Origin of the sequence: Bacillus testis (assembly GCF_001243895.1) — a bacterium.
Lineage (GTDB): Bacteria > Bacillota > Bacilli > Bacillales > DSM-1321 > Bacillus_AD > Bacillus_AD testis.
The window spans coordinates 3743091-3800761 of record NZ_LN851186.1 but is presented as its reverse complement, the minus strand read 5'-3'; the positions used below and the strand labels follow the sequence as shown (position 1 = coordinate 3800761).

The following is a 57671-nucleotide window of genomic DNA, read 5'->3' as shown; positions in this document are numbered from 1 at the left end:
AGGCGGCACAGGCTCTGAAACCTATTATTACGGTTTAGCGAGAGCGAATCCATACACTACGGAAAGCAAATTGCTTGCCGAAAAGATCCAAAAAAGATTAGTGGATGCCATGAGTACGAAAGACCGCGGCGAAAAGCACGGGGACCTTCATGTATTGCGTGAAAACACAATGCCTGCCGTCCTTGTCGAGCTAGCGTTCATCGATACAAAAGCAGATAACGATAAATTAGCATCGCCTTCTTACCGCCAGGCAGCCGCAAAAGCAATTGCTTTAGGCGTCTTGGATTACTATGGCGCAAGAGGCTATGATGTTTCCAATTTGTACAGCCTGATTAAATAACATGAAATAATCACGAAAAGGAGTCTGATTAGGCTCCTTTTTTAATAGAAAAAAAGTATAATAGAGTTGAAAAAGAGTGAAACTTCAAAGAATTTGATTGAATCTGTAAAAAGTCAGCGAGGCTGGCCATTGTTTACCACATAGAATACAGGGAGAGATAGCATGAAGAAATATATCTGTCTACTGCTTCTGGCAGTGCTACTGGTGGTTTTGCCACATAGTCATGGGACGGAAGCGGCAGCCCAGCAGGCAGATGGGCAATCGCCCGTGATGCAGAGCTTGGCCCAGACTACCCGTGTCAATATCCTGTTCAATGGATCTGTTGATGAATCTGTCATCGAAAAATACCGGTTGAAGGTTGTACATGAATACCAGTCGATTTCAGCCGTGACAGCGGAAATGGACCATGATAACCTGGACGGCCTGCGCAAAGAAGCAGCTGTCAAGGACGTCAAGGAAGACCAACTGATCGAAGCTCAGGGACAAAAAGTGAGCTGGGGATACAATCGGTTGAATATGCAGAACCGTGTGCCGATCAGCGGTACAGGAAAAGGCGTAAAAATCGCCATTATTGATTCGGGCGTCGATACAAAACATCCGGACCTGAAGATTGCCGGCGGCGCTTGTGTAATGAAGGATGTTATTGATTATGAGGGATGCACCGAAAATTTTAATGACAATAATGGGCACGGCACACATGTAGCCGGGATTATCGGTGCGCAGAATAATAACATCGGAACGCTCGGAATCGCTCCGGGTGCCAGCATCTATGCAGTCAAGGCGCTTGATTCGCATGGTTTAGGCATCACTTCCTCCATCATGGCAGCGATGGATTGGTCCATCCAGCATAAAATGGACATCATCAATCTTAGCCTGACTACGCCGGAAGATGACCCTTCTCTGCGGGCAATCATTGCTAAGGCTTATAACCAGGGCATCCTGATCGTGGCGGCATCCGGCAACTATAGCAAAGAAACAGGACGGACTGTGCTGTACCCGGCTAAATATCCGCAGGTGATCGGCGTTTCGTCCATGGGCAAGAATAGTGAATTGCTTTCCACGAGCTCATACGGAAAAGACATCGAATTGACAGCTCCCGGCGGCGATATATTGAGCACGCTGCCGATCGCTTATGATGATTACGATGGTGCCGCAGACGGATATGGCATAATGTCGGGCACATCGATGGCGGCCCCATTTGTCTCCGGCATGGCTGCGCTTTATATGGAAAAATATCCGGAACTGACGAATGTCCAGATCCGCGAATTGCTGGATCAGAACGCCCAAGATCTGGGGGCAGCCGGTAAAGACGTGAAATTCGGCTATGGGCTGGTCCAGGCAGATACCGCCCCCGATACGGTCACTGAAGTGAAGGGATCAGCATCAGCGAATGGGACAGTCACATTGAAAGTGGAAAAACTGCCGGAAGAGGCAACACAGTATAATGTCTACCGTTTCGGACGCAAAATATATAGCGGAAGAAGCGAGCTGGACATGGAAGACTATGCTGTCAAAGGCAAAGTCGAATACACGATAGTCCCTTTGTTAAATGGGAAAGAAATGAAAATGGATGCCAAAAAAGCTGTTGTGGATGCAGCTTCCCCGGACCTAAAGGATGTCCGTAATGAAGATTGGTACAGCCGCAATGTTGCTTATCTGTACCGGGAGAAAATCATGCGCGGTTACAGCAATGGGCTAATCCAGCCTAAGAATATGATTACGCGCACAGAGGCAGTCGTATTATTGGTGAACGGCTTAGGATTGGACACTGCGTTACCGGCAGAAGCGCCATTCAAGGATCTGAAGGCTGACAGCTTTGGGGCGAAACAGGTAGCTGCAGCCAAGCAAGCTGGAATCCTTTCTGGTTTTCCGGATGGCACCTTCAGAGGGCAGCAATATGTGACGCGCGCAGAGATGAGCATCATGCTCGCCCGTGCTTTTTCGCTTCAGGATGAGGCAATCGGAACGGCCCCGCGTTTCAAAGATGTCAACGAAAAGGTGACAGGCTATGAGCAAATCCGACAGCTGGCGGCAGCTGGCATTGCCCAAGGATACTCGGACGGCACCTTCAAGCCGTATAATAAAATCGACCGTGCGGCATATGCCGTGTTCCTATCTAGAGCATTGAATCCATTGTTGAAATAGTTTAATAAGAACCAAAAACACGAAAAACCATGGAGGCATTCTTCATGGTTTTTTCGTGCTTCGTCAGGTTTCTACTAGATTCATAGTTCTAGTAATATAATTGTAATATAATCGTAATCTCAGAAAAGGGTTGTTTTTGTTAGAATATCAATAGACAAGAATAGTCTATTTTCGACTTTGGTACATTAGACATTTGATATAGATAGAAAAAAAGAAGGAAACACATATTGGGGGTTAACGATGAAGAAGTTTTTTACCTTACTATTAATCGCAACAATCGTTATGACACTTATGCCTTCACAAAGTAAAGCGGCGGCATATACAGGAAAAGACGTAGTGAATATTGCCATGAAATATAAAGGCGTACCTTATGTATATGGGGGGACAACCCCAAAGGGATTTGATTGCTCGGGTTATACATCCTATGTATTCAAGCAAGTTGGCGTAAGCCTTCCGCGTACGGCTGCAGAGCAGTACAGCAAATCTGGTAAAAGCGTAGCGAAGAAAGACTTGCAGCCGGGTGATTTGGTATTCTTCTCGAATACAACATCCAAACCAGGCATCTCACACGTCGGTATTTATACAGGCAGCAACAATTTCATTTCTGCAACAACCAGTTCAGGAATTGCAGTTGCCAGCTTGAGCAATACATACTGGGGTCCGAAATATACAGGTGCCAAACGTGTATTGAACAACTTGCCAGCTGGTGAGTTCGTAGATTTGCCAAGTAGCAACTTCGCATTTACGGCTGTTAAAACAATCGCTCCGAAGGGCATCATCTGCGGTTACGAAGACGGCACATTCCGTCCGAACACTTCTATCACAAGAGGGCAGGCGGCAGCGATCGTCAACCGAGTATTGAAACATACGCCGAAAAGCGTGAAATCATATAAAGATGTACCTGCAAACAATCGATTTGCTAAAGATATTGCAGCTATCAAAGAATTAGGCGTTATCAACGGCTTTAAGGATGGTACATACCGCCCGAACGCGACAATGACACGCGGCCAAATGGCCATCATCGTGAAAAACGCATTTAAATTGAAGCAACCTGCCATCTCAAGTGCCGCGGCTGCTAAGGTTTATAATGACGTATCACCATCCAACTACGCGTTCAGCGCGATCATTACGATGAATGCAATTGACCGTACGACAGGATTCAAGACAGCTTCATACCGGACAGATGCCAACGCATCAAGAGCCGACTTCTCAGCTGCCATCTATAACGGCATGCATGCAAACTAATAATGAGTTAAGCAACAGACGGAGTGCGAAAGCATTCCGTCTTTTTTTGGTTTCATAATCATCCTTTACCCGTTTCATAAGGAGATAATCCTACTTTAGCTTGAAATGTAATTGTAACAGTCTTTTTTGCCTAGTTAGGTAGTCTGGTAGATTTAGATACGGTATAGTAAGAACTGTGCAAACGTTATATCAAAATAACAATATGCTCTTTTTTATCTACACACTGCGCTCTGCAATTACAACATGAAAGGAGTCTATAATGAAAAAAATAGTTTCAATCTTTCTGAGTATGATCCTTGCAGTAACATTGCTGCCGGTATCTAGAGCATCTGCAGATGACCTTACAGGCATTGCCCTTGAAAAGGAAATGCGTGCAATGGTTGCAAAAGGAATTATAGCGGGATATCCGGATGGCAGGTATGCACCTGCGGAGAAAGTGAACCGCGGCCAATTCGCGAATTTTTTAGCGCGTGCCTTGGACCTTCCGGAAGGGAAATCCGTGTTCAAGGATGTATCCCCCACTTCCAAGTTGGCGGGCGGCATTAACAGTGCAGCTGCGGCCGGCATTGTTTCGGGATATTCAGCAACCACTTTTGGTCCGGAAGATTTTATAACCCGTGAACAAATGGCGATGATGATCAACCGCGCCATGGACTATTTGCAGATGGAAAAAGTAAAAGGGTCCTTATTTTTCACAGATGAAAAAACAATCACCTCTTCTGTTTCGCGACTGGCAATCAGCTATATGGTCGGATCCAACATCATTTCTGGTTTCCCTGATGGAAACGGGTTTGCCTTCAAGCCGGCTGAGCATGCCACCCGGGCGCAATCCGCAGCCTTTATCTATCGGATGCTAGAGCAAAAGGACGGCCAGCAGGGAGGATCAACCAACACGCCTTCAGATCAAATCGATGAGTACAGCATCGGAACCATCGACAGTAATGGCAACGTGAACGCTGGCTCACAGACCTATAAGACATTGAGCGCTGCTTGGGGAGCTATCACAAATACTTCCACTCAAGTAGTCCTGTATAAAGGAGATATAATCAAGATGAGTAACGGCCTGGTTGTGGCCAAGCCGGGAGAAGGTCAAGCGACCACCATCATCTATCAATCTGATTTGAAAACAACATATGCCCCAGTGGCGTCGGGAACTGAGTTGGAGTATGTCACTTCCGATGACAGCAAGATTACGGTCAAGATCGCAGGGCACACTGGTTACGTCAAACACAGCGATGCCTATCTCGTGCCTACGAAGGCTTTGAAGGGCCGCTCCTATTATAGTGTGAACAGTAACGGAGACCTGGTCCATAATCTGTTTAACCATGCAACAGAAAGGTATTCTTCCTATGTTGCCGGAAAAGCGCCATCCACATTTCAGCAAAATGTAAAATACATAAGCTGGGACGGATCCCTGTTCCAGACCGAATCCGGAACACCAGTCGGCACATTCCATCAATATTTCAATATGCTGCCGGCCCGGACATCGACCAATTATTCAGCCGCTGAATTGGAAGCCATCATTAAAACAAAGCTGCAGGAAAGAGAAAACCTGTACAACAATAATCCAACGGCGTACAGCAAATATAAGGACGCCACCAAAAAGAGCAAGCTGATCGGCCTAGGGGTTATTTTGAAAGACATTGAAAAAACCGAACGAATCAATGCCCTGATGGTACTTGGAATGGCAATCCATGAGAGCGACTTCGGCATGAGCGCCCATGCCCAGAATAACAATAATATCTTCGGCATCAAGGTGTATGACAGTTCGCCGCAGAACGGGGCATCTTATGCGAGCATTAAGGACTGTGTTGCTTCCTTGGCGAAGAATTACCTGAACAAGAACTATATCCCTACCGAGGGAGCCTATGCAAATGGAGGCATGCCGGGTAATAAAGCCAGAGGCATCAACGTCCGCTATGCATCCGATCCATATTGGGGCCAAAAAGTGGCCGGCCACATGTACCAATTGGATAAAGCAATGGGCGGCAAGGACTTTTTGAACAACAAGACACCGTACAATATCTATGAAACAACGGTAAGCGACTTGAATGTCCGTTCACAGGCAAGCGCATCATCCTCCAGCAATATCCAGTATAAGTACGGAAAAGCTGGCTACCCGGTTGTCGTGGTTGGCACTACTGCGGATGGCGCCTGGAAGCAAATCCATTCAGACAGCAACAGCTATCAATACGGCTATGTCAGCTCACAATATATCAAGCCGCTGACGATTGCTAAGTAAAATAAAACGGGATCGTTGACTCTAGCATTTAAATGGGAGTCATAGTGATCGTTAGAAAAGGACCGCTTTTTTCAATGCGGTCCTTTTTCTATAAGCAATTAGATAGAATAAGAGTGTGAATCGGAATCTACTATTATCCTATTATTTGGTTGATTTAGGATATGGATTAAGCTATATACCTATTTTCGTAAGAGAATAAGCACGATTACTAACCCATTTTCTATTACGTTTATATGGAATTTAGTAGATTTACAGTATTAAAGGGTAAAAAAATCCTGTTTTCTGCCGATATATGTTAGATACACAGTATGTAAGATCTAGTGAAATTTTGAAAGGAGAACAGGATGAGAAAGCTTACTTCAGTATTTCTAAGTTTCATATTACTATTGACCCTAACACCGTTTGCCCATGCTGCATCTTATTCAGCCAGCAAGGAAATGCAGTCCATGGTTAAACAGGGAATTATCACAGGTTACGCAGATGGAAGCCTGGCTCCATTCGCTAAAGTAAAAAGGGGGGAGTTTGCAACCTTCCTATATCGGGCATTGTCCCTACCGGAAGGGAAGCAGCAATTCAACGATGTAGCCCCTAAGTCCGCACTGGCAGCCGGGATTAACGCGGCAGCTGCTGCCGGCATCGTGACAGGATTCACAACCACTACATTCGGGCCCGAACAGTTGATCACGCGTGAACAAATGGCGATCATGATCGACCGGGCGCTCGATTATGCACATATAGCCAAAAAGACAGCAACGCTATCATTCTTGGATAACGATGATATTAAAGCGCGCGCCGCTGTGCAAAGCATGGTCGGGCACGGAATCATAGCCGGCTATCCGACTGCAGGCGGTTTCGTATTCAAGCCTCAAGAAGAAGCCACACGCGAACACGCAGCTGCCTTTATATACCGGATGATGGAAGCCAGCAATGTAGAGGATCTTCCGGGGACTCCGGCGCCAGCCAATCCGACGGCACCAACACCAACGCCAACGCCTGCGAATAATCGGTATGTGATCGCGACAGTTGACGCCTCAGGGAATACAAAACCGACCGGGCAAAGCTATCAAACGTTGGGAGAAGCTGCATCGGCCCTTTCGGCAAACAGCAATTATGTTGTCATGCTCGATAATCGCATCATCAAAATGAACAGCGGGGTGGCGGTCGCAAAAACGCCAAAATCAGGCGGCGCAACGACTTTGTTTAAAAGCGACATGAAGACAGTCATACTGGGAATGCAGTACGGAAGCGAACTGGAGTATGTCACTTCCGATGAAAATGCCATCACAGTGAAGGCGGCAGGGCAGCTTGGCTATGTCAAGAGCAGCGACGCCTACCTAGTCCCTTCAGCAGCCATGAAAGGCCGTTCTTTCTATATCAGTGATGCCCAAGGCAATCTAAAGCATACCGTCTATTCGAATTTGACAGATTCATATGCCAGCTATATATATGGAAAGGCTCCGTCCAGCTTCCAGACAGGCGTGAAATATTACAGCTGGGATGGCGTCCATTTCACCAATGAACAAGGAGTAGCGGTGGGGACTTTCAACCAGTATTTCAACGTTCTGCCATACCGCACAAGCACCAATTATAGCGCTGCAGAGATTGATGCGATTGTCCTAAAGAGATTGAAAGAAAAAGAGAGCCTCTACAAGAGCAATCCGAAAGCGTATGCCCGCTATAAAGATGCCACCAAGAAAAGTAAGCTGCTCGGCATCGGCAAGACGCTGAAAGACTACGAGAGATACCATAAATTAAATGCAATGATGGTATTGGCAAAAGGGATTTCAGAGAGCGATTATGGCATGAGCCCGATCGCACAAAGCGAAAACAATCTCTTCGGACTGCAAGTATACGATTCCGGCTCCAAGAACCGAAAAAAATACAAAACGCCTGGCGATTCCATTAAAGAGCTTTCCGAATCCTACCTGAACAAAAACTATATCCCGCAGACAGGCAACTATGCCAACGGCGGCATATTGGGAAATAAAGCAAGGGGCGCCAACGTCCGTTATGCGTCCGATCCATACTGGGGCCAGAAGATAGCAGGCCATATGTATGAGTTGGATAAGGAAATGGGCGGCAAGGATTTCATCAACAACAGCTCGCTTTACCAACTCTTTGAAACAACCGGCCCGGCAACCGTCTATCGTGCAGCTTCAAGCACTTCCGGCAACCTATACAGCTATCCGGGCGAGGGCTTCATTGTGGCTGCAACCGGCGGTGAAGGAGGATACCGGCGCATTCTTTCCGACAGCAGGGAAGAGGCATTCGGCTATCTATCCGCACAGCAGACAAGACCGTTGCCAATCGTCAAATAAAGAGTATATAACGGAACAACCGTTTTCACGAAAAGCTCCCCATCAGGAAGGCAGATGAAAAATGAGATCTGTCTCCCTGATGGGGAGTATTTTTATGCTTCAGTTTGTTTAAGTATCATGCACTAGCCTATTTTTATAATCACCTTTAAGGATTGCCATAATAATTTCATCTGAGTATGCGTTATTGTAATATAAAGATTGACGTAAGACTCCTTCTTTTACAAACCCAACTTTTTCATAGGCTCTAATTCCACGTGAATTATGACTAAATACTTCTAACTGTAAACGATTTAATTGGAGTTGCTCAAAAACAAAACTTAGAGCTATTTTAATTGCTTCTGTTCCATATCCTTTTCCTGTCAAAGAAATGGAAACCATCGATATTCTGAATCCTGCTTTTTTGTTCTCCTTATCAATATCTAATATCGATAGCTCTCCAATCATTTCGTCACTGCTTTTTAAGCAAATAGCGAAATCATAACGACTTGAATCATTATTTATATGATCTATATGTGCCTTAATTTGCTCCAAAGAAAAATTAGAATGAGTTCCAGTCATATAACGCATTTCTTTGTCCATTGTACTTTCTAACATAATGGGGGCATCTAACCGACAAAGAGGCCGTAAATAAATTCTTTTACTCTCTAATCTCATTATTAACTTTCTCCTTACTTCTGATGATTAATGCATTGCTTGGAACATATGGACTTACTTCGATATTACATGAATTGAATAGGGCTATGCTATGCCAAAAATAATTAATAAAAGTTTTATACATATCAAAATGTAATACCACTAAACTGCTCTTACTGTCAAAAGAAGTTCAACAGAAACGGGCATTGATCTTAAAATCGTACCATCTTCCACCCACATAATTGCTTTATCATCGCTTTAAAGTTTCATTTTATTAAAATCCACCATGGTCTTTATTGTCACCCATCGTATAGCGTAATTAGATCGACAACCCTGTTTGTTTAAGATGATTAACTTGCAAACTCAAATGGTCTACTGATGTCCCCCTTACTCTTTGAATAGAAAGAAATGCCGCTCCATTTGGTTACATGTTAAGATAGAAGAAGGTGATAAATAAATGACACGAATCGATCCGAGAAAGCAAAAATCTAGAGAGAAGTTGCATGAGGCATATTTAATATTAAAGGTAAAAGGATTAGACCATTTTACCATCCAACATTTATGTGATGAGGCTCATGTAACCAGACCTACCTTTTATAAATTATATAAAGATATCCAACAACTCAGGTTGGAAGTGCATGAAACGGTTTTAAAGGATTTGAAAGCGGCATTAGTAATTGGTAATCCCAAACCTCTCACAGAACTATCAAGTGAGGAACTTTTAAGATTATTGACTACTTTTTTCGAACACATCAAAGAGAAACATTATGCCTATGAAGCCTTTTTTGTTTCCCAACCAGATGCGTTATTTATCTATGGCGTAAAAGAAATCGTGGGCCAATATGTTCTAGAAGGTGTCCACTATATAAAAAACCAAAATCGTACTTTTAGAGTGGATACTCGTTTTTTTAAAGCTTATTTAACCGGCGCATACCTTGAGATGATTCTGTTTTGGATAAACGACAATTATGAAAAATCCCCGAGAGAAATGGCGAAAGATTTATTTGAAATTTCATTTTATGGGCCATATTTAAATTGAACATAGCTATTAAATTTGACGTGTTCTTTAAGCACTGGCCAACCAATTTATTTAAGAGTCTATACAACTAGAGGTTCAGTGAAATGCACAAAAAGCATCTATCCAAGCTTGCGGAAGCGATAGATGCTTTAGCAAAAGCCACTCTCGTAATCGGGGAAAGCCGCGGCAACGGTTATTTTTGAAATGGAGAAATAGATCGGTTTTATCATCCAAAAAAATGGGCGGCCTAAGCAGGATTGACCTTGCCGGCATCTGTTAAGTGGCTGCGGCTTGCCTTATTCACTTTGCTTATTTGCCAGGTCTTCAGCTACATCTTTAGGAATTTTAAAGTTCAAAGTTAGTTTTTTTGGTGCTGAGTTTGATAAAAGGCCGGTCTTTATACGTAATCATAGTAGCGATTTGTTTGAGCCCTTTTTCATCTGTTTTAGATTCTCCAAGTTTGACAGTATCTTCTTGGTACAGTTTATACATGGCCCCTTTAGTTGCATCTGAAGGAAGATCTTCCGCACTCCATTTATTGATTTTCAGTTTTTCAACAAATCCATGGACCTCATCTTTATTTTCGATCACATGTAAAACCACTTCTGGATTATCTGCTGAGACCACTTCGATCTTTTGGGCTTTCCCAATGCCAAAGTCATCTTTTTCTTTACTGCACCCAACTAAAAATAAAGATAAGCCAATAGCGGCTATCAATAGCATAAAACCTTTTTTCATCATTATTTCCTCCTATCCATATACAAACAATAAACCAATGTATTGATACAGGAATATTTTAACAGTATTTGGCTGCTCTTTTGATACATCTAGAGTCTAAAAAAAGATCAGCCTTAAGCCTTAGATCAAATACAAAAGGGCATGAATCCTTCTTGGATCAACGCCCCGGCAGAAGAAGCAAACGAATTACTGTTCATCTCCCCAATAATGTTCCATCAAGGAGATTGACCAATTCGGCTGTTTGATTTCATTGTTTGGCAGGAACTCTTTCATGACTGGCTTAATATCGATAATGGGCGTTCCGTCGATGGCATCTAATCCTTTAACGATTAAAGTCCGCTGCTTACGTTCAATCAGTTCAACAAGCGTTACACCTAATTTATTCGGCCTATTTTTGCCCCTTTGCGCAAAGATTCCAACCTCAGGATACTCTTTATTGTTTCTTGGGTGTCTTGCTTCATGCTGAATTTTTTCGTCTGGTACCTTATGAAAGTAAAAAATGATTTCTAAGTGAGAGAATTCTTCAATCCCTTTCAAGGAAGATTCAGTCATATTTTCAGCAAGTTCAATAGTGGAGATGACGGAACCCCAATCATCATCTTCAATTTCTTTTCGGCTATTATTGACAACGGCAATTGGTTTGATGGCATACTGCACTGTTTATTCGCCTCCATCTTTCTTTGATTACTTGAGCATGATACTTTCCATATTTATCATAACAAGGATAAAATCCAATGAAAAAGATCGATTCATTATGCATATCGATAAGTTTGTCTTATATGGCTGGCTTGTTTGCAGAATAGAAAAAAGGCTGCTGATTAGCAGCCACCCTCTAGCCGTAGTTTGTTAAAAGTTCTACTAATGAACTAGCTCTACAACATCATAAGACTCTTTGTATTTGTCTAAAATGATGATAATCGTGCGCTACTAATCCTGAAAAATAATCAATTAGCGATATTTTTTTCTTCCGCTTGAATAGATCCTGTGTCCAAAGCTCATCAGGTAAATCATATAATGACCTAACAAGGCTTTCCCTATTAACAATAAATAAATCGATTGTTTCATCCTTTGATCTATTCCTGCTCTCTTCCGCTGCTTGTTGGTTCACTAGTTCAGCATCTGGACTTGCAGGCAATTGGGCATCTTTGAATAAGTAAGGAATACGTTGTCGGATTACAAATTCATCCCAAGGAATGAAGTGTCCTATAATTTCAGCAATCGTCCATTTGTCTTGATCTACCTGTGTCCGCCATCTTTCTTCAGGTAACTCTCTTAAACGTTTAACCCAGTCAATAGACGCCTCATAGTGATTTATGATGTCTAGCTTATCTTTATACAAACCTACCAACTCCCTTTGTTAAGCCGTTCATTCGTTTTTCATTTCAATCTTCATTGGTGATGGCCTATTGCTGTTCTATATCAACAATCATTTCATCAAAAAAATGACCATCTATAAATACTTGTAATTTCCAAAGGCCTGAAGAAGGAAATTTGACAGCCGAACGAGCATGGCCGTTAATGTCTTTCCCTCTTGCTGTTAAAACGTCATCCTTCTGAATGATTGGATTTATTTCATCCTTTGCCCCTTGCTTAGTCGCTTTCACCTTCCAGTGTTTGGTCGTGATCTCTTCTGTACCCCAAAAATGCCACATCCATTTTTGGCCTTCTTTAGGAATTTTTTTGCTTCCGATAATTCCAATCCTGCCATCTTTACCAAACATATTGCCAAAATCAGATGAAAAGGCAGGACTGTTATCCTTCCATTGGTCTTCTTTAGATGTTGCAGGATCACTCGTACACCCGGCAATAATGAATAGTGAAAATAGTGAAAGATATAGAATACCTAGCCTCATAATGTCTCCCCCCCGTTTTACAGTTATTTACTTTACTATTCTCTATAGAGAGGGAATAACCTTCTTGTTGCTTTCTAATGGACAGCCTTCATTTCTTTTTCATATAAAGTCTTTTCTAGTATTCGTTTACTAGTATGGAAACAAAATGGAAAAACAAAAAGAAGTCTGATATATTTTAAGAGTGGGTTATTACCAAAAAAAGGAGACTTTCATGAAAAAGCTAGTATCATTGTTTCTTAGTTGCCTGTTGCTGCTGTCATTCCTGCCTGCTGTCCATGCCGCCGCGCCCATTTCTGCTGAAATGAAGGCGATGATGGACCAGAAAATCCTGATGGGGGATAAGAATGGAGATCCTGCGCCTTATAGAAAAGTCACAAGAGGGGAGTTCGCCGCCTTGCTGCAAAGGGCGCTGAAATTGCCGAACGGGCAGCCAATCTTCAAGGATGTCCCTACATCATCCTCGCTTGCCCAAGGCATTAATGCCGCGGCAAAAGCTAAGATTGTCAATGGCTATGCAGGCAATCTATTTAAGCCGAACGACCAAATCACGCGTGAACAAATGGCAGCCATGATCAATAATGCGCTCGATTACTTAAAGGTGCCTGCCGTGACGGGAAAATTGACGTTTGCCGATAACAGCCAGATCCGCTCCAAAACGATCGTGGCGCGGATGGTCGGGCATAAGATCATCTTCGGAAACACTAAAAACGAATTCCGGCCGAATGATCCGGCTACACGAGAGCATGCCGCTGCTTTCATTTACCGCATGCTGCAAGTGAAAAAGAACCATGATGAAAGGACAACCACACCGCCTGTTGTCGAGCCGCCGGCCACGCTGCCGCCAGTGACGCCGACACCGCCTGGCCAGCCGCCGGTGACACCGGGAGACCCTATACCTCCAACTGTTCCTGTCGAGAAGAAAGCCTATATTCTTGGCACGGTTGACACGGCCGGTAAAGTGACGGAATCGGATCAATCGTATGATTCCTTTTCTGAAGCGGAATGCTATTTTGGCAAAGCTGCCAATCAGGTTCTGTTGAAGGACGGCAAGATCATCAAGATGAACGGCGGAGTTGTCATTGCTTCAGCGACGAGCGGAGCCGCAACCCCTATTTACCCGGATGCCACGTTTACATCACATGCGATGGGGCTTGGCCCAGGCAATGAAATGGAATATGTCAGCTCCGATGATACAGGCGTTGCCGTCAAGGTCGCAGGCCAGCCTTTTTACGTGAAACATACAGAGGTAACACTGATTCCTGCTGCGACCCTTGCCTCCAATCAAAAATCCTATTATAAAGTGGATGCCAATCATGATGTGTACCACTATGTTTATAACTATACAAAAAAGACCTTTACAAACTACTTCTATGGAAAAGCGCCTGCGGCTGTCGCTGCGGGAAATTACTATAGTTGGGACGGAAAGAACTTCACGAATAGCAATGGCGTCCAGGTCGCTTCCTTTTCCCAATACTTCAATATGCTTCCTTACCGGACGGCAACGAATTACACGGCTGCTGAGCTGGACCAGATCATCGACCGGGAATTGAAAAAAGTGGAGGCTTTATCATCGACGGATGCTCAGTACAAAGATGCAACTAAGAAAAGCAAGCTGCTTCACTTGGGACAAGCGTTAAAAGATGCGGAAAGCACCTATAAAATCAATGCACTGACCGTCTTGTCACAGGCTATTCTTGAAAGTAAATATGGAATGAGCGCTGTTGCCCAATCCAAAAATAATATCTTCGGCATGTCAGTCATAGACGGAAAGACCGGTTCGGGTACAGTATTTCCAGATGTAAAAGAAAGCATCAAGGAACTGGCGACCGGCTACCTTAACAAAAACTATCTTCCTGGCGATGCCGGGTATGCCAATGGAGCGCAGCCGGGGAATAAGGTGAATGGAGTCAATGTCCGCTATGCGAGCGACCAATATTGGGGGCAGAAAATCGGCGGGATTGAATACCGTTTGGATGCCGGAGCGGGCGGAAAGGATTATGTGAATAACCCAACTCCGTACCAACTCTATGAAGTGACATCCGCTGTAGGGCTACAAGTTCGCTCTAGCGCTGAAGTGAACGAGAGCAATAAACTTTATCGCTACCCTCGTCCGGGATTTGTGGTGGCTGTCCTAGGTAGTGAAAAGAAAAGTGATTATACGTGGTATCAAATTATTTCTGACAGTAACACCTCCCTCTATGGCTATGTAGCCGGCGGGGAAGCGAATGAACCTTATATTCTTCCGCTGAACATCGCTAAATAAAACAGGTGGCCCTGGGTGAATAGTCCAGGGTTTCTTTTTTGTCGAAAACAAACAAAAATAGTCGGAATTAGTCTGATAGACTTAGTTTCCGACTTTGTCTCTATCTTAGGACGACAAGGGAAATCCCGCACTTTGGCTCATTGTCGAATAATCTCTCATCATGTTATCCTAGCTACTCGTACAAAAAGAGAGGAGATTGATAGATGATGAGAAAGATTGTTCCAATACTGTTCAGCCTTCTGTTGATCCTTGCCGCTATACCGGCCGGAAAAACGATGGCAGCAAGCGAAACTGTTCCTGCTGAGATGAAGGCGATGATTGATGCCGGCATCATCAGCGGATACAACGATGGCACATATAAACCGAATGGAAAAGTGACACGCGGCGAATTCGCCAACTTCCTACAACGTGCACTGAAGCTGCCAAATGGCCCGCATGTATTTAAGGATGTCAGCAAAAGCTCGAAGTTGGCTGCTGGGATCAATGCAGCCGCCAAGGCAAAAATCGTCAGTGGTGTGACTGCTGATACATTTGCGCCGAACCAGTTGATCAGCCGCGAACAAATGGCAATGATGATCAATAATGCATTGGCATACAAAAAAGTCCCGCAAAAAACAGCAAATCTAAACCTGCAGGACTTCAGCCAAATCAAATCATCAGTGGCCCGAAAAGCCATTATGAACATGACTGCCTATGAGATCATCAAAGGATATCCGGTTGAAAAAGGATTTGTCTTCAAAGCAAAAGATGATGCCATCCGCGCCCATGCGGCGGCATTCATCAACCGTATGCTGAAAGTGACTGGGCCGGTGGTCAGCGAAGCGACGACAACTCAGTCCACAACATATGAACCAAGCGCTTATGAAAAGAAAGTGGTTGAATTGACAAACGTAGAGCGGACCAAACAGGGATTAAAGCCGTTAATACTGAATGTGTCATTGAATAAAGTGGCCCATGAGAAAGCGGAAGATATGAAGAGAAATAATTACTTCAGCCATACAAGCCCTACTTACGGTTCACCATTCGATATGATGAAGAAATTCGGCATCTCGTATATGGCGGCAGGAGAGAATATTGCCAAAGGACAAGTATCTCCTGAAGAAGTCGTAAAAGCTTGGATGAACTCCGCAGGCCACCGTCAAAACATCCTGAATCCATCCTTCACTGAGATGGGAGCAGGCTATGTCGGCCCGCAAAATATCTGGGTACAGATGTTCATAGGGAAATAAGGAAATCCATTACTGAGTTAGAACTGAATAAATAAACACAAAAAAGAAGAACTGCCGATTGTATGTTGGCAGTTCTTCTTTTTTGTCTATTTAGGCAGCCGCTTTTTTGCGTCTGACGAGCGACATTAATTTTGCGTATGCTTCTTTATAGAAGTATTTCAATCCGATAATGTAGAGTACTGCACCAAGAGCGCCGAATAGCGCCAGTTGGATAATGGCTGGCAAGTTTCCAAGCGGGGTATATGCCTTCAAGGCATATACAGGCAGCGCCATCAGCAATGTAGGCGGTATGACCAGAATGAACATCTGGATCAGCCGCTTGCTTTCACTCTTATCGAAGTCTCTATACATGACGATTGCCGAAACGACCAGGAAGTAAATAGCGACAACAGAAGACGTGACGGCAAGCCCTTTATAGCCGAGCGAATCGACGATCAGCCAGTTCAACACAAAGTTGAGGACGACTGTCGTGATGGAGATGCGGAACACCGTGGCCGTCTTGCCGCGGGCGTACATGCTTTTCGAAACGATGAACTGCAGCCCCTGAGCAATGATCATCGGCAGATAAAGAACCATGGCGATATACGTGTTTTCCGTATCGGTTGCCGTGAACAATCCGTGCTGATAAATGAAGGCAATCGCTTCTTTTCCAAGCAGCAGCAGGCCGACGGACATCGGCAGCAGCGTCACAAGCGAAATCATCATGCCCATATGCATCGTATCCTGGAATTTCTTCTTATCGTCCACCTGCTCGGAAAGCAGGGTGAAGATGATGACGACAATCGTCGTTGCATAGATGGTATTCGGAATCGACACGAGCAGCGACGCTTTATCCAGGTAGGTGGTGCCGCCGTCTCCGGTGCCCGCTGCGAATGTCTTGTTGACGAACATATTAAACTGCCCGACCACTGAGTTCAACAGGGAAGGGATGATCAGCACAAGAAATGTCTTGCGGAAGTCCTTCTCCACTTTAAGGGCCGGCATCCAGCGGAAATTGCTTTTTTGCAGATAGAAGAATTGGACAATCACACCCATAATCGTTCCGACAACGAAACCGATGGCCAGTGAGTAAATGCCCATCTGCTTATGGAACAAGATTGCGAATAAAGCCCCCATCATCGTCGCTAGAATCTTGGCGATCTGGGAAGGCACAAAGCTTCTGCGCGCCTGCAGATAGGAGTCCAGAATCCCATTCAGCGCAACGAAAGTAATGGCGATAAAGAAAATCTGCATCGTTTTGATGGCGACTTTCTGTGCCGCGATGTTCATGCTGGCAGGCGTGATGTACGGAATGATATAAGGGATGACGAAATAGCCGATGACGGAAACGAGCAGGAACAGGAGAACCGTTCCATTCATGATGCCGTTTGCATCTTTTTCCGCAGCGTCGGACTTTTCCTTTCTCCGCTTTGTATAAAGCGGCAGGAATACATTATTGAAGCCGCCGGAAATCATGGCGACAACGAGCGTAATCAATGAAAAGGCATAGACATATCCGTCGGTTTCGTGGCTGACGCCGAATACGGTCGACGTGATGCTCTCCCGGATGAAGCCGGAAGCTTTCAGGAAGATCGCTAACAGAGTGATCCATATGGCGGTTCGTTTTAAATTGGCCAAGTGCGATGGCACCTCTATTCTATTGAAATAAAAGTCTACTATTTGAAAAGGGGCCGCACACAGCCTAAGTGTGTGTGGCCCCGGCAAAAGTTCGTGGTTTCAATTATTTTTTCTTTAAAGCTCGTTCGTAGATTTCCAAGTATTTTTTAGCGGCTGCGATATGCGAGTAATCTTTTTCGATTTTCGCACGCGCTTTTGCCGCCATTTCTGCTCCGGCTTCCGGATCTCTGAGAAGCGTCAGGATGGCATCGGCCAGCTCATCGACGTTTTTCTCTTCCACAAGGATTCCGTCCACGCCGCTGTCGACGATTTCCTTCAATCCGCCGACCGCACAAGCCACAAGCGGAGAGCCTGAACCCATCGCTTCAAGGGCGGAGATGCTGGTCGCTTCTTCCACGCCGGAAGAATGGACGCTCGGAACAAGAGCCACATCGCTCAAGTCATAATAATCGCGGACAACATTATGGGCAACTGCGCCGAGCAGTGTTACGCTGTCTTCCATTTTCTCGCGGGCAACGATTTCTTTGATTTCGTTCAATGCTTCACCGCTGCCGGCATAGATCAACTTCACATTCGGGAACTCTTTCAGTACTTTCGGCAATGCCAAGGCCGGATAAATAACACCGTTCTTCTTCGTTAAGCGGCGCGGGCAAAATAGCACCGGACTGTCCAGGTCGATATTGTATTTTTTGCGCAACTCCTCTTTTTTATCCTTATTCGGCTTGAAGTTGTCAATATCGATAAAGTTGCGGATGGCTGTTCCTTCAACGCCTGATACATCTTTCACATATTCTTTCAGGCGCGTATCGACCGTGATGACCTCGCGTGTCCCTTTATATGCTTGGATTTCAATATCCTGCATGATGCGGGCCGGCTTGCTGCCTTCATCCATCGATCCTTTGGAAATGGATTCGAATGCCATATAGCCATGGACGGTAGAGACGGTCGGAATCCCGGTCTCAAGAGCGGCAAGTGTCGTGAATGGATCTTGCGCATGGATGATATCGTAATGCTTGTCTTTATTCTTTTCTATTAAAGAGTGAAGGAAACGCTGGCGCATCTTGTGGCTCCAGACGATGCCTTTCCCTTTGCTCAATTTATTGAGGATGAAACTTGGCCCCTGAGCGAGAATTTTACGCGACAGCGGAGAAACGTCCGAGAATGATAGAACATCGACTTCATGCCCCAGCGATTCAAGGCCTGCCTTCAATGTATCCACATGGACCGAAAGCCCGCCCGCATGGGGGTAATCGTAGGCTGTTGCAATAAGTACTTTCATGATCAAGTCTCCTCCTTGAGTGATCTATCTATTGTTATTTCAGGAAATTTTCTTTCAGTAAATCAATATTGCGCACTGCTTCCTTGCGCATTACATCGGCATTGGCATTGACGAGCGTCGAGAATTCATCATGGTTGTCCAAGAGCGTAATCGCATTGGCGACCAATGTATCCGGATCGATTTCCATCAAATCAGCGGAGAAGTCCCACATGCCGCTGCGCTTCAATAAGCTTTCCACTTTTTTATCATAGCTCAAGCCGATATGAGGTACGCCTGATAAAGTAGAGAAAATTAGCGCATGCAATCTCATGCCGATCGTCAAATCACAGTCGGCGATGAAATTCAAGTACTGGTTCGGCGTGAAGTTCTCGCCAAGCATCACGCATTTGTCGCGGTGCTTCATATGCTTCATCACATTTTCAGAAGCGGCTGTATCGTGATGGCCTTCCATCGGCACGAATACCGGCGTGATATTGCGTTTTTCAATCAGTTCATCCAGAATTTGCGCAGTTTGCTCGAATTGCTTCGTATGCTCGAACCATGGGCGCATAGAAACGGCCACTAATTTTTCGTAAGGGCCAAGATCAAGGGAATCCATGCAGGCGCGGTCATGTTTCTTCTTGAAGGCGAAGACGATATCGGATGTCACGACTGTCTCCGGCTTAGTAACGCCGAGCTTTTCCAAATAATCCTTGGAAAACTGGTCGCGCACCGTAATGAAATCAGCCATATTGGCCATTTTCATCAATGTTTTGCCCCAGCGGGATGTAACAGGTCCAATCCCTTGGGAGAAGAACATTACTTTCGTTCCGCACATTTTCGCAAGGAGCACAATCAATAGATAGTAAGGAAGCGGACCAAACAAGAACTTCGTCGGATAGGCATCTTGAAGCAGGCCGCCTCCCCCTGAAATCAATAGATCAGCATCGCGAAGCGCTCGTATTTTTCCTTTGTTGTCGTGTCTCCAGCCGCGGTAAACGGCTTTTACTTCCCGCTCTTTAGCTGTCACATCAGGCGACAGAGAAAAAACAGTGATGTCAGGGTTGTCGAGCGAATCCTTCAGATTATCGACGATACTTTCAAGAATCGCTTCGTCCCCGGTATTACCTAATCCATAAAATCCAGAAATGACTATTTTCAAACTATTGCTTCCTCCTTTAGCATACATACAAACAAACCCCGGCCTTTTGGGATTTGCTTTCAGCCATGCCATGCGGCCACGGCGGCATCACGCGGTGCGATGCGAATATATGTCTATCCACTGCCGGCATTTCCGCCCGGCATGGACTGTCTTCTTTTTTCTACAAAAACCTTCATATATTTTAACATTTCGACCCTTTGACATCAATGTAATTCGGAACAAGAACCATCCGGCCGGGCAGGGCAGTGGTCTAGAAGGGATTTCGGGGGCGTGATCTGGCTATCAAAAAGCGGCTTTTGTTCTTTAATAAGGAGGCTATATTTCAAGTTTTAAAGAAAAATGCTCCAGTCCATACGGAGCTAAACGGGTGCCCTCGCTTTTCGTTTTGTCTAGCTGCGGACACCCAGCTCCTAGTGGACTTCACATTTTTCTTTTCGATAAGGCCACATCGGCTCGCTTTGCTCTCCGTGTGTTCTTTATCTTAAGAAAAATGCTCCAGTCCATACGGAGCTAACCGGGTGTCCTCGCTTTTCGTTTTAGCTTTGTCTATACTAATGTTATTAATGCACGGGCGCTCTATATTTGATATACTATGATAGGAATTTACTGATTGAATAGTGAAACAGTGAACAACGGCTACGGGCCGATACTGGCCGCCTTTTTGGCGTGCCGGTAACCGCAAGCGAATCAGTTGTCAAAAAAGGGCAGCCCGCCAGAAGCGGAAGAGAAAACGAAAATACGAATAAGTGAGGTCACCAAGCTATGAAAAAGATTTGTGTCATTGGTTTAGGGTACATCGGCTTACCAACAGCGTCCGTATTTGCGCGAGCAGGCTATGAAGTGCTAGGCGTAGACGTAAATCAAAAAGTGGTTGATTCATTGAATGAAGGTAAAGTCACAATCGAAGAAGTGAATCTTCCGGAATTAGTGAAAGAGGTTGTCGCAAAAGGGAATCTGAAAGCTTCGGTTTCTCCAGAGAAAGCGGACGTGTTCATCATTGCCGTTCCGACTCCAATCCACGAAGATCACCGCGCAAACGTTGACTACGTGGAAGAAGCAACGAAATCCATCCTTCCATACTTGGAAAAAGGGAATATCGTCATTGTCGAATCAACAATCCCTCCAAGAACAATGGATGACTTAGTAGCACCAATTCTGAAAGAAGGCGGATTTGATCCGTATAACGATATATATGTAGCACACTGTCCGGAACGCGTACTTCCAGGGCGCATCCTGATCGAATTGATTGAAAATACACGTATCGTCGGCGGCCTGACTCCAGAAGCAGCCAAGAAGGCGGGAGATGTATACCGCGCTGTCATCACAGGCGACGTAGTGGAAACAGAAGCAGTGACGGCAGAAATGTCCAAGCTGATGGAAAACACATTCCGCGATGTAAATATCGCGCTTGCCAACGAATTGGCGAAAATCTCTGCACGTCTTGGCGTAAACGCACACGATGTGATCAAGCTTGCCAACAAGCATCCGCGTGTAAACATCCACTTGCCAGGACCAGGAGTAGGCGGACACTGCCTGGCTGTCGATCCATACTTCATCGTGGAAAAAGCGCCAGAAGAATCACCGTTAATCGCCGAATCACGCCGCATCAACAATTCAATGCCTGACTTCGTTGTCGAACAAGTGAAACGTCTGACAGCTGAATTGGATCATCCGGTAGTCGCTGTGGCAGGATTAACATACAAAGGAAACATCGACGATATCCGTGAAAGCCCAGCGATGGAAATTGCACATATGCTACTTGATAACAAGCGCTATGATGTCCGCATCACTGATCCGCATGTATCCGAGGACCAAGTGCATTTCAACCTACAATCATTCAGCGACGCAATCAGCGGAGCGAATGTATTGGTTGTGCTTGTCGACCATGATGAGTTCAAACAGATCGACCAACAAGAATTGATCGAAAAAATGGCGACTCCTGTCGTGTTCGATACACGCAATTGCACAGGTATCGATAACCCGGGAATCACATTGTACCGCATCGGTGACTTGAAGAAACTGACAGCTATCCAACAAGGATAAGAACTGTGTATATATAAAGATAGGAAGATGAACAAACATGCAGAAGGAAATGTATTTTGGCGTCGGCGTTTCGCCGCTGAGCTACGAGGAAATACTCGCCGATCTGGATAACCGCATGAAGGAAGGCAAGAAGTCGACCATCATCGCGGTTAATCCGGAGAAGGTCATGGCAGCGGAAAAGAACGAACAGCTGCGCGAGCTGATCAATAACAGCACATATGGCATCGCCGACGGAGTCGGTATCCTGCTGGCGTCCAAGTTGAAAAAAGGACAGGTGACATCACGTGTGACCGGTGTCGATATGATGGACAGACTGCTTCAATTCGCGGCTGAAAAAGGATATCGCGTCTTTATGTACGGAGCGAAGGAAGAAGTCGTCTCCACAGCCGTGAAGAAGATCGAAGAAAAATATCCGAACATCATCATCGCCGGCTATGAAAACGGCTATGTCCAGGATCCGAAGCAAGTGGTGGATAAAATCAATGCTGCTAAAGCCGACCTGCTATTTGTCGCTATGGGCAGCCCGAAACAAGAGCTATGGATTCGCGAGCATATGGATTCCTTATCGGCCAAAGTCTATCAAGGCGTCGGCGGCAGCTTCGACGTATTTGCAGGCCACGTCAAACGCGCACCTGCCTTTTACCGGAAGCTGGGCCTCGAATGGTTCTATCGTCTGATGAAGGAACCGAAGCGCCTCAAACGGCAAATGGCGTTGCCAAAGTTCCTTCTCAAAGTCGTCCGATCCAAATAAAGGAGTGAAACGGAATGTGCCCCCGGGGGGCACATTCCGTTCATCCTGTTAAAGAAACATATTATATAAGAAGTAAAATGTTACATATTGACTGGTTAGTAATATATAGGAATGAACGCAAGTAACCTTCCATCTTTTGTGAAGACTCTTGCGTTTGTTCTTATAATCCGGTCGAATTGTGCAGAAAGCCCTGGGCGCCTGAAACAAGATACAGGCGCTTACGCTTTTCTAAATTGTCCAGCTTCAGCATCCAGCAGTTAGGAAACTTCCCAGTCCCACTCTGCGATCAGTCAACATCAGTTCGCTTAAGGCTCTCTGTGTTTCCTTGATCGCCAAGCGGGAATGGTCCAGTTTCTACACTGCTGAACGGATGCTTACGCTTTTCTAGAGAGGGAGTTTTGTTTTATGAAGAAGGTTTTGCATATAATCAGCGGCGGCGAAACGGGCGGCAGCCGAAAGCATGTGACCACATTGCTCGAGCAATATCCCCGTGATTCCGTCACCCTGCTGGTATTCCAGGAAGGCGCCCTCTCGCAGGAAGCGCGCGAGAAAGGCATCCACGTGGAATTGCTGCAGCAGAAGTCACGCTATGACCTTAGTATTCTGAAGAGATTGGCTGCCTTTATACGTGAGGGAAACTATGAAATCGTCCATTCGCACGGACCGCGGGCAAACCTGTTCATTTCCCTTATCAAGAAGCAAATGGATGCCGTCTGGGTCACGACGATCCACAGCGATCCGAAGCTTGATTTCATGAAGGGCGGCCTGAAGGGAAGAGTATTCACTGCCCTCAACCTGCACGCAATGAAAAAAATCGATGTCTTCTTCGCCGTTTCGGAGCGTTTCAAGGAGAATCTGGCAGCGCTGGGCATCCCGGCCGAACGCATCCATACCATCTATAATGGAATTGAATTCATCGAGCCGATTGAGCCGAATGGCGATTTGCAGAAAGAGCTCCATCTGAATGATCAGGACTTTGTCATGACGATGGTGGCCCGTATGCATCCGATCAAAGGGCATGATATCGTCCTGAAAGCGATGAAACAAATCAATGATCCATCGATCCATCTCGTGCTGGTCGGCGACGGCCCGATTAAAGAAGAGGTTATTTCGATGGCCAAGGAACTGGGGCTTTCCGGCAATGTCCATTTCCTCGGTTTCCGCAAGGACATCGAACAGATCTACAGCAATTCGCATATCGCGTTGCTTGCTTCCCATAGTGAAAGCTTTCCATTGGCATTGCTGGAGGGGGCAAACCAGAAGCTTCCGCTCATCTCGACAGATGTCGGAGGCGTCAAGCAGCTAATTCCATCAGAGGAGTACGGCTGGGTTGTGCCTGTCAATGATCCGAATGCCTATGCTGAAGCCATTACATCAGCACATAAGGAATTCAACCAAGGGACATTGAGCAGCAAAGGGGAACGGCTCTATGAATTCGCACGGACGAACTTTTCGCTGAAGTCACTCGCTGACAGCATCGAAAAGACCTACGATCAAATTGCGAAAAAATAGTGATTGTTATTTTACCTGACATCTTGTAAAGTGTAAAAAGGTGAGAAAAGTACAGGCTCTGGACACAACCTGTCGTTATTTAGGGGATACTGTAAAGAAAGGAATAACGTATGAACACCAATAAAAGAAGCTTAACATACATTCTGACATTGCTGACTTTGTTTCTTGTGCCTTTGATTTACTTCAAGAAAGGAATCATTTCAGTTGAAGTCATCTTGATTCCGTTGCTTGTCCTGGCGTTTATCTGGGACTTAAAGAAAAAGAATATCAAGCTGAATGACGTTCCGGTCATTCCGTTTGCCATTACGTTTTTCCTTTATTTTGCCGCGCAGTGCATTTCGTTGATCGATGCGCAGTTCATGAAGCCGGCTTTGATGGAAATGGCCCGTTTCCTTTCTTATGTCTTTTTATTTATGATCGTCGTAAAGGTCCAGTTCTCAAAGGACCAATATCTGGCGTTCGCCAAGGTATTCGGAGCTTCCGTCGTCCTTGTGGGAATCTACGGAATCTTGCAGTACATTTTCGGCTGGAACCTGAACACCGCTGGACTGTACGCACTTAAAGAAGCAAAAGGCCGTGTCGGTTCAACCTTATTGAACCCGAACTATTACTCGGCACTCATGAATTTCATCATTCCGTCCTTCCTATTGTTGGCGGTTGTGTATTTCAAAGATAAAAAAATGCAATTGCTGTTCTTTGCCTTCTATGCGATTTTCATTGTCAACCTTATCCTTACGTATACACGTGCAGCATGGGTTACAATGGCTTGCGCATTCATCTTGATTATCTTGATCATGCCGAAACGATTCCTGAAGAATCTGTTCAAGTGGCATATAATCGTAGCATTCATCGTTCTGTTGGCCGGCGTCTGGTTCATGCCTGATGTGCAATCCCGTACGTCATCCGCTATCTACGCGGCCCAGAAGCTTGTCTTCCCGGATAACGATCCGCTTGTCGGCGCACCTGATGATTCAGGCGATGACAGCGACCTCGCGGAAACCGACGAAGATATTGAAAAAGAACTAGAAAAGAAAGCAAATGATGAAAATACCGAGAAAGCCCTTGTTTCCCGTACCACTCTATGGAAAACAGGCTTGTATATGTATAAAGACAACCCGGTCATCGGTGTCGGCGTCGGCAACTACTATGACCGTTACAGCGATGTTGTCGAGAAGTATCCGGAATTAAATATCGGACACGACACCTATTCTGTCCATAACTCATACCTGAAAGTGATGGCGGAAACAGGAACAATCGGCATCCTGACCTTCCTGAGCATCTATGCGGTTTACTTCTATTACCTGATCCGCTTGTACTTCAAGCAGAACAATGAATTGGGCAAAGTAGTGGCTGCAGGGCTTGCGGTAGGAAGCGTTTGTTATATGGTACAGAACGTATCCAACAACATTATCTTCATTCCACAATTGAACGTAATCTTTTGGCTCGTATCAGGACTTGCGATCGCATTCCTGTATAAGAACCAAGAGAGAAGTTATTATTAAAAAGAATCGTCCAGGCCTTTGTCTGGGCGTTTTTTGCCTTTAACAGACTAAGTAAGAACCCAAACTGAAAAATATAATCGGTTTGGGTTCTTTTTTTGCTTAAAAGCCCATATATCTTATCTTTGTGGGCGCCAAAATGGAGAGGGATTCAGAAGAATTTACAAAACAATAGGGAAATTCCAGAATCCCACTAATTGATAGGAAGAATGAAATGAGCCGTCATCAGTTTGTTAAACAGTATGAATCTTAAGATGTAAGAAAAAGAGACTGAATAAATGGTTCATATTCTCATTTTTAGGAAATGAATTGAAATAAAAGAGAAGATATTTTGTTAAATTAAAGAATAATATATATTTTTTAATAATTTCTTCCATTTTGCTTCCTGGTTATGTATAATGAGGAAGTGCCCTTTTTGGTACTATATTAAGGGTTTATTACCTTATTATTCTATTAATTTTCTATAATATGCTTATTATTGCAGAAATTTGCAAAAAATAGTTGAAAATTATGGTTAATTTGATAGAATAAGTAATGAAGTTTTATTAACTATTCCTAATTATAGATAAAATAGACCATAGATATTAGGGATGGGAACATAGAACTATGCAACATCTGTCGAATATTACATTCGATAGACTAATATAAAATCTTTTTTACAAAACGGGGAGGAATTTTTTAACATGGCTTACCAACCAAAATCATACCGTAAGTTTGTAGCTACTGCGGCTACTGCAACTCTAGTAGCTTCAGCTGTAGCACCACTTGCATCCGCTGCATCATTCACAGATGTGAAGGAATCTTACAAAGAAGCAGTGGACTTCGTCGTATCTAAAGGAGCTCTAGGTTTGACTCCAACTCAATTCGGCGTAGATAAAGAAATCAAACGTGTGGACGCAGCAGTCCTTCTAGCTCAAGTTCTTGGACTAGACACAGCTAACGCTCCAGCATCAGGTTTCACTGATGTGCCAGCACGTGCTGAAAAATACGTAGGCGCTTTGAAAGCAGCTGGATTTGTTAATGGTAAATCAGCTCATTCATTTGGCGCACAAGATAACATCAAACGCGGCGAGCTAGCTCTTATGATCGCTAAAGGTTTCGGACTAAGCGGCAAAGCCGACCTTAAATTTACTGATGTATCTGATCGTTACACTGAAGCTGTTCAAGCTCTTGTAGCCAACAACATCACGAACGGTACTACTCCAACTCAATTCGGAACTGATAAAACAGCAAAACGCGGCGACTACGCTAAGTTCTTGTTCGCAGCTTCTAAAGTTAAAGGCGGAGAAGTTGACGCTACAGTTACTGGAATCAAAGCAATTAACGCTACAACTGTTGAAGTAACTTATAAAGAAGTAGTTGCTGATGTGAATGCTGCTAAATACACTATCGATGGTCTAACCGTTTCTAACGCAGCTGTTAAACAATCTGATTCTAAAACAGTTGTTCTTACAACAACTGCTCAAGAAGGCGGAAAGAAATACACAGTTAAATCAGGAGACAAAGCTCTTGGACAATTTGAAGGTATTTCTGCAGTAGTACCAACTGCAATAGAAGTTTCTAATTCATCAGTTCAAGGCGTTGTAGGTAAAGAAGTAACATTAAAAGCTGATGTTAAAGTTAAACAGGCTGGTATCCCAGTAACATTTAACGTTAAATCAGGTGACAAATTAAACAAAGATTATGTTGTCGAAGCACTTACAGATGCAAATGGCGTAGCAACTTATTCTTATACTCAATATGTAGCTGGTAATGATGATGTAGCTGTTTATCCAACTGGTGCACCTGCAACTCGTGCTATTGCTAAAGTATATTGGGGTGTAAGCGAAAGCCTAACAATCACTGCCGATGATAAAAAAGGCAATGAAGTAAATAACGGCGAAAATAAAACTTATAAAATTGCAGTAAAAGATCCAAAAACCGGATATGCACTTGCTAATAAAAAAGTAAATGTAACATTCGCTGAAAATATAAATACTACTATTGACAAAGTTTCATCAGCTACAATCAATGGAGAAAATCCATATCAATTATCAAATGGATCTACTAAAACTGTTACAGTAACAACGAACAGTAATGGTGAAGCAATAATCACTGTTGCTGGTACTAATACAAAAGTAACTCCAGTTGCTTTCATTGATGATGAAACTCTTACAGTTCCTGGTAATGGTCGTGTTGAACCAACTGAACTACAAGCTAAAGGTGAACAATTAACAATTGGGGCTATCCAATCTTCTTATGATATTCAAGTTACTCGTGAAGGTGCAGAAGAGGCTGCTACTGGAATTACTAACGGACGTGAATATAAAGTTGTATTGAAAACTAAAGACGGAAAAGTAGCAGCGAACGAAATTGTAAATGTTGCATTTAATGAAGATCTTGATAGAGTAATCTCTACAAATACTTCTGCTTATTTCGTACAAGATGATAAGAAAGTGAATGGTCAAATTTCAATTAAAACAGATTCTAAAGGTGAAGCTACATTCACTGTTGCGTCTGAAAATTCAAAAGATTATGCTACCCCGGTTGTTTGGATCGATATCAACTCAAGTAATGCAAAAAATGGAAAATTGGACGATGGAGAACCATCAAAAGTGGCTCCAATTACTTATTTTGCTGAGCCAAAACTTACAAATGGTGTATTAAAAGCTTACAATGGTAGCACTGAAATTAAAGAAGATAAATTCTTCACTGGTATTCAGACTGCTACATTCAAGTATACAGCTGCAAACCAAAGTGGCAATGAGTTCTCACTACCTACTGGATATGCATCTATCAATGCAACATTTACTGTATTTAATACAGGGGCAAATGATATTACAGTTGATGGAGAAGTAGTTTCACCAAATCGCAGTACAACAGTTTACAAAAATGGATCTGCAACGCCTTCAATTGATGTGAAGTCTGTGGATAACAAAACAACTTCAGTACGTGTAGAAGCTTCTGGTACGGCAATCCCAGCATCCAATACTAATAACAAATCTATTAGTTTGGGAAGTTACACTGCTAAAGCATCCTTTGTTTCCACTACTGCTATTGGCACAATTCACACAGGCGTAGTAGAAAATATTGATAGAAATAAAGAAGAAATCAAGTTTGTTGGTAAAGATAAAATGAGTTACAAAGGAGCTATTACATTTAAAAATGTAAATAGTGTAGTAATTAATCAAACTACTTTCGAAAATTTAGTTGAAGCAAATAAAGGAACTGTAGTTGTTACGGTTACTAAAGATGCAAATGATAAATATTCTTTTGAAATTGTCTCTTTAGATGGAAACTTAAAGGATACTCTAACTGCTGTTAACAATGCACAAACTCCGGCACAAGTAGTAACAGCTCTAGAGAGTTCAACACTTAGCCCGGCATTTGGTACTCTTAAAACAGCTACACAAAAAACTGCTGTTGGAACAGCTGTATTAACTGCTAGAGCTTCTGCTGGTGGAGAGTTTACTGAGACAGGGTTTAAAAATGCATACCTAACTGCATACAATACTGAAGTTACAAGCGCTGTAAGTGCTGTAGCAAATGCATCTACTGCTGCAACGGTAAAATCGAATATTATTAATGTTCCTGGTTTGGACTTGAAAGGTGTAAATTCAGCCAATGAAACAGCTGTTTACACAGCTTTAGTCTCATTCACAGGTGAAACTTTAGAAGCTTTACAAACTGCTGTAACTAACGCAATTAACGGTGTAGACTCAGCTGCTAAATTAAAAGCAGTTAACGATGCAACAACTAATGAAGAAGTTTTAACAGCATTGATCGCTTTACCTGATGTTGACTTAACTAATTTCAATAAAGCACCAGAGCGTGTAAAAGCTTTAGTGTTAAAAGATGTCATTGATAATAAACCAGCATCAACTGGTTATACAAATAGTGCTGCTATTAAACAAGAAATTAGAGAAGCATTAGAAAATCATAAGGATGATACGTCTGTTGCTATTAATTCTATAACTTTTACAGCAGCAACTAGTGGAGATCCTGCTACTCCTGCAACCCTAGAATTTAAACTATCAGACAACGTTGATTTGCCTGCTACTATTGCTTCTGCTGATGTTGGTGATTTAGGTATTACTTTTGAAGATGGTAATACATTAGGGGCAGGTGCTTCAGCTACTTATGATCCTACAACAACAACACTAAAAGTTACTTTGGGATCTGATAGCACTGTAAAAGCTGGGAATGTATTGAAGACCATAAAAATTAATGATCAATTTGGGGTGGCTTTAGATTTATCAGCTACAAAAGCAGATGGTAAAACTTTAGTTACATCAGCTACTAAATTAATTGTTACTACTCCTCAATAAAAATAAACGAAACGTTACTTTATAAACTAAATATTAGTGAAATGAGTGGGAAAACACCTTGTGCAATAATATCATTAATGCAAAATGATAAGGCATAAGGTGTTTTTCTAACTGTTGTAATCAATTTTATAGGTGAAATTCCTATACTTATCAAATAGTCGACGATAAGTGCCTAATCCTCCTGTATCCAGTGATGTTCTAACAAACAGAAGGGATAAAGTCAGGTGAAGTCGTACTCATCATAATGAGGCGGGGTTCCATAAAAGACGGCTATGGTCAGGAGACGAATCCATGCTTAGGCAGGATGAGTTAGTTGATACCAAGAATTGCTAGGGGTTTGGTATTAATCCTTTTAAATGAAATTTTAATATGGAGATCAGTAAAATTGACTATTAAACTGGTCTTTCTCATTCCTGAATAGTGGAGACCTAAGGGCGTCAAAAAGAGGGATAGAAGCAACGGAACGTTTGAAGTCTTACTAGAAGAGGTGGGTTAGCTCCAAAGAAGCTAGTAAGGTGGCAGCGGGTTCATAGTAGTGTGGATTGCTAGCCGTTTGGACTTGTATGGTAACATATGAGAAGGATAAAACTAGCAGGAGCGAAGGAACCCAGTCAGTAGTGGGCGATTTATAAAACTTATTTCCTGAAAATTAGTGTATGGTGCCAATCATGTATAAGTATGATTGGCCTCCTTTTAGAATTGGAATAGGTAGATAGAATCATGCTATAAGGATTATAATTAATCTACTATTGTCGGATCGCCGAATGCGCTGAAAGGCGCCTGTTCGGTGAAGGCTCGTATCGAAATCTACTATTAAGTGGTATAAGACGAGAATAGCTTGGAAGCGCCTCAAGATGGATTGCACGAATTATTAGTATCGGGTTTAAAAGCTGATAATGTAAAGTTTTTAGTTTACGGATTAAATAATGGTAATGCGCAAAAAGTTGCCACATTAGAAGAGGTTAAAAGTCATATAGAAAGTACTTATAATGGTGTAACCTTTAATTCAAAGGCTATAAAAGTTGAAGATGACAAAATTTTAATTGATGGCAGTGTGTTAAGTACTTCGGATTGGAATAAGGTTAAAGCAAACGGTGATAAAACAGTGCCTTATAGAATAACAGTATTATTAAATGATAAAGCAACTAAAGTTGCTAAAATTGCGATATATCAAGATGGAGTAGCTGTTATTGAAAAACTACATTAAATGATTTAATTAGTAAGCTCTAAAAGAATTATCTATTTGAACTGCACCCCAACTGTTGGACAAACTCTAAAAAATTGGTGGTGCAGTTTTTATATTTAGATTCACTTCAAAAGAAAAGATTGAATGATTTAACGAAATCTAAACGGTCGTGAAGGCTATCAGTCTCTAGCTCGTAAACTAGGGATTGAACCTAAAATATTTCATTAGTGGCTTGAACGTTTTTAGTATCACGGTAAAGATCTTCTTTCACAAAAAGCTATACAACCCATACGGCACAGTTTAAACTAGATGTACATAATTATATGAACAATCAAGGTATATCTACCCAAGAAACTACAGTCATATTCAACTTGTCTACACCCACCACTTATTAATATGGCGAAACGAGATGGTGTTAGGTGGATTAGATGCGCTTAAACCAAAGAAAAAGGGACGCCATCTATGAAAAAAGAACCCAAAAAACCTATTATGATAACGGTGAATATTATTGGTGTTTAAAAAAATTATTTTTTATAAATAACAAACAATGGTGAAGAGACAAAGAGGGAAGTGAATTGTACGGCATGCAGAAGGATTTGATCGATAAACTGAATGCGAATGGAACGACCGAGAAGAAAATTAGCTGTGATGTGAAAGGTTATTCAATTGATGGCAATAAAGCCAGCATCACGACCTATGAAAAGGTGAAGATTAATTACTCCAGCGGCGAGTCTGAAACAAAGGAATATAATTGGACATATGGAGCGGAAAAGACGGATTCCGGCTTTCTTCTGACCTCCATTAAAGTAAATTAAATGAGAAAAGGGTCGCTCCTGTGAATGGGGTGATCCTTTTTTGTCTTGTCAACCTGGCTATAATAATCTCTAGAAAATCTCTTAACCAGTACTAAGAAAAACCATTTCCCAACCGATAAAATACATAGTTAATCAACCAACTTTTACTTACAAAAGATAAAGTGCACAGGGGGAAAGTCAGCATGTTTAAACGGTCTGCCAAACACGCATTCACAATCACAGTGAGTACGTGTCTATGTTTCATTTGGTTAGTCCCTATGTCGTTTGCGGATGATGTTCATACAGAAGATAGCAAGGATGTCATCATAAAATATAAAAATACAGCTGGAAAGAATGAAGTCATAGAAAATGCAGTTGAAGTGAAGAATGAGTTTAATAGCATTCATTCCATCAATGCGGTTTTGCCGGAAAGTGATATTGCCAGATTGAAAGAAGACAGCAATATTGCCTCCATCCGCACAAACCAAAAGCTGCACGTGCTTGGCAATCCGGGGCCGATGCAGTGGAGTCTGAATGCCATCCATGCCGCCGATGCCTGGAAGGATGGCTATACAGGGAAGAAGGTCAAGGTGGCGGTTGTGGATACGGGCATCAGCTCTCATCCGGAGCTGAAGATTGCCGGAGCTGTTTCGTTTACGGATGACTTGGCCAGTACGCCGGACCGTGATGAATCGTCATTGGCCGATTATGATGGCCATGGCACGCATGTGGCTGGGATAATCGCTTCACAGCTGGGCATTGCCACGGTGGGTATGCCTGGCGCAACAAGGATAGATGTTGCTGGCGTATCGCCGGATGTAAGCCTCTATGAGGTGAAGGTTACCAATGGAAAAGGGGCAGAAGGAACAGTCGCTCAGCTGATTCAGGGAATCGAGTGGTGTATAGCCCATAGGATGGATATTGTGAATATATCGCTCGGAGTGGATGGTGACGACCCGGCATTGAAAGCAGCTGTAGACCGTGCCTATCAGTCGGGTGTATTGGTAGTGTCGGCCGCCGGCAATGACAAGAACGGCAATCCTGTCGAATATCCTGCAAAATATGAAGGAGCAATCGCCGTTTCATCTGTTGACCCGGATTTGCAGCTTTCATCATTTTCTTCGACAGGGGATGAAGTGGAGTTCTCGGCACCTGGCGCTTCTATCATTAGCACCTATCGCAACAGGCAGTATGCCGAAATGGAAGGCACCTCCATGGCATCGCCGCATGTAGCTGGATTCTTGGCGCTTTTGAAGGAAAAATACCCTGCGTATAACGCCAGCGAATTGCGGAAAGAGCTGCGCTCCTATACGCGCGACTTAGGGGCAATAGGAAGAGATCTGGAATACGGGTATGGCTTCATCGATTATGCCGCTTACCATCCTTTTGTCAATGAACAATTGCCTGTGCAAGGATTGGCTACCGGGGAGAAGACAGCCACGTCATTATCGTTTTCCTGGAAGAATCCTGCGAGCCTTGCCGGCATCCATATTTACCAGAATGGCAGTTTGATAGCTGACATCAAAAAGAGTACGGAAACGCAGTATACGCTTAAGCATCTGCAGCCGGACACAGACTATACAATCGAGGTGCGGGCAGTGGACGAAGCGGGAATAGAATCGGTACCGCAGATGCTTAAAATGTCTACATTGCCGCAACAGATTGCCGGACCGGCTTCTTCATTTAAGGATGTGGACAGCGCAAATGCAGCCGCTGTTGCCTACTTGTCTTCCAAGGGGATTGTCGGCTTGACGCAGGATTTGTTTGGGACAGTTTCGCCTATTAAAAGGGTCGACGCTGCTGTGATGTTCGCGAAGGCACTTGATCTTCCGTTCACTAAAACGCTTTCTTTTGGATTTACTGATGTGCCTTCTCGTGCCGTGCATGAGGTCGATGCCATCAAAGTAGCCGGCATCACGAACGGCAAGACGGCTACACAGTTTGGTTCGGAATCCCTGATAGCAAGGGGAGAGCTCGCTATCTGGACAATGAACGCCTTTAAGTTGAAAAGCAGTGGGGAGACCAAACTGGCAGGAGTGCCTGCGCGTTACCAGCAGGCGGTGGGTGCTCTCGCCGGGGCAGGCATCATTTCTGATGGCAATCGTTATGGCACCAACATACATGCAACGCGCGGTGATGTAGCCCAATATATATACAAAGCCGCTTTATCCAAACAATTGGCAGTCAATAAATAGATAATTTTGGAAGCGGAGAGCCGAATTGCTCTCCGCTTTTCCTATATAGAAAGCGGTAGAGGCAGCCTTAATAAATAGAAAGTAAAAATATTTATATAATAATCGCAATTCAAACAACTTTGAGTTAAAATAATATCAGGAAGATATACCAAAATTAAGCAAGTTGGCAAAATAGTTGAAAATCTGAGCCAAGGGATAAGGAGTTTTTCTTTTTCATAGCTGCAATGTAAGCGATTTATATGGCGGCGGACTCAACTATTTTAAAAGGGATTGGTCGGGATTTCATTTGTCGATTAATGACGATTAGGGGCCGTTCCGAGGATTTATACAAAGCATGAGTAGTATTAATTCATAATCATTGGAGGAAGAAGCAATGGGGCTAACGAGAGATTTTTTTATCCAACTTTCACAGAATCAATTATTGAATAAAGGGGCCAAAAAATGGGGATTGAAGCTTGGCGCCCAGTCGGTTGTGGCCGGTACGAACATCGATGAGATGATTGTGAGCGTCAAAGAATTGAACGCGCATGGCATTTCAGCAACCATCGACAATCTTGGGGAATTCGTCTATGAGAAGAGCGAAGCGGTGGAGGCGAAGGAGCAAATCCTTACTGTCTTGGATGCTATTCACGAACATGGGGTGGATGCCCATATTTCCTTGAAGCCGACACAGCTTGGTTTGGATATCGATTATGATTTTTGTTTGGATAATCTGAAAGAAATCGTCGACCGTGCTTATGGTTACGGGATTTTCATCAATTTCGACATGGAGGACTACGGCCATCTGCATCCTTCCTTCGATTTAATCGATGAACTTTCGGCTGCCTATAACAATGTCGGCACTGTGATCCAGGCCTACTTCTATGAATCGGAAGAGAACATCGAGAAATACAAGGATTACCGTCTCCGCATCGTAAAAGGAGCCTATAAGGAGCCTGAGCACCTGGCGTATCAGGATAAAAAAGACATTGACCGAAATTACATAAAATTAATAGAGTATCATCTATTGCATGGGAAGTTCACCAGTATCGCCACCCATGACCATCATGTCATCAATCATGTCAAAGCGTTTGTGAAGAAGCATGACATACCGACAGATAAATTCGAGTTCCAGATGCTATATGGCTTCCGCCGCGATCTTCAGCTCGAGTTGGCAAAGGAAGGATATAATTTCTGTACGTATGTACCGTTCGGAAGCGACTGGTATGGCTACTTCATGCGCCGCTTGGCGGAGCGCCCGCAAAACTTGACGCTTGTCGGCAAGCAAGTGTTCAATAAGAAGACGAATACACTGATTGGCATTGGTGCCGGCGCCTTTATTCTTGGCCGGATGAGCAAAAGGAAGTAGAACGATAATCAAGGCCCTGCGGAGATTTTACTCTGCGGGGTTTCTTTTTTTATGGCCACAATTCGCCAACTAGGCAGAAGTCTTCGACAAAAACATGTATAATGAGAGAAGAATATCCATAAAAAGACAGGGCGAGTGAAGGAGAGAGAAATGAAAAAAGGGTTCATTGGATTATTGCTGATTGCAGTCGTTGCAGCCTTGGGCTTCGGCGGGTATATAGCCTATTCCGCTGTGCTAAAATCCTCGGTGAGTATTGAGCCAGCTAAGGGGAAAACCATTCAGGTGAGCATAGACGACCAGAAACTGGCGCTGACCCTTGAGGGAAAGAAGACCAGCAAGCATATCAGGTCGGAGGATATCCAATATACATACCAAGTGAAGAAGTGGGTGAAGCCTGTCGGCAAGCTGGTGCTGACGGTCCGAAAGCTTGATAATAATGATTTCTTTGTGTTTACGAAAATCATCAATAATAGCTCCATTGAGTATACAGCGAAGGTCACGATGCCTTTTGCCGGTGTGAAAAACAGTAAGCTTCAGCGCATCGATTCCTATGGGAAAGTGAAGCAAGAAGCGAATGATACATTTGGGGTGGACGTCATTACCCATCCTGTCGGCTTGCTGCAGATGGGCATGAAGGACGGCAGCCAAAAGAGCGTGATGCTCGGCAAGGATTACTTGTCCAAGGAAAAAGTGCAGACCTATGCCAATAAGCAAAAATCCGTTTTGCGTGAATTCCAGGAAGAGTACACAGGCGTCAAGATTCTCCAGAAGAAAGCGAGCGATCCCCTGCAGGTGAATATGGTGATGAAGTCGAAGCCGGGCGCCATTTCAGAGAATTGGTTCCTTGTCTCGGATAAGCCTTTGTTCGCGAAGCAAAAGAACATCGATAGCTGGTTCAAGAAGACCATCCGTGAATACAGCTCAATCAACAGCTGGTATACAGCCGAAGGGCCATACACAAAGCTTCCCTGGTCAGTGGAACCGGGATATAAGCTTGGCTATGGGCGTAATCTGGGCAGGGTCCACGGCGGGGTGTACTTGAAAGAGTATCATGAAAGCAAGGAGCGCTATTTCTATGATTTGAGTATCAACGCCATTGCTGACCTTGATGTCTTCTCTAATGGCGACCTCACGAAAGGCAAGGTTCCGGTCTTTAAGACGGAATATACTAGCACATGGCTGAAAGGCGCTTACGGCGTGACGGCTCCTTACATAGATACCCGGCATAATGAGAATATCGCCCTGTTCCTGAAGGATGCCGGCGATCAGCTTGGCATTAAAGAACTGAAGCAGGCCAATGAAATATACGCTGATTTCCTAACAGGGCAGAAGAAGATCGGCAATATTATCGATTTCGGCAAAGATGGCTACTTGATAGCGGATTATTACGCACAGGGCAGCAAGAAAACGCATGTATCCCTGAACCATGCCCTCGGCGAGTTGCGATTCCTGCTGGAAGCCTATGAATCCACGGGAAAAGCGGCCTATCTGGAAACAGCGGAAAGTATGCAAAGCGCAATCGAAAGCCTGTATCCGAAATGGGTGAAGCCGGACGGCGACTTATGGTACCAGATCAACGGAAAGCATGTATTTAATGGCGATGACTACCCGTGGCTGACGCTGGTCGACCTGCTGCGGACGCAGAAGCAGCTTGAAAAACTGGGAATGGACCGAAGTGACATTTTTGACAAGCTCATTGAAACGAAAACGGATCATATCGTGAAGAACGGCAAGCCGATTCGGCAGATGGCTGTTGATTTGCTGAAGGAGCAAGGGTTTGGAGAGCTGGTCGAAGGCTACGGCAATATTGTGTTATAAAGTGAAATGTTAATTGGCGAGGGATTCATTTTTCCCTGGCCGATTATGAATTGAGCCGCGCTGGTTAGAACGGATCAATGAAAGCCCCATCGGCAGATGGGGCTTCTTCTTTATGCTTTTATTTTCCACTGAGAGTCCACGGCCACGCCGGCATCCTTCAATAGATTATAGATTGGGCATCTTTTTTCGACTTCTTCTTTTAGTGCCTGCAGATTTTCATCGCGTTCTTCCGTCTCAAACACCGCTTCGAATGAGACCGTCTGGAAGTAGGTAGTCACACCTTCTACTCCGCTTAATCCCCGTGCATCCAGCTTGCCGCTGTTGCTGAAAGACAGTCCGGAATAGCTGAAGCCTTTTTGCTTAGCAACCATCGCAATCGTGATGGAGGTGCACGCCGATAAAGCCCCCAGCAAATACTCGAGCGGATTCGGCCCCTCGTCGCTGCCGCCGAGGCGGACCGGTTCATCAATAATGATTGGCGAAAAATCCCGTACATAGATTTCGTTCTTCATACCTGAAACAACCTGACCCTTGGTACTCATTTCAACCCATTTTTCATCTGCCATCTTCCATCCCCCTAATTATAGTTGAGTTAACTTATAGGAATTAGTATAAATGCAAAGTGATGAATTGTATAAGAAAAGAACTTCAATAAAACGGTAAATAAGAACTGGGTAGGAGGGTCTATATAAGACTCTCGTCTATCGAATCGTTTTTAGAAAGAAAAAGTCAGCCATGCCACGCAAAAAGAGGTACAAGCCGTGAAATGTAAGCTTTTAATTGATCATTCAAACGTTTGATTAAAAAGAGAATAAGGCAAAGAGGTGCAGGATTATGGCGGTTTACGTAATCTCCAGTAACGAAAAAACAAATTTGAAACGATATGGTGGGAGACGGAACAGAAATACGAGAGTTATCCTTTGCCGCTTGAAATAATGTCTAAAATGAAAGAAGGGGACCAAGTGATCGTGTATGATCCGGACACGCACCTTCTCGCTATCGGTTTCGCTGAAGGAACCTTGCGTAAAAAGTACAATATATGAATATATGGGAAGAGAAAACTATATGAATTTGAGGGAAGCAAAGATTATTCCATTATCGGCATATGGTACAGCGCGAGTAAGTAGGTAAAATAAACAGCATCGTTTAAAAAAAAGAGGCTGGGACAGAACTAGCTTCAATAATGAAAAAAGTAATGAAAAAAGTGAAATTGAGTGCGCTCAATTTCACTTTTTTCTATTCTTCTCTAATCATCCTTACCTGTTAGCCGTGAATTTCCTTAAATTCACGGCCATTAATGCAAGGCCCATTTCATTTTCAACTTTCGATTTTCCTCGAACTGAAAATCGATTGAAATGCAAATTAGCCTTCAAGAATCCAAAAACTGGTTCCACATCTATTTTTCTTTTACGATAAATGGAACTCGTTTCTTCTTCTGAAAGCTTCGCTCTTACGTATTCTTTTTGTTGTTCCCATTTTTCATTCACCATTACTTTTCGATGGTTTCCTTCTTTTGCTTTTGTACATGAGGAACGCAATGGGCATCCTGAACAGTTTTCACACTCATAAATCTTAAATTCACGTGTGAAGCCTTCTTTATCTGTTCGTACTGAATAATTTTTAAAGACAAGTTGTTGTTGGTTGGGACACGTGTATACATCCTTTTCTTTGTCATACTGCCAATTCGCTGTATTGAATGGGTTTTGTTTATATTTCTTCTTTTGCTCTTTCACGTACATTCCATAGGTAATTAACGCTTCTCGTTTACGATTTGAAAGGATATCATCATAATTCTGTTCACTTCCATATCCTGCATCTGCGACGATGTGCTTTGGCAACTCAAAATAATGTTGTTCAATTTGGTCTAAGAACGGGATTAATGTACGGGTATCAGTTGGATTCGAAAAGAGGCTGTAGGCAAGCGCGTATTGTCCTTCTGTTGCCACTTGTACATTATAACCGGCTTTCAATTGACCATTTTTCATATAATCATCTTTCATACGCATAAAGGTCGCGTCGGGATCTGTCTTTGAATAACTATTTCGTGTGCCGAATATTTCAAAGTCTTTTTGATATCTCTGTTTTCGTTGGATATGGTCCATTAATTGTTTTCGTGCTTGTTTTGGGAATTTCCGTTCACTTCTCAACGCTTTTCGCTCGGCTCCATTCGTTGATGCCTCTATTTTTTGATCGTACTCAGAAATCACTTCATCTACTTTTTCAACGATTTGAGTGAGCTCTTCCAACGTTAACTCTTCTTCACTTTCCTGTACAATTTGAGGCATGATTTCATTTTTAAGCAGCTCTTTATATAGATGATTTGATTTTTCGATTAATCCCTGATGATACTTCTCGATGGATTTCTTCCAAACAAACGTAAACTTATTCGCATTCGCTTCAATCTTCGTTCCATCAATAAAGATGGCTTCTTGATCAATGATTTTTTCTTGGACGAGCTGGCAACGGAATTGAACGAAACATTGGCGGATTAATTCTTTTACTTCAGGTTGAACACGGAAACGGTTGATGGTGCGGTAGCTTGGTTCATATCCTTGCGCCAGCCACATCATACGAATACTGTCCTTTAAAAGGGCTTCTATTTTCCGACCTGAAAAGACAGATTGTGTATAGGCACATAGGATAATTTTCAACATCATGCGTGGATGATAGGCAGGACAACCCTCATTCCGCAGAAATGGTTCAAACGCTTCATGAGGAATACTTTCAACTAAGTGGTGTACATGGAAGGCGATATCATTCTTTTGTAATCTGACTTCTAAATCTAAAGGCAAAATTAATTGATTCATGTTATAATCTTTAAACANGAGGCTGGGACAGAACTAGCTTCAATAATGAAAAAAGTAATGAAAAAAGTGAAATTGAGTGCGCTCAATTTCACTTTTTTCTATTCTTCTCTAATCATCCTTACCTGTTAGCCGTGAATTTCCTTAAATTCACGGCCATTAATGCAAGGCCCATTTCATTTTCAACTTTCGATTTTCCTCGAACTGAAAATCGATTGAAATGCAAATTAGCCTTCAAGAATCCAAAAACTGGTTCCACATCTATTTTTCTTTTACGATAAATGGAACTCGTTTCTTCTGAAAGCTTCGCTCTTACGTATTCTTTTTGTTGTTCCCATTTTTCATTCACCATTACTTTTCGATGGTTTCCTTCTTTTGCTTTTGTACATGAGGAACGCAATGGGCATCCTGAACAGTTTTCACACTCATAAATCTTAAATTCACGTGTGAAGCCTTCTTTATCTGTTCGTACTGAATAATTTTTAAAGACAAGTTGTTGTTGGTTGGGACACGTGTATACATCCTTTTCTTTGTCATACTGCCAATTCGCTGTATTGAATGGGTTTTGTTTATATTTCTTCTTTTGCTCTTTCACGTACATTCCATAGGTAATTAACGCTTCTCGTTTACGATTTGAAAGGATATCATCATAATTCTGTTCACTTCCATATCCTGCATCTGCGACGATGTGCTTTGGCAACTCAAAATAATGTTGTTCAATTTGGTCTAAGAACGGGATTAATGTACGGGTATCAGTTGGATTCGAAAAGAGGCTGTAGGCAAGCGCGTATTGTCCTTCTGTTGCCACTTGTACATTATAACCGGCTTTCAATTGACCATTTTTCATATAATCATCTTTCATACGCATAAAGGTCGCGTCGGGATCTGTCTTTGAATAACTATTTCGTGTGCCGAATATTTCAAAGTCTTTTTGATATCTCTGTTTTCGTTGGATATGGTCCATTAATTGTTTTCGTGCTTGTTTTGGGAATTTCCGTTCACTTCTCAACGCTTTTCGCTCGGCTCCATTCGTTGATGCCTCTATTTTTTGATCGTACTCAGAAATCACTTCATCTACTTTTTCAACGATTTGAGTGAGCTCTTCCAACGTTAACTCTTCTTCACTTTCCTGTACAATTTGAGGCATGATTTCATTTTTAAGCAGCTCTTTATATAGATGATTTGATTTTTCGATTAATCCCTGATGATACTTCTCGATGGATTTCTTCCAAACAAACGTAAACTTATTCGCATTCGCTTCAATCTTCGTTCCATCAATAAAGATGGCTTCTTGATCAATGATTTTTTCTTGGACGAGCTGGCAACGGAATTGAACGAAACATTGGCGGATTAATTCTTTTACTTCAGGTTGAACACGGAAACGGTTGATGGTGCGGTAGCTTGGTTCATATCCTTGCGCCAGCCACATCATACGAATACTGTCCTTTAAAAGGGCTTCTATTTTCCGACCTGAAAAGACAGATTGTGTATAGGCACATAGGATAATTTTCAACATCATGCGTGGATGATAGGCAGGACAACCCTCATTCCGCAGAAATGGTTCAAACGCTTCATGAGGAATACTTTCAACTAAGTGGTGTACATGGAAGGCGATATCATTCTTTTGTAATCTGACTTCTAAATCTAAAGGCAAAATTAATTGATTCATGTTATAATCTTTAAACATAAGGACACTTCTTTCTGTTTGGTTTTGTGTGGTAACTTAATTTTAACAGAGAATGTCCTTATTTTATTTTGAAAAAAACCAAAGCCGGTGAAATTTTACTCATTGTAAAATTTCACCGGCTTTTTCATTTTAGAGGAGGGTTCTGTCCCAGCCTCTTTCCTCTATGTTTGACAGGCTTTTTATTTTTTCAGTAATAAAAACATAAAATAAGGGGCCCCGATTAAAGCAACCATCATACCGGCAGGGATTCCATTCGGTTCAATCAGATTACGGCCGAGTGTGTCAGCCAATAATAAGAGCCAGCCGCCAATAAGGATGGCGAGCGGGATGAATAATTGGTTTCGCGGGCCAACTAACGCTTTTGCTATATGGGGGGCCATTAAGCCGATAAAGGAAATTCCTCCAGTAACCGAAACAGCGGAAGCAGCCAGGGCAACAGCTGTTATCTGTAAAATGATTCTTTCCTTTTCAATCGATACACCTACACCGATGGCTGCAGATTCGCTGATTCCGAGAAGATTTAAGCGATTGGCTTTGTATAAAGTGAAGGGAATAAGGATGGCTAACCAGGGGAGGAGAGCCCAGATAAATGGCCAATCAGTTCCCCATATACTCCCTGCTAACCATTTGGCGATAAAATCTACTTTTTCACGCTCTGCAGAAGAAATCAGGACAATCATGGCACCAGAGAGAGCCATCGAGAAACCAATCCCGACTAACACTAGTCTTACCGGTTCCAGCCCTGTGTTTTTGCTGTAAGAGAATAAATAGATGCAGCAAACGGTAAGAATTGCACCGCAAAAAGCGGCAAGTGGAAGCATGTAAACAAAAGAACCGGGTTCGATCGGGAAAAATAGAAAGAAGATGGCAACTGCCACTCCGGCTCCAGAGTTAATCCCGATAATGCCTGGGTCCGCTAAATCATTCCGTGTAATTCCTTGCAAGATTGCACCCGATAATGCAAGAGCCATGCCAGCCAGCAATGTAATGAGTAATCGCGGCAAACGAATCGAAAATAAAACAAACTCTTCTTTAAATGTACCTTCGCCGAGAAAGGTTGGAATTAGCCGATTATAGGAAAGTGCAGCAGAACCTAAACCCATGCTCATAATAGCTGTGCCGATCATAAGTGCCAGTAAAGTAATAAGAAGAATCCGCTGTTTTTTTAGTAAAGAAGGATGAATCATGAGAATGCTTTGCCTCCTTTACGCACGATTATTAAGAAAAATGGTAACCCTATTGTGGCCACAATGGCTGCGACCGGCGTTTCAAAAGGTGCATGAATGGTGCGTCCAAGCGTATCAGCAAAAAGCATAAAAATCGCTCCGGCAATAGCGGTCATAGGAATAATAAATCGGTAATCCGTTCCGACGATGGCGCGTACGACATGCGGGACCATTAAGCCGATAAAGGTCATATTTCCGACAAGGGCAACAGAGGCGCCGGCCAGAAGGATAATGGCAATATAAAGAATGATTTTTATTTGTATGGTTTTCTGCCCCAGGCCAACGGCAACCTCTTCATTTAAACTAAGAATCGTTAGCTGCCTTGCCAGAAGGAGAGACACAAGAATGCCGACAATAATAAAAGGAACAATCACCTGAAGCTGGCCCCAAGTCGTTCCGGCTAACCCTCCTGAAGTCCATACCGATACATTTTTGAAAACTTGAAAGTAAATACTCACACCATCTGCTATAGCGTAGAGAAAGGCAGATACAGCTGCTCCAGCTAATACGATTCGGAGCGGAGAAAATCCTCCTTTTTTAATAAAACCCATACTAAACACCATGATTGTGCCAACGGTTGCTCCAATAAAGCAGCCAATCATCAATCCAAAATAATTGATGGAAGGAAAAGCAACAAGAGTGATTGCCAGTGCAGCATTTGCACCTGCCGTCAACCCGAGTAAACCTGGATCTGCAAGTGGGTTTCTCGTTAAGCCTTGCATAATCGCCCCTGCAACAGCTAATGCAGCTCCCACAAAAATGGCTGCCACTTCTCTTGGAAAACGAATTTCTTGCAGCATTAAGGTGACATCATTGCTTACATCGGAGGTAAGGGCAAGCCATACATCTCTGATTGTCGTATCTGCAGCGCCGAAAACCATGGCTGCCACAAACATCCCAACAAGGACAAGCAAACCAGCGATCATTTTAAAGATAAAGGGGACAGAACGTTTCTTTTCTTTTGTCATCAGTCATTCATCTTCTCTTTCATAAGAATAGGGGAAAAGGGATTCTACTCAGAATCCCTCATTGGAAAGTTATTCACCTAGAAATGATTTCTTAAAAAATGCCAAATGCTTCTCCAAAGTAATCGGATCATTGAAGGAAGCTCCGTTCCCTTCCATTTCATATACATGGCCATTTTTAACGGCAGGTATATTCTTATATGTTTGCGTTTCCTGGAATGAAGTATCAGCATCTGCGTATTTACTTAAAATTACATGATCTCCGGCATATTCAGAGATTACTTCTGTAGAAAGAGTATAGTAGCCATCCTTTGATGTCATCTCTTTTACTTTATCAGGCATTTTCAATTTCATAGATTGATATAAGATTTCTGTTCCACGTGCCCAGTGATCACCGTAAACGTAAAGATTTTTATCGTAAGCTTCCAGGACGGATACAGTCGCATCTTCGCCGATTTTCGCACGAATTTTATCTCCGGCTTCCGTAGCGCGTTTTTGGAAGTCATCTACCCAGGCTTGCGCTTCTTTCTCTTTGCCTAATAGTTTTCCAATTTCAACATGTTGGGCTAAATAATCTAATTTCCCCCATGTATACGTTACAGTAGGAGCAATCTCTTTTAATTTATCAACGTTTTTAACAGTAGAGAGTGCAATAATGAGATCTGGGTTTAATTCAATGATTTTTTCTAAATTATCTTCAGATACCTCGGCAACATCTTTTAATTCCTCTTTAAAGGTAGGGTTGGTTTTAGACCATACATCAACACCAACTAAATTCACACCTAGATTGATTACATTACCACTGAATCCTGATAACATGACGACACGCTTCGGATGTGCTGGCACTTCAACTGGCCCTGTTTCTGATTCATACGTAAATGTTTTGTCTTCTTTTTTTGTATCATTTTCCTTGTCCGTAGAGGAACTATTGCTGCATGCACTAATAAGTAACACTGAGAGCAGAATAAACGGGAATATCCATTTTTTCATGTTGGGGTTCTCCTTTTAATAAGTTATAAGTAAGGCACATAGGTTTGTTGGTCCATGGGTCTTTCCCTATATGAGCATCAATATGGAACACTTTTCTGAGCACATCTGGAGTGATCACTTCCTCGCAATTTCCCGCTTTGACGATGCAGCCATCTTTTAAGGCGATTATATAATCAGCAAAACGGGCAGCTTGGTTTAAATCATGAAGGACCATCACAATGGTACGTTCTTGTTCGATGTTTAGTTTTTGCAAAAGCTCTAATACCTCTAACTGATGGGCCATATCTAAATAAGTGGTCGGCTCGTCCAGAAAGATCATTTCCGTCTCTTGGGCAAGTGCCATAGCAATCCAAACACGTTGGCGCTGACCGCCTGATAAGGCATCTACAGGACGAAACTTGTAATCGATCGTTCCTGTAACTTCAAGAGCCCAGTCAATGACCTCATAATCTTTTTTAGTTAAGCGGCCGAATCCTTTTTGATAAGGGAAGCGTCCATAGGATACGAGTTCACCGACCGTCAATCCACTTGCACTTTCTGGGGATTGAGGGAGGATGGCCATTTTTTGGGCAAGAATCTTCGTATTTTCACTTGAGATAATTTTCCCATCTAAAACGACCTTGCCTGATTGATGAGAAATAATGCGAGTAAGGGCTTTTAATAATGTAGACTTACCGCAACCATTGGATCCGATGATGGTGGTAATTTTTCGATCGGGTATTTCTACATTAAGATCTTTCACAATTAATTGTTCTCCGTATCCTATGTTTAAGCGATCTGTATAGAGGCGATTCATAATAAACCTCCTTAAAGTATATGTAATCCATTTAATTGATAATGATTATCATTATCGAAGTTAAATATAAAGTTTAATCCTGTTTTTGTCAACGCATTTTTCAGAAAATTATTCAATTATTTCTTTTATTTCCCTTCTGCCAAACATTAGGGTCTTTAAACAAGAACAGATAGAATTAGAACAATAGAGTGGGAGTCTTAGCGCCAGTTAGAACGGGATAAGAACTGGATGGACTCTCTTATATAGAGCTGAAGGTGAGGAATAAAATCATCCCTGCTTTTTTTAGAAAGGGAAGGGTGAAAAATGATAGTGAACCAATAGACCCTTACCTATTATTTTAAAATCAAAAATAATGCTAAATAACTATATGTATATATGAAAATAGACTTATTTAAATATTCGGAATTATTGGCGATAATTGTTAATAAACTCTTCTCTAATGACAATAAAAGACAAAAGCATTCATTTACTAGAAATAATTGGGAGTGTTGTAGTTCGAGTGTCTAGGAAAATGAGTTTAGTAGAATGCCATTTTTGCTGTAAGAAAAGGAACGAAAAGGATTTTTTTATTTTAGTATAATTTTTAAGGGGGAGTATTATTTGAAGAAAAAGAAGAAAAAAATGACGAAAGCAGTCTCCGTGAGCTTGGTTACACTCTTAGCAGCCTCCAATCTATTTTACGCAGGAGGGAAGGCTTGGGCGGACGAGGGGACTCCTTCCATCAATCTGGAGCAGGCCTATAAGACGATTGAAAAAGCAAAGCAATTATCCATCAAGAAGCAGAATGAATATCAAGACAGCGATGAAGTCAGGGTCATTGTCGAATTGGACGGCGATCCGGCCATTTCCTATGCCAATGAAAAAGGCGTCATGTACAAGCAGCTAACAATCGGCAAGCAGGAAGAATTGCAGCAACAGGTAAAAAGTGAGCAGGATGCATTCCTGAACAATGTGAAAATGAAAAAAATCAATTTGAAAAAAGAAAATGCCTTCACCACTGTATTGAACGGCGTGAGCGGCAAAATGAAGTATGGCGATATTGAGAAGATTGAACAACTGCCGGGCGTCAAGAAAGTGACCATTGCCACCGAGTATGAACGGCCGAAAGAAAAGCCAGATATGATCTCCAGCAAAGAGATGGTAGAAGCACAACAAACATGGAATACCGGCTATGACGGAAAAGGAACAGTGATTGGCATTATTGATACAGGCATTGATGTTGGCCATAAAGATATGAAGCTGACGACAGAAGCAGGTGATAAATTGACAGAAACTTCTGTCAAAGAAAAAATTGCCGAGCAAAAACTCTCTGGCCAATTTTATACGAATAAAGTCCCATATGGCTATAATTATGCAGATAAGAACAGTGAAATCCGCGACCTTGGACCGGATGCTTCTATGCATGGCATGCATGTGGCCGGAACAGTCGGCGCAAACGGTGATGAAACAGGCAACGGAATCAAAGGGGTAGCCCCTGAGTCACAGTTGCTTGCGCTGAAGGTATTCGGAAATGATCCGGCCATGCCATCTACATTTGGCGATATCTATATCAAAGCCATTGATGACGGCATCAAGCTAGGGGCCGATGTCATGAATATGAGCTTAGGATCAGCGGCCGGTTTTGTTGATGATCAATCACTGGAACAAAAAGCGGTTGATAATGCCGTTCAAAATGGAGTCGTGATGAGCATCTCCGCCGGGAATGAAGGCTATGTCGGCAATGGCTTCGGCACTCCGCCACTTGCTACAAACCCGGATACTGGATTGGTCGGGGCTCCATCCGTCACCAAAAGCTCTCTTTCTGTAGCATCCATGGAGAATAACCGGATTGCGCTTGATGAAATGACCATGTCATTCGGAAGCACTTCATTATCCTATGGCTACAAAACCCAGTCTTCTCCGCTTCCTTTGAACGTCTTTGGCAATAAGCAAATGGACGTAGTAAACGTAGGGGACGGAAGTGCTGCTCAATATGCAGGTAAAGATGTGAAAGGAAAAATGGTCTTTGCAGCCCGTGTATCTACTAATCCGAACTACGGAGAAATCCAAAAAGCAGCTGAAACAGCCGGAGCAGCCGGCGTTATTGTGAAAGGCCTTCCTGCACATGGCGATTATGTCAGTATGGCTCTGAATGCTCCAACAATCCCGCTGGTTTCAATCGGCCAGAGCGACGGCAACGCTATGTTGGCGGAGTTCGCTAAGAATAACGGGCTTGCTAAGGTTTCTTTCACAGGCAAGAAAGTGACTGTCCCGAGTGCTGCAGCAGGCACAATGTCCACATTCACTTCGTGGGGCGTGACGCCGAGCTTAGAGATGAAGCCGGAAATCACCGCACCGGGCGGCCAAATTTATTCCACGTTGAATGATGACAAATACGGCTTGATGAGCGGAACATCAATGGCTGCTCCGCATGTATCCGGCGGTGCTGCGCTTGTACTGCAAAAAGTCCATGAAATGTTCCCGAATCTGACAGGTGCCGAGAAATCTGAACGTGCCAAAGTATTGATGATGAATACAGCCAAACCAGTTGAAGACCCTAATAATGGCGGGATTTTCTACTCGCCGCGCCGCCAGGGATCAGGGATCATGCAACTTCACTCAGCCGTTTCCACTCCTGTTTACGTGGTGAGAAAAGGGACGAATGAAGGAAAAGTAGAGCTGAAGGAAATCAATGGGAACACAGTCAGCTTTACATTGACAGCCACCAATATGAGCGATGAAGATGCTACCTATGAAGTCGACACTTCAGCTCTGACCGATTCTGTTACGAATGGTTTGCTTGATATGAAAGAAAAAGTGGTGAGCAAGGCGAAGATATCAGTCGACACTCCAGTCTTTACTCTTTTCAAAGGGCAATCCAAAGACATTACCATCCGCATTAACTTGGACAACGCCAACGCTGAGCTGGAAAATGCAATGAGCAATGGCTATTTCCTTGAAGGATTTGTCCAATTGATCGATAAATCTGATCAAGCATTTCCAAATTTGACTGTTCCATTTGTGGGATTCAAAGGAGATTGGAATAAAGCCCCTGTCCTTGACCCTATGGTGTACGACCAAGGAACGTATTTGGATACCTCGTTCATGGTGGATGATGAAGGGAACGCCCTTGGCCAAAACGGTGTCAGCGGCCAGCTCGACAAAAACACAATTGCCATTTCTCCGAACGGCGATAATCAAAAAGATGCAGCAGCTCCTGTGTTGACTTTCCTCCGCAATAGTAAAACGGTTGAATACAGCATCCTTGATGAAAGCGGAAAAACAGTCCGGACGATCACCAAGGACGGCGAGCAAAGAAAGAATTATAAATTGAATTCTCCTTATGTATACAAGCCAAGCACAACCACTTGGGATGGTTTCATAAAGAGCAAGAAAGCGAAGGACGGCAAGTACTTCTATCAAGTGAAGACACAGGTCGATTATGCAGGGAAAGAGCCGCAAACCATGAAAATTCCGGTCGTGGTGGATACAGTTGCACCTGTATTCGGCAAGACAGCCTTCAGCAGTAAGAACGGGATTGTTTCGTTTGAGTTGAATGATGGAACAGGCAGCGGACTGCAGCTGGTGCAGATCCAAGTGGACGGCAAAGCTGTCAAAACGTTGGATGCAACTGGGCAAAGCAGCTTCAAAGTGGATGTAGGCAAGATTTCCAGCAAATCCAAGATTGTCATCCTTGCTATGGACAATGCCGACAATATGGCAGGAACGGTCGTGAAGAGCGCTTCTGACGATACCATTCCTTACATCGTCACAACATCACCTGAAGCACTGGGCGTATTTGATACAAAAGAAATCCCGCTTACAGGTTCTGTGAAAGACGCTTCTGAATTAGCTTATCTGAAAGTGAAAGGGGACAAGCTGGAAGGAAATGAAATCAATGTTCCATTCACGTTCAATGAAAAAACGAAAGACTATGATTTTGACACGAAACTGAAATTCACTGAAGATGGTGTGCATGATGTGTATATCAGCGGTGAAGACGGAGTTGGCAATAAAATCGAGTTCAGAAGACAAGTCATCATCGATACAACACCGGCACAGCTTGAAATAACGGGCATACCTGAAGGAAACTTGGTAGGCGGAGTAAAGAAAGAAGAACCGGCTAATGGAAAAACTGAAAAACCAGGCAAGCCTGAGAAGCCAGCAAAACCGGAAAAGCCAGGTAAAGGAAAAGAAGCAGTTACAACAGCAAAAGCAGATAATAACAAAGGCAAGAAAAAAGAGAATCCTTCTTCACCAGTAGATAATGGCGGAACAGGAAATGTTCCGGCAAGCGAAGAAACACCGGATATTACCTTGCATGCGAAGGTAACAGACAACTTTGATGACATCCGCCTTGTCGTTTGGGGAGATGAAGTGTTCAAGCATTCTTTCGATGACCCATACGAAATGCGCCCATTCTCAAAAGAAATCGATATTCCATTATTCCTGGACGAAGGACAGAATGATGTGACGTTCGAAGTGACAGACCTTGCAGGGCATGTAACGACACAAACCGTTGTGTTGTATAAAGGAGCAAAACCCGAGTCAACGGGAATCACCAGCTATTCATTTACTCCAGAAGGGAAAGTGACGAGCGAGAATCCGGCTGTTTTGAAGGCGGAAGCTTCTGCACCGGTGAAGTGGGAAGCTGTTGTCACTGATCCATCGGGCAACAAGATTCCACTTGCCTCAACAGAAGGAAAGACGTTTGAAACCACCTATGTTCCGGATGCCAATGGACCAGCCGGAGAGTATACCATTGAATTCGGTTTGGTTGGCGGAGAAAAGAAAACGGTCACTTTCCAAGTGGCAGATCCTTCTGATGAAGAGGAATTCGAATGGATGGATTGGAAACCGATCAATGGACCAAGATTAGCTTTGTAATGATTAAGATGTGACAGAAGTAAAGGGGAAGAGGAATCTTGCATATGCAGGATTCCTTCTTTTAATTGGCGAATACGATAAACGAAGAGAGGGTATTAATTGGATAGAGTAAAAGAATAGGAGGCGGAACCATGGATTTACAGCTAATCGGTAAAAACGCCCTTGTCGTTGCATCTTCTCAAGGGCTTGGCAAAGCAATCGCGGAACAGCTCGCCGAGGAGGGCGCCAATGTGATGGTGGTCGGCCGCCATGAAGACAAGCTGAAGAAAGTGGCGGAAGAACTGGAGGCAAGCGGCACAGGCAAGGTTGCCTACTGCCCATGCGACATTACGAAAAGCGCAGACATTAAGCAATTAGTCGCCAAGACAGTGGAAGCATTCGGCGGCATCGATATCCTAATCAACAATGCTGGCGGCCCGCCGGCAGGCACATTCGAGGATATGGACGATGAAGACTGGCAGCAGGCATTCGAACTCAATTTATTGAGCTATATCCGGCTGATCCGCGCTTCTCTTCCGTATTTGAAACAATCGCATGGACGGATTGTCAATATTGCTTCGTCGTCGATTAAAGAGCCAATCTCCGGCTTGATTCTTTCCAACACATTCCGCACTGGCATTGTTGGACTGGCAAAAACGCTTGTGACTGAGCTGGCTCCGGATCGGATTCTGATCAATACGGTCGCACCGGGCCGGATTGCCACCGACCGGATCAAACATCTGGATAAAGTCAACAGCGAGAAAAACGATACACCGCTTGAGGAATGGGAAGAGCAGATGAAGAGCAGCATTCCGCTCGGCCGCTACGGCGAACCCGCTGAATTCGCCAAGGTTGTGACCTTCCTTGTGTCAGGGGCCAATACTTTTGTGACAGGCACTTCATTGCTTGTGGACGGCGGCATGGTCAAGTCCATATAGAAGGGAAAGGAGTTTAATCAAACGTTTGATTAAACTCCTTTTTCTCTATGAAATCAATAAATCACTGTAAATTCAAAAGGGTCGATGTTGATATCGAAATTGTCGGAAGAGCCTTCGAGGTGCAGTTTTAATTGTCCTGAATCAGGAATTTTAGGGAAGGCGAGCACCCCTTCAGTTTGCACGCCAGGCAAAATATCGGATTGAATATCTTCATAATGCCCTTCGTTCAACTTCTCCATTTGTGAGCTGTTTACTAAGAGTTTGGCATTGAAGGAATAGAATGAAATGCTATCTTGTGTATTGTTTTTAATGGATATATAGGCTCGTGTTTCTTTTTTTGCTGTTTCGATTTTCTGCAGAGTGATGCTATAGCCATGCTGGTCAATGGTTTTGTTGACATTGATGGTTTTGATTGCAGGTGCAAAGGCTGTCGCGTAATCGCTCACTTCTATTTTATCCGCTTTAATCGCTGGAGCTATAATGGTTGCACCCATCATATTCTCGCCTTTATATTCATCTTTCACCTTCCCGGTAACATGGATGATATCTCCGTCCTTCACTTCCAAATCGGGGTCATCGATGCCGATGATGGTGTTATAATTGCTATTATCATTTGCATAAGCCTGTATATAAGTGCCATCTCCGTCTTGTTCAGGATCTATAAAAATACGCGCATAAAAGTCCACTTTATAGCCTTTATATTTTTTAGGATTGTCATATAACTTGCCGATTTCAGCTTGCTTCAGCTCTTTTGTTGTTTCATTGGAGGTGCTTGTTTTCTTGTCTTTATCCTCGGATGAACAGGCAGCTGAACTGAACATAAGAAGCAGAATGATCGCACTAAAGATACATTTTCTCATGGTTGTTCCTCCTTATGTAATCAAAATGGTCTATATATTCAGCTTAGCAGGTAAAAGTATGGGGGCTTGTGTGGGAATTTTGAATAAAACAGCAAAAGCGGCTTCTCTGCTGAGGAGCCGCTTTGCTTATAGAAAATTAGCCGTACCGCAGTGCTTCAATCGGATCAAGCTTGGACGCTTTGATCGCCGGGAAGACACCGAATACAACGCCGACAAAGAGAGAAAAGGCGAATGAGAATAAAATGGCCGGCAGGGATAGTAGAATGGTGCTATTGGTAATGATGCTGTAGCTTTCTGCTGCAATCAATCCCACTGCTATTCCAATTAATCCGCCGAGCATACTTAATGTGATGGACTCAATCAGGAATTGAAAGAGGATATTGGATCGCTTGGCGCCAATGGCCTTGCGGATGCCAATTTCCCTTGTCCGTTCTGAAACGGAAACAAGCATGATGTTCATGATACCGATTCCGCCCACCACTAGCGAGATGGCGGCACTGCCTGCCAGCAGCATCGTCATCGTATCGCTGATCGAGGAGGCTGTCTCCATCAAGTCCTCCTGGGTAGAAACACTGTAATCATCTGTATCGCCGACATTTTCATACACGGCCTGTTCAATGCGTTTCTGGATGAAATTCATCATATCTGCATTTTCTACCTGAACATATACCGATGCGATGGAAGTGGTACCGGCAAGGCGCTGCCCTGTACTTAAAGGAACGAATATCGTAGAGTCGCCGTTCGATCCGAGGGAGCTGCCGGTGGATTGCAGGACACCGACTACTTTATAGGAGCTGCCGTTGATTTTTACATATTCGCCGACAGCATCCCCGAAACCGAATAGTGTCTCCGCCGTATCCGAGCCGAGCACGACTACTTTTGTGTGGTGCTCATGATCCAGATCAGCGATGAAGCGGCCTTTCTGCAGGTTCAGATTGCGGACGTCTAGATAGGAGGAGGTGGTTCCTGTCATGGCCGCTTGTGCGGTCGTTTGCCCATTTTTAACGGTTACACGCCCGGAAACAGTTGGTGCAATGGATGTAACGCCTGTAACGTCACGGATTGTTTCCGCATCTTCTTCTTTATAAGTGACATCTGAACCGGTGATATTGACGGTCAGCGTGTCTGTTCCGAGATTGCCGATCTGGTCTTGGACATCTGCGGATGAGCCTTTGCCGATGGCGACAATGCTGATGACCGAAGCAACGCCGATAATGATGCCGAGCATAGTGAGAAAGGCACGGAGTTTATTTCCTTTGATACTTTTTAGGGCCATTCGAATGGTCTGCAAGCCAATCACCTCCGTTTTCACTGAGCTTGCCATCCTGGATGGATACCACTCGCTTGGCTTTTCGGGCAACATCCAAATCATGCGTGATCAGGACGATTGTCTGTCCTTGGGCATTCAATTCGGAAATCATCTCAAGGATTTCCTTGCTCGTATGGCTGTCCAGCGCACCGGTTGGCTCGTCGGCGAGCAGGATCGGCGGATTGCCGGCAAGCGCCCTGGCGATGGCAACGCGTTGCTGTTGGCCGCCGGAAAGCTGATTGGGCAAATGGTGTGAACGTTCTGCAAGGCCCACTTTATCGAGTGCCGCTGCGGCGGCCTCTTTCCGTTCCTTCCGGGGCATCCCCCGGTAAATTAGCGGCAGCTCTACATTTTCTTCGGCAGTCAGCTTGGGCAGAAGATTGAAGCTTTGGAAAATGAAGCCGATCTTTTCATTCCGAATCGCAGCCAGCTGATTGCTCTTCATTCCTTCCACTTCTTCGCCGTCCAACGTATAGCTGCCTTCGTCGGGTCGGTCGAGGCAACCGATCATGTTCATGAAGGTTGATTTACCGGAACCGGATGGACCGATGATGGACACAAAGTCGCCCTGGTGGATATCAATCGAGATGCCATCGAGTGCGGTGACCGTTTCACCGCCCAGTTCATATACTTTTCTTAGATTGCGGATGGAGATGAGTTCTTCTGTCATAGCTTATTTGCCTCCTTGTCCACCGCCGGAGCCCATACCACTTGGCCGCTCTCCGGATGGGGGAGTTCCTCCGCCTGAAGGCATGCCTCCTCCTTGACCTCCCATGCCGTCCATCATTTTGCCGCCACGGTTGAAGCCTGAGCCAGAGCCGCTGGATTGAACTTGCGGGATTTGAACGGAAGCCCCCGCGTCAAGCCCTTTTGTAATTTCTGTGTAGGTGTCATTGGTCAAGCCTGTTTCAACAGTCACTTTTTCTGAGCTCTCGCCTGACGGTATAAGGACATATTTTTCATCGCCGCTTGTATAGACAGCTTCAAGAGGCACGTATATTGCCTGGTCCTTGCTTTCAATCACGATTTTGGCTTCTGTCGACATGCCGACTTTCAATGATTTTGGATCTTTAATAGAAATCGTTACATCAAAAGTGGAAACGCCATTTTCTGAATTGCCGGTCGATGCAACGGAAGTGACAGTCCCTTCGAATGTCTCATCTTCAAAAGCGCTTGCTGTGATTTCCGCTGCTTGCTTCGTTTTGATTTTTGAAATATCGAGTTCATCAACAGATATGGTGGTCTGCAATGTCTTGAAATCGGTAATATGAGCGACCGTATCACTTGCAACAACTGTATCGCCGCTAGAAATGTTGATGGATGTCAGCGTTCCTGCAGCAGGGGCAAGCAACAGGCTGCCATCCGTAAAAGTAGCAAGCGTTTGTCCTTTTGTGACGATATCACCTGCCGCTGCTTTCACGGTATCCACTGTCAGGCTGCTTCCGGCAACAGCACCGCCTTCCACATTCGCTGAATTGCTGCTGTTTCCTCTGGTGACAGGCAATGTGACATCACCTTCATTGGTCAAACGCAGCAAGATGGTTCCTTGGGAAGCCACGCTCCCTTTGGAGACAGCGACGGAAGCGATGTCTCCATCATTTGCCGCTGTTACTTCTTCTCCGTTCGTAAACGTAACAAGCGTATCGCCTTTGGAGACGGAATCTCCTGCAGCGACCGAAACGCTTGCAACCGATAATACCGTATTGGCAGCCGTCACATCTTGGTCGGTTGCGGCTGTGACTGAACCGGAGCCGCTGACGGCGACTTCAAGCTTTCCTTGTTTCGCGGTCACCGTTTGTACGGCGCGTTGTTGACTGCCATTGCTGGCGTTTTCTTGTTTTTTATGTAGCAGAAACCAAGAACCGCCCCCGACCATAAGAACGGCGATAACAGAAATTGTAATCCATTTCTTCACTGTTTTTCATTCCTTCCTACATGAATCATTGCATATTGGATGTATTGTCGGATGATGAATCCTGATTCTGGTTTTGGTTCATTTGCGGAGGTGTCATTCCTTTGCCGCCCATTTGCGTACCGCGGTCGGGCCGGTCATTCTGCTTGACGATCAAGTAGGTGACGCCGCCTGCAGCCAGTAATCCTACCACCAAGTTGATGGACAATAGGATGGTGACCAGATTTTTTTTGATTTTTTCCATGCCAATTAACCTCCTGTCAGCTATTTTGAGCCGATTATTAGTAGGACCATCCCTTTGCATAAAGAACAAACATGATTATATGTTGTTGGATATCCCTTCCTCTAAAAAGTATAGAGCGAGAATATGACCAAATATGGAACAAACTATGAAGAAACCTATCGAATCCATGTAACAAAGTGGTAAGATTTCGAAGCCAGCACGAAAAGGGATGCTGCCGGTTTGGCAGCATCCCTCTAGTCATTGTCTATTTTAAGCCGTTTTGTGATTTGGATACCAGTTTATTATTTTGGAATGTAAGTCTTGCATTAGCTCCGAGGCGTCCCTGGCCGCTGTAGGTATACACGATTTTGTATTGATCCGTTCCTTTTCCGTATTCAGACAAGATGCTTCCTTCCCCGCCGACAATATCAGTAACCTGTTCAAGCGTCATGCCATTCTGAATTTGATTGAACTGTTCAAGGGTAATCTGCGGGGCATTTTCATCCTGAATGCTGATTTGGTCTTTATTTGATAATTTATTGTTATGGAAAGTGAACAGAGCGTTTGTTAGGAATCCATCAGTAGGGAATTGATAGATTTGGGTCAAAGAATCATTTTTTTCTTTAACTTCTGTAATAAGTGTGCCTTCCGTACCGATTATTTGGACGATTTGTTCGTAGGTCATTCCATTATTGATTTTGTTGAGTTTTTTCTCGGTTAAGACATTTTTTTGCGGGTCAGCTTGCTCCTCTGTTGCTTTTTCTTCAGATTCTTTGGCGGTATCAGAAGAGGGCCGTGAATGGGGGGCATTCACCTTAACTGTAAAGGCAGCAATAATAATGATGAGGACTAGCAGTGCTATAAAACCAAAACAGCCGAATTTGACAAACTTCTTCATATGGATCTCTCCCTTGGCTAAGGTGCAAAAATTATAGTGATATATTTATATACCTCGTTGAATGGGAGAGGAAACATGAATTATGGGGGGAGATTTTGTGCTTGTTCGGCGATGTGAAGTTCTGCATCCACTATAAAAAGAGCCGGAGACTAGTCCGGCTCAGGCGTTTGTTGGGCGGGAGCATACTGATTTTTCACCATAGCAGCGGGCTAGTCAGTTAACGATGAGAACAGGGCAGGCAGTATTCTGGATGACTTTGTGGCTGACTGAACCGATGACCAGTTCTTTGAACGTACTAAGGCCGCGCCGTCCCATAATGACGACATCGTATTTTCCTGCCTCCCGCGAAATCACTTCAGCCGGATCGCCGTGGAGATAAATGGCTTGGGCTTTAACACCTTTTTGGGTTAGGAGATCTAAAGCAGGAGCCACTGCTTGCTGGCCTTCTTCTACCAACATCGCGTTCACATCTCCTGCCAGTCTGGCTGCTTCAACTCTGGGAATCTCTTGAATGACGTACAAGACAGTAAAAGCAGAGTACGATTTCAAACTAGTCGCGAGATTCGCGGCAGCCTCCAAGGCATGCATAGCGCTTTCGGATCCATCGTAAGGCACCAGGATACGTTCATACATATCTGTCATCTCCTCTTTTTCTTTTGATATCAAAAGTATAACATTTGCATTGGCTACTCATCATACCAATA

Annotated in this window: 41 protein-coding genes and 1 pseudogene (1 of these 42 only partly in view); 20 read left to right on the top strand and 22 right to left on the bottom strand. The window is 43.7% G+C overall.

Translation table 11 applies throughout. The features are described 5' to 3' along the window. The 5 genes from BN1765_RS18740 to BN1765_RS18720 all read left to right on the top strand — a co-directional run. Positions 1 to 340, top strand: the 3' end of a protein-coding gene (locus BN1765_RS18740; RefSeq protein WP_050616547.1) for an N-acetylmuramoyl-L-alanine amidase. Its footprint begins 1076 nt before the window's first position; the window shows 340 of its 1416 coding nt (coding positions 1077–1416); its start codon lies beyond the left edge, outside the window; its stop codon occupies positions 338 to 340. Between the two features lie 162 nt (positions 341 to 502). Beyond that, positions 503 to 2485, top strand: a complete 1983-nt coding sequence (locus BN1765_RS18735; RefSeq protein ID WP_050616546.1) for a S8 family peptidase — start codon at positions 503 to 505, stop codon at positions 2483 to 2485. A gap of 240 nt (positions 2486 to 2725) precedes the next feature. Next, entirely contained in the window at positions 2726 to 3730 is a 1005-nt protein-coding gene (locus BN1765_RS18730; protein WP_050616545.1) for a C40 family peptidase, read from the top strand. 259 nt (positions 3731 to 3989) lie between these two features. Further along, positions 3990 to 5972, top strand: coding sequence for an S-layer homology domain-containing protein (locus tag BN1765_RS18725; protein ID WP_050616544.1), 1983 nt, complete (start codon positions 3990 to 3992; stop codon positions 5970 to 5972). Between the two features lie 344 nt (positions 5973 to 6316). Further along, entirely contained in the window at positions 6317 to 8290 is a 1974-nt protein-coding gene (locus BN1765_RS18720; RefSeq protein WP_050616543.1) for an S-layer homology domain-containing protein, read from the top strand. 108 nt (positions 8291 to 8398) lie between these two features. Here the strand turns inward: BN1765_RS18720 and BN1765_RS18715 are convergent, their stop codons facing one another. Then, on the bottom strand, positions 8399 to 8944 hold the full coding sequence (locus tag BN1765_RS18715) for a GNAT family N-acetyltransferase (protein WP_050616542.1): 546 nt from the start codon (positions 8942 to 8944) through the stop codon (positions 8399 to 8401). Positions 8945 to 9380: 436 nt separating this feature from the next. On the opposite strand from BN1765_RS18715, the gene BN1765_RS18710 reads away from it, so the two are divergent. Next, positions 9381 to 9962, top strand: coding sequence for a TetR/AcrR family transcriptional regulator (locus BN1765_RS18710; protein WP_050616541.1), 582 nt, complete (start codon positions 9381 to 9383; stop codon positions 9960 to 9962). 324 nt (positions 9963 to 10286) lie between these two features. Here BN1765_RS18710 and BN1765_RS18705 read toward each other — a convergent pair whose 3' ends face one another. The 4 genes from BN1765_RS18705 to BN1765_RS18690 all read right to left on the bottom strand — a co-directional run bounded on the left by BN1765_RS18705 (position 10287) and on the right by BN1765_RS18690 (position 12532). Further along, positions 10287 to 10682 carry a hypothetical protein gene (locus BN1765_RS18705; RefSeq protein WP_147554231.1) on the bottom strand — a complete coding sequence of 132 codons (396 nt, stop codon included), beginning with the start codon at positions 10680 to 10682 and terminating at the stop codon, positions 10287 to 10289. 183 nt (positions 10683 to 10865) lie between these two features. Next, complete coding sequence (gene tsaA / locus BN1765_RS18700; protein WP_050616539.1) at positions 10866 to 11336, bottom strand: tRNA (N6-threonylcarbamoyladenosine(37)-N6)-methyltransferase TrmO; 471 nt, start codon at positions 11334 to 11336, stop codon at positions 10866 to 10868. 223 nt (positions 11337 to 11559) lie between these two features. Further along, positions 11560 to 12018 (bottom strand): DinB family protein, encoded by a 459-nt coding sequence (locus tag BN1765_RS18695; RefSeq protein ID WP_050616538.1) that lies wholly within the window; start codon positions 12016 to 12018, stop codon positions 11560 to 11562. 64 nt (positions 12019 to 12082) lie between these two features. Continuing rightward, complete coding sequence (locus BN1765_RS18690) at positions 12083 to 12532, bottom strand: DUF4871 domain-containing protein (RefSeq protein ID WP_050616537.1); 450 nt, start codon at positions 12530 to 12532, stop codon at positions 12083 to 12085. Positions 12533 to 12743: 211 nt separating this feature from the next. On the opposite strand from BN1765_RS18690, the gene BN1765_RS18685 reads away from it, so the two are divergent. Next, positions 12744 to 14795, top strand: coding sequence for an S-layer homology domain-containing protein (locus BN1765_RS18685; protein WP_050616536.1), 2052 nt, complete (start codon positions 12744 to 12746; stop codon positions 14793 to 14795). Positions 14796 to 14998: 203 nt separating this feature from the next. Next, positions 14999 to 16024, top strand: coding sequence for an S-layer homology domain-containing protein (locus BN1765_RS19715; RefSeq protein ID WP_082195525.1), 1026 nt, complete (start codon positions 14999 to 15001; stop codon positions 16022 to 16024). 90 nt (positions 16025 to 16114) lie between these two features. Here BN1765_RS19715 and murJ read toward each other — a convergent pair whose 3' ends face one another. The 3 genes from murJ to csaB all read right to left on the bottom strand — a co-directional run bounded on the left by murJ (position 16115) and on the right by csaB (position 20061). Continuing rightward, positions 16115 to 17641: a murein biosynthesis integral membrane protein MurJ gene (gene murJ, locus BN1765_RS18675; protein WP_050616535.1), complete on the bottom strand. Its 1527-nt coding sequence runs from the start codon at positions 17639 to 17641 to the stop codon at positions 16115 to 16117. 103 nt (positions 17642 to 17744) lie between these two features. Then, complete coding sequence (locus tag BN1765_RS18670; protein WP_050616534.1) at positions 17745 to 18920, bottom strand: glycosyltransferase family 4 protein; 1176 nt, start codon at positions 18918 to 18920, stop codon at positions 17745 to 17747. A gap of 34 nt (positions 18921 to 18954) precedes the next feature. Further along, complete coding sequence (gene csaB, locus BN1765_RS18665; RefSeq protein WP_050616533.1) at positions 18955 to 20061, bottom strand: polysaccharide pyruvyl transferase CsaB; 1107 nt, start codon at positions 20059 to 20061, stop codon at positions 18955 to 18957. Positions 20062 to 20823: 762 nt separating this feature from the next. Between csaB and BN1765_RS18660 the strand changes: the two genes are divergently transcribed. From BN1765_RS18660 to BN1765_RS18615, 10 genes and pseudogenes are all read left to right on the top strand, one after another. Continuing rightward, the gene (locus tag BN1765_RS18660; protein ID WP_050616532.1) at positions 20824 to 22104 is read left to right on the top strand and encodes a nucleotide sugar dehydrogenase; all 1281 of its coding nucleotides are present in this window, start codon (positions 20824 to 20826) and stop codon (positions 22102 to 22104) included. 37 nt (positions 22105 to 22141) lie between these two features. Continuing rightward, entirely contained in the window at positions 22142 to 22855 is a 714-nt protein-coding gene (locus BN1765_RS18655) for a WecB/TagA/CpsF family glycosyltransferase (protein WP_050616531.1), read from the top strand. 405 nt (positions 22856 to 23260) lie between these two features. Continuing rightward, a complete protein-coding gene (locus tag BN1765_RS18650) occupies positions 23261 to 24367 on the top strand; it encodes a glycosyltransferase (protein ID WP_050616530.1) in 1107 nt (368 codons plus the stop codon). Positions 24368 to 24477: 110 nt separating this feature from the next. After that, positions 24478 to 25869 carry an O-antigen ligase family protein gene (locus tag BN1765_RS18645; protein WP_050616529.1) on the top strand — a complete coding sequence of 464 codons (1392 nt, stop codon included), beginning with the start codon at positions 24478 to 24480 and terminating at the stop codon, positions 25867 to 25869. 680 nt (positions 25870 to 26549) lie between these two features. Continuing rightward, entirely contained in the window at positions 26550 to 30173 is a 3624-nt protein-coding gene (locus tag BN1765_RS18640) for an S-layer homology domain-containing protein (protein ID WP_050616528.1), read from the top strand. 838 nt (positions 30174 to 31011) lie between these two features. Continuing rightward, positions 31012 to 31380: a hypothetical protein gene (locus tag BN1765_RS18635; RefSeq protein WP_050616527.1), complete on the top strand. Its 369-nt coding sequence runs from the start codon at positions 31012 to 31014 to the stop codon at positions 31378 to 31380. A gap of 551 nt (positions 31381 to 31931) precedes the next feature. Next, positions 31932 to 32174 (top strand): annotated as a pseudogene (locus BN1765_RS18630) (TcaA NTF2-like domain-containing protein); the annotation flags it as partial. 182 nt (positions 32175 to 32356) lie between these two features. Continuing rightward, on the top strand, positions 32357 to 34348 hold the full coding sequence (locus BN1765_RS18625; protein WP_050616525.1) for a S8 family serine peptidase: 1992 nt from the start codon (positions 32357 to 32359) through the stop codon (positions 34346 to 34348). Between the two features lie 373 nt (positions 34349 to 34721). After that, on the top strand, positions 34722 to 35696 hold the full coding sequence (locus tag BN1765_RS18620) for a proline dehydrogenase family protein (RefSeq protein ID WP_050616524.1): 975 nt from the start codon (positions 34722 to 34724) through the stop codon (positions 35694 to 35696). Between the two features lie 150 nt (positions 35697 to 35846). Beyond that, positions 35847 to 37514 (top strand): hypothetical protein, encoded by a 1668-nt coding sequence (locus BN1765_RS18615; RefSeq protein ID WP_050616523.1) that lies wholly within the window; start codon positions 35847 to 35849, stop codon positions 37512 to 37514. A gap of 110 nt (positions 37515 to 37624) precedes the next feature. Here BN1765_RS18615 and BN1765_RS18610 read toward each other — a convergent pair whose 3' ends face one another. From BN1765_RS18610 to BN1765_RS18580, 7 genes are all read right to left on the bottom strand, one after another. Beyond that, positions 37625 to 38080, bottom strand: a complete 456-nt coding sequence (locus tag BN1765_RS18610; RefSeq protein WP_050616522.1) for an OsmC family protein — start codon at positions 38078 to 38080, stop codon at positions 37625 to 37627. A gap of 690 nt (positions 38081 to 38770) precedes the next feature. Further along, positions 38771 to 40339, bottom strand: a complete 1569-nt coding sequence (locus BN1765_RS18605) for an IS1182 family transposase (RefSeq protein ID WP_050614516.1) — start codon at positions 40337 to 40339, stop codon at positions 38771 to 38773. Between the two features lie 100 nt (positions 40340 to 40439). Further along, positions 40440 to 42005: an IS1182 family transposase gene (locus tag BN1765_RS18600; protein WP_050616520.1), complete on the bottom strand. Its 1566-nt coding sequence runs from the start codon at positions 42003 to 42005 to the stop codon at positions 40440 to 40442. Between the two features lie 179 nt (positions 42006 to 42184). Further along, positions 42185 to 43192: a FecCD family ABC transporter permease gene (locus tag BN1765_RS18595; protein ID WP_050616519.1), complete on the bottom strand. Its 1008-nt coding sequence runs from the start codon at positions 43190 to 43192 to the stop codon at positions 42185 to 42187. Then, positions 43189 to 44199: a FecCD family ABC transporter permease gene (locus tag BN1765_RS18590; protein WP_050616518.1), complete on the bottom strand. Its 1011-nt coding sequence runs from the start codon at positions 44197 to 44199 to the stop codon at positions 43189 to 43191. Before BN1765_RS18590 ends, BN1765_RS18595 begins: the two co-directional genes overlap by 4 nt. Positions 44200 to 44268: 69 nt before the next feature. Next, the gene (locus BN1765_RS18585; RefSeq protein WP_050616517.1) at positions 44269 to 45186 is read right to left on the bottom strand and encodes an iron-hydroxamate ABC transporter substrate-binding protein; all 918 of its coding nucleotides are present in this window, start codon (positions 45184 to 45186) and stop codon (positions 44269 to 44271) included. Then, on the bottom strand, positions 45137 to 45982 hold the full coding sequence (locus BN1765_RS18580; RefSeq protein ID WP_050616516.1) for an ABC transporter ATP-binding protein: 846 nt from the start codon (positions 45980 to 45982) through the stop codon (positions 45137 to 45139). Before BN1765_RS18580 ends, BN1765_RS18585 begins: the two co-directional genes overlap by 50 nt. Positions 45983 to 46582: 600 nt before the next feature. Here BN1765_RS18580 and BN1765_RS18575 point away from each other — a divergent pair. Then, positions 46583 to 50848, top strand: a complete 4266-nt coding sequence (locus BN1765_RS18575) for a S8 family serine peptidase (protein ID WP_050616515.1) — start codon at positions 46583 to 46585, stop codon at positions 50846 to 50848. 131 nt (positions 50849 to 50979) lie between these two features. Further along, positions 50980 to 51765 (top strand): SDR family oxidoreductase, encoded by a 786-nt coding sequence (locus tag BN1765_RS18570; protein ID WP_050616514.1) that lies wholly within the window; start codon positions 50980 to 50982, stop codon positions 51763 to 51765. 53 nt (positions 51766 to 51818) lie between these two features. On the opposite strand, the gene BN1765_RS18565 is transcribed toward BN1765_RS18570, so the two are convergent. The 7 genes from BN1765_RS18565 to BN1765_RS18535 all read right to left on the bottom strand — a co-directional run bounded on the left by BN1765_RS18565 (position 51819) and on the right by BN1765_RS18535 (position 57600). Beyond that, on the bottom strand, positions 51819 to 52625 hold the full coding sequence (locus BN1765_RS18565; RefSeq protein WP_050616513.1) for a hypothetical protein: 807 nt from the start codon (positions 52623 to 52625) through the stop codon (positions 51819 to 51821). A gap of 136 nt (positions 52626 to 52761) precedes the next feature. After that, positions 52762 to 53901: an ABC transporter permease gene (locus BN1765_RS18560; protein ID WP_050616512.1), complete on the bottom strand. Its 1140-nt coding sequence runs from the start codon at positions 53899 to 53901 to the stop codon at positions 52762 to 52764. Beyond that, complete coding sequence (locus BN1765_RS18555) at positions 53873 to 54604, bottom strand: ABC transporter ATP-binding protein (RefSeq protein ID WP_050616511.1); 732 nt, start codon at positions 54602 to 54604, stop codon at positions 53873 to 53875. The genes BN1765_RS18560 and BN1765_RS18555 overlap by 29 nt, the downstream gene beginning before the upstream one ends. A gap of 3 nt (positions 54605 to 54607) precedes the next feature. Further along, the gene (locus BN1765_RS18550) at positions 54608 to 55849 is read right to left on the bottom strand and encodes an efflux RND transporter periplasmic adaptor subunit (protein WP_050616510.1); all 1242 of its coding nucleotides are present in this window, start codon (positions 55847 to 55849) and stop codon (positions 54608 to 54610) included. A gap of 25 nt (positions 55850 to 55874) precedes the next feature. Next, positions 55875 to 56090 carry a hypothetical protein gene (locus tag BN1765_RS18545; RefSeq protein ID WP_050616509.1) on the bottom strand — a complete coding sequence of 72 codons (216 nt, stop codon included), beginning with the start codon at positions 56088 to 56090 and terminating at the stop codon, positions 55875 to 55877. 244 nt (positions 56091 to 56334) lie between these two features. Then, positions 56335 to 56967 (bottom strand): DUF3862 domain-containing protein, encoded by a 633-nt coding sequence (locus tag BN1765_RS18540; protein WP_050616508.1) that lies wholly within the window; start codon positions 56965 to 56967, stop codon positions 56335 to 56337. Between the two features lie 213 nt (positions 56968 to 57180). Beyond that, complete coding sequence (locus tag BN1765_RS18535) at positions 57181 to 57600, bottom strand: universal stress protein (protein WP_050616507.1); 420 nt, start codon at positions 57598 to 57600, stop codon at positions 57181 to 57183. Between the last annotated feature and the right edge of the window lie 71 nt (positions 57601 to 57671).

Excerpts from the sequence above, each read along its gene's own strand:
- BN1765_RS18535 (WP_050616507.1), bottom strand. The coding sequence starts at position 57,600 with ATGTATGAACGTATCCTGGTGCCTTACGATGGATCCGAAAGCGCTATG.
- BN1765_RS18650 (WP_050616530.1), top strand. The coding sequence starts at position 23,261 with ATGAAGAAGGTTTTGCATATAATCAGCGGCGGCGAAACGGGCGGCAGC.
- BN1765_RS18625 (WP_050616525.1), top strand. The coding sequence starts at position 32,357 with ATGTTTAAACGGTCTGCCAAACACGCATTCACAATCACAGTGAGTACG.
- BN1765_RS18640 (WP_050616528.1), top strand. The coding sequence starts at position 26,550 with ATGGCTTACCAACCAAAATCATACCGTAAGTTTGTAGCTACTGCGGCT.
- BN1765_RS18555 (WP_050616511.1), bottom strand. The coding sequence starts at position 54,604 with ATGACAGAAGAACTCATCTCCATCCGCAATCTAAGAAAAGTATATGAA.
- BN1765_RS19715 (WP_082195525.1), top strand. The coding sequence starts at position 14,999 with ATGATGAGAAAGATTGTTCCAATACTGTTCAGCCTTCTGTTGATCCTT.
- BN1765_RS18620 (WP_050616524.1), top strand. The coding sequence starts at position 34,722 with ATGGGGCTAACGAGAGATTTTTTTATCCAACTTTCACAGAATCAATTA.
- BN1765_RS18565 (WP_050616513.1), bottom strand. The coding sequence starts at position 52,625 with ATGAGAAAATGTATCTTTAGTGCGATCATTCTGCTTCTTATGTTCAGT.
- BN1765_RS18585 (WP_050616517.1), bottom strand. The coding sequence starts at position 45,186 with ATGAAAAAATGGATATTCCCGTTTATTCTGCTCTCAGTGTTACTTATT.
- BN1765_RS18715 (WP_050616542.1), bottom strand. The coding sequence starts at position 8,944 with ATGAGATTAGAGAGTAAAAGAATTTATTTACGGCCTCTTTGTCGGTTA.
- BN1765_RS18615 (WP_050616523.1), top strand. The coding sequence starts at position 35,847 with ATGAAAAAAGGGTTCATTGGATTATTGCTGATTGCAGTCGTTGCAGCC.
- BN1765_RS18540 (WP_050616508.1), bottom strand. The coding sequence starts at position 56,967 with ATGAAGAAGTTTGTCAAATTCGGCTGTTTTGGTTTTATAGCACTGCTA.
- BN1765_RS18730 (WP_050616545.1), top strand. The coding sequence starts at position 2,726 with ATGAAGAAGTTTTTTACCTTACTATTAATCGCAACAATCGTTATGACA.
- BN1765_RS18710 (WP_050616541.1), top strand. The coding sequence starts at position 9,381 with ATGACACGAATCGATCCGAGAAAGCAAAAATCTAGAGAGAAGTTGCAT.
- BN1765_RS18735 (WP_050616546.1), top strand. The coding sequence starts at position 503 with ATGAAGAAATATATCTGTCTACTGCTTCTGGCAGTGCTACTGGTGGTT.
- BN1765_RS18725 (WP_050616544.1), top strand. The coding sequence starts at position 3,990 with ATGAAAAAAATAGTTTCAATCTTTCTGAGTATGATCCTTGCAGTAACA.
- BN1765_RS18670 (WP_050616534.1), bottom strand. The coding sequence starts at position 18,920 with ATGAAAGTACTTATTGCAACAGCCTACGATTACCCCCATGCGGGCGGG.
- BN1765_RS18690 (WP_050616537.1), bottom strand. The coding sequence starts at position 12,532 with ATGAGGCTAGGTATTCTATATCTTTCACTATTTTCACTATTCATTATT.
- BN1765_RS18590 (WP_050616518.1), bottom strand. The coding sequence starts at position 44,199 with ATGACAAAAGAAAAGAAACGTTCTGTCCCCTTTATCTTTAAAATGATC.
- BN1765_RS18610 (WP_050616522.1), bottom strand. The coding sequence starts at position 38,080 with ATGGCAGATGAAAAATGGGTTGAAATGAGTACCAAGGGTCAGGTTGTT.
- BN1765_RS18595 (WP_050616519.1), bottom strand. The coding sequence starts at position 43,192 with ATGATTCATCCTTCTTTACTAAAAAAACAGCGGATTCTTCTTATTACT.
- BN1765_RS18580 (WP_050616516.1), bottom strand. The coding sequence starts at position 45,982 with ATGAATCGCCTCTATACAGATCGCTTAAACATAGGATACGGAGAACAA.
- BN1765_RS18720 (WP_050616543.1), top strand. The coding sequence starts at position 6,317 with ATGAGAAAGCTTACTTCAGTATTTCTAAGTTTCATATTACTATTGACC.
- BN1765_RS18570 (WP_050616514.1), top strand. The coding sequence starts at position 50,980 with ATGGATTTACAGCTAATCGGTAAAAACGCCCTTGTCGTTGCATCTTCT.
- BN1765_RS18560 (WP_050616512.1), bottom strand. The coding sequence starts at position 53,901 with ATGGCCCTAAAAAGTATCAAAGGAAATAAACTCCGTGCCTTTCTCACT.
- BN1765_RS18705 (WP_147554231.1), bottom strand. The coding sequence starts at position 10,682 with ATGATGAAAAAAGGTTTTATGCTATTGATAGCCGCTATTGGCTTATCT.
- BN1765_RS18645 (WP_050616529.1), top strand. The coding sequence starts at position 24,478 with ATGAACACCAATAAAAGAAGCTTAACATACATTCTGACATTGCTGACT.
- BN1765_RS18685 (WP_050616536.1), top strand. The coding sequence starts at position 12,744 with ATGAAAAAGCTAGTATCATTGTTTCTTAGTTGCCTGTTGCTGCTGTCA.
- BN1765_RS18545 (WP_050616509.1), bottom strand. The coding sequence starts at position 56,090 with ATGGAAAAAATCAAAAAAAATCTGGTCACCATCCTATTGTCCATCAAC.
- BN1765_RS18660 (WP_050616532.1), top strand. The coding sequence starts at position 20,824 with ATGAAAAAGATTTGTGTCATTGGTTTAGGGTACATCGGCTTACCAACA.
- BN1765_RS18655 (WP_050616531.1), top strand. The coding sequence starts at position 22,142 with ATGCAGAAGGAAATGTATTTTGGCGTCGGCGTTTCGCCGCTGAGCTAC.
- BN1765_RS18600 (WP_050616520.1), bottom strand. The coding sequence starts at position 42,005 with ATGTTTAAAGATTATAACATGAATCAATTAATTTTGCCTTTAGATTTA.